Here is a 45,145-nt window from a genome sequence, read left to right as displayed (position 1 = left end):
GCTTGTTTTCCTTTGTTTGGTTTTTCGTGTGGGGGCCCCGGGGGGGCGGCGGGGTTTTTCCCCTTACTGTCCCCGGGGGGGGGGGGGGGGGCCCCCCCCCCCCCCCGCCGTTCGCAGAAGTTGCTGCTACACGAGGTTCACCGAACGAGCCGACGTGGCCCCGATCTCCGCCTCGACCTCGGCCAGCACGCCGGAGGCAACCGTGTCGTCGACGGTGAGAACGGCGAGCGCCTCGCCGCCCGCCGCCGCACGGGACACCTGCATACCGGCGATGTTGATGCCGGCCTCCCCCAGGATGCGGCCGACGGTGCCGACGACACCCGGCCGGTCCTCGTACCGCAGCACCAGCAGGTGGTCGGCGATCGCGAGGTCGACGTCGTAGTCGCCGACCGCGACGATCTTCTGGAGGTTCTTCGGGCCGGACAGCGTGCCGGAGACCGAGACCTCCTCGCCGCTGCCGAGGGTGCCGCGCACGGTGACGACGTTGCGGTGGTCGGCCGACTCCGAGCTGGTCGTCAGCCGGACCTCGACGCCGCGCTCCTGCGCGAACAGCGGGGCGTTGACGTACGACACCGTCTCGTCGACGACGTCCTCGAAGACGCCCTTGAGCGCGGACAGCTCCAGCACCTTCACGTCGTGCTGGGTGATCTCGCCGTAGACCTCGACGTCGAGGCGGACCGCGACCTCACCGGCGAGCGCGGTGAAGATGCGGCCGAGGCGCTCGGCGAGGGGCAGGCCCGGCTTGACGTCCTCGGCGATGACCCCGCCCTGGACGTTGACCGCGTCCGGGACCAGCTCGCCGGCGAGGGCGAGGCGGACGGACCGGGCGACCGCGATGCCCGCCTTCTCCTGGGCCTCGTCGGTGGAGGCGCCGAGGTGCGGGGTGCAGACGACCTGGTCGAGCTCGAAGAGCGGGGAGTCGGTGCACGGCTCCTTGGAGTACACGTCGAGGCCGGCGCCGGCGACCCGGCCCTCCTTGAGCGCCGCGTACAACGCCTCCTCGTCGACGATGCCACCGCGCGCGGCGTTGACGATCCGCACCGACGGCTTGACCTTGCGCAGCGCCTCGTCGCCGATCAGGCCGACCGTCTCGGGGGTCTTCGGGAGGTGCACGGTGATGAAGTCGGCGACCTCGAGCAGCTCGTCCAGGGACAGCACCTTGACGCCCATCTGGGCGGCGCGGGCGGGCTGGATGTAGGGGTCGTACGCGACGACCTTCATGCCGAAGGCGGACATGCGCTGCGCGACCAGGGCGCCGATGCGGCCGAGGCCGACGACACCGAGGGTCTTCTCGGCGAGCTCGACGCCGGTGTACTTGCTGCGCTTCCACTCGCCGTTCTTCAGCGCGGAGTTGGCCTGCGGGATGTGGCGGGCGGTGGAGACCAGCAGACCGCAGGCCAGTTCGGCGGCGGTCACGATGTTGGAGGTCGGGGCGTTGACGACCATCACGCCGGCCTTGGTGGCGGCGGAGACGTCGACGTTGTCCAGGCCGACGCCGGCTCGAGCGACGACCTTCAGCTTCTTGGCCGCGGCGATGGCCTCGGCGTCGACCTTGGTGGCGGAGCGGATCAGGATCGCGTCCACGTCGGCGATGGCGGGGAGCAGCTCGGCCCGGTCTGCTCCGTTGGTGTGCCGGATCTCGAAGTCCGGGCCCAGCGCGTCGACGGTGGCGGGCGACAGCTCTTCAGCGATGAGTACGACAGGTTTCGAGCTCACGTGAGTCCTCACAGGTCCAATGCGGACGGCCGTCCCGACGGCCGCAGGCGGTGGAGGTTGGCTAGCCGCGTGGAGACGCACGACGCTGTGGGCCTGACGCGTATGTAGTACGGCAGTGTAGTGCCGTGGCGGAGGGCGTCCTGCGCCTCTGCGGAAGGATCACCCGTCCGAGATTCGACGGGGCGGACAACAGGGCCGGGGCGGCTCGCCCCGGCCCTGTCACCTGGGGCTTACGCGTCTTCGTTCACCCAGGACATCAGCTTGCGCAGCTGCTTGCCGGTGGTCTCCAGCAGGTGCTCGGAGTCCTGCTTCTTGTACTCGTTGTACTTCTTCAGACCGCCGTGGTACTCGTCCATCCAGTTGTTGGCGAAGGTGCCGTCCTGGATCTCGGCGAGGATCTGCTTCATCTCGGCCTTGGTGGCGTCGGTGATGATCCGCGGGCCGGTGACGTAGTCGCCCCACTCGGCGGTCTCGGAGACCGACCAGCGCATCTTCTCCAGGCCGCCCTCGTACATCAGGTCGACGATGAGCTTCAGCTCGTGGAGGCACTCGAAGTAGGCGATCTCCGGCTGGTAGCCGGCCTCGACCAGGGTCTCGAAACCGGCCTTGACCAGGGCGGCGGTACCGCCGCAGAGGACGGCCTGCTCGCCGAACAGGTCGGTCTCGGTCTCCTCGGTGAAGGTCGTCTTGATGACGCCGGCGCGGGTGCCGCCGATGCCCTTCGCGTACGACAGCGCCAGCGCGAAGCCGTTGCCGGTGGCGTCCTGCTCGACGGCCACGATGCAGGGCACGCCGCGGCCCTCCTCGTACTGGCGGCGCACCAGGTGGCCCGGGCCCTTGGGGGCGACCATGCAGACGTCGACGCCGGCCGGGGGCTTGATGAAGCCGAAGCGGATGTTCAGGCCGTGGCCGAAGAACAGCGCGTCGCCGTCGTTCAGGTTCGGGGCGATGGACTCCTCGTAGACCTGGGCCTGGATCGGGTCCGGGACCAGGATCATGATGACGTCGGCCTCGGCGGCGGCCTCGGCCGGGGTCACCACGCGCAGGCCCTGCTCCTCGGCCTTCGCCTTGGACTTGGAGCCCTCGTGCAGACCGACACGCACGTCGACACCCGAGTCGCGCAGCGACAGGGCGTGGGCGTGACCCTGGCTGCCGTAGCCGATGACCGCGACCTTGCGGCCCTGGATGATGGACAGGTCGGCGTCGGCGTCGTAGAACAGCTCGGCCACTTTGGGTTCTCTCCTTGGTGTGCAGGTGTTGCGTCCCACCGTATGACGGCGGGCGGAACGGAAGTTTCGGGGTCTCGGTATACGGGCGGCCGGCGCGCCGGGAACGACCGTCGGCCGCCCGTATCAAGCCTTGCTCAAGCCTTACGCAGATCGGTCGAGGGCGCGCAGCGACCGGTCGGTGATCGAACGGGCCCCGCGTCCGATCGCGATGGTGCCGGACTGCACCAGCTCCTTGACGCCGAACGGCTCCAGCATCTTGAGCATGGCGGTCAGCTTCTCGCTGCTGCCGGTGGCCTCGATGGTGACGGCCTCCGGGGAGACGTCGACGGTCTTGGCGCGGAACAGCTGGACGATCTCGACGATCTGGGAGCGCGTCTCGTTGTCGGCGCGCACCTTCACCAGAACGAGTTCCCGCTGAACGGCCGAACCCGGCTCCAGTTCGACGATCTTGAGCACCTCGACGAGCTTGTTGAGCTGCTTGGTGACCTGCTCCAGCGGCAGCGCCTCGACGCTCACCACGATCGTGATGCGGGAGATGTCGGCGTGCTCGGTGACCCCGACGGCGAGCGAGTCGATGTTGAAGCCGCGGCGGGAGAACAGGGCGGCGATCCGGGCGAGGATGCCCGGCTTGTTCTCCACCAGGACGGAGAGCGTGTGCTTGGACATTGTTTTCTGCGTCTCTCTCTTGACGTCTGTCTTGACGGCTCTCGCTCAGTCGTCTTCGTTGTCGCCGAAGTCGGGGCGGACGTCCCGGGCGGCCAGGATCTCGTCGTTGGAGGTGCCGGCGGCGACCATCGGCCACACCATGGCGTCCTCGTGGACGATGAAGTCGATGACCACCGGGCGGTCGTTGACGGAGTTCGCCTCTTCGATGACCTTGTCGAGGTCGTCCGGGGACTCGCACCGGATGGAGTAGCAGCCCATGGCCTCCGACAGCTTGACGAAGTCGGGGACCCGGGTACCGCGGGCGTCCGGGTTGACGTCGTCGGGACCGGAGTGCAGGACCGTGTTGGAGTACCGCTGGTTGTAGAAGAGGGTCTGCCACTGGCGGACCATCCCGAGGGCGCCGTTGTTGATGATGGCGACCTTGATCGGGATGTTGTTCAGGGCACAGGTCGTCAGTTCCTGGTTGGTCATCTGGAAGCAGCCGTCGCCGTCGATCGCCCAGACGGTCCTGCCCGGCTGGCCGGCCTTGGCGCCCATGGCGGCCGGGACCGCGTAGCCCATGGTTCCGGCGCCGCCGGAGTTCAGCCAGGTGGCGGGCTTCTCGTACTGCACGTAGTGCGCGGCCCACATCTGGTGCTGGCCGACGCCCGCCGTGAAGATCGTGCCCTCGGGGGCGAGCTGCCCGATGCGCTCGATGACCTGCTGCGGGGAGAGCGACCCGTTGTCGGGCAGGTCGTAGCCCAGCGGGTAGGTCTCGCGCCAGCGGTTGAGGTCCTTCCACCAGGCTGCATACCGTGACCGGGCGGCCTCGCCCGGCTGGCCCTCGCTGTGCTCCTTCTGCACCGCCTGGATCAGGTCGGCGATGACCTCGCGGGCGTCGCCGACGATCGGCACGTCGGCGGCACGGTTCTTGCCGATCTCCGCGGGGTCGATGTCGGCGTGGACGATCTTCGCGTAGGGGGCGAAGCTGTCCAGCTTGCCGGTGACGCGGTCGTCGAAGCGGGCTCCGAGGGCGACGATCAGGTCGGCCTTCTGCAGCGCGGTGACGGCGGTGACCGCACCGTGCATGCCCGGCATTCCCACGTGCAGCGGGTGGCTGTCGGGGAACGCGCCGAGCGCCATCAGGGTGGTGGTGACGGGCGCTCCGGTGAGCTCGGCGAGAACCTTGAGCTCGGCGGTGGCGCGCGCCTTGATGACACCGCCACCGACGTAGAGGACCGGCCGCTTCGCGGAAGTGATCAGCTTCGCGGCCTCGCGGATCTGCTTGGCGTGCGGCTTGGTCACCGGGCGGTAGCCGGGCAGGTCCATGACCGGCGGCCAGGAGAAGGTGGTCTTCGCCTGGAGGATGTCCTTGGGGATGTCCACGAGCACCGGGCCGGGACGGCCGGTGGAGGCGATGTGGAACGCCTGCGCGATGATCCGCGGAATGTCCTCGGCCTTGGTGACCAGGAAACTGTGCTTGGTGATCGGCATGGTGATGCCGACGATGTCCGCCTCCTGGAAGGCGTCCGTACCGATCGCGGCCGAGACCACCTGGCCGGTGATCGCCACGAGCGGCACCGAGTCCATGTTGGCGTCCGCGATCGGGGTCACCAGATTGGTCGCACCCGGGCCCGACGTCGCCATGCAGACCCCGACCTTGCCGGTGGCCTGCGCGTAGCCGGTGGCCGCGTGCCCGGCGCCCTGTTCGTGCCGGCACAGGACGTGGCGCACCCGGGTGGAGTCCATCAGCGGGTCGTAGGCCGGCAGGATCGTGCCACCGGGGATACCGAATACCGTGTCGGCGCCGACCTCCTCAAGCGAGCGGATGAGGGACTTCGCACCCGTGACGTGCTCGACGGGGGCGGACTGCTGTCCTCCGGAACGGGGCCGCGGCTGCGGATGGTGGGCCCCGGTGGCCTGCTCGGTCATCGGCATTCTCTTCTCGATGCTGAGGGTTTTTGCGAGGTTCGTACGGATTTTCGCTGCCGTACGTCTGGTGCTGGTGCAACAAAAAACCCCTCGTGCCAAAAGGCAAGCGAGGGGAGCGCGCCGGTGTGGTCGCTGGGGGTTCCGGATCGTCCTCCGGTGGGTCCCAGCTCAGCCGACGCGCTGTCCAAGTACGAGAATTCGGGTGCGCATGGGACTGACCCTCCCTCCGACGCGCACCACGTGTCAAGTGGGTGGGACGGGAGTCTCATTATGTGAGCGAAGGGCACTACCGCCTCCGAGCACGACGGGTACACCGGCAGGCACACCACTGGTGTACACCCCCGCGCACCTTTTCATGGCTCGTTCACCTCCGGGGTGCTCCCTCCGGCTCTCTCGCTGTGCCCGCGAACGCCGGCTCGGCCGCCGGGGCGTGTGGGACCGGATAGTGGCCGGAACCGAGCGCCCGGCGCAGCCGGTACTCGTCCACCGGGCCGGAGAAGGCCATGCCCATCCCGTGCGTGCAGCCCATCGCGCGGAGCGCCGTGACCTGCTCGGGGAGGTCCACGCCCTCGGCCACCGACTGGAGGCCGAGATCGCAGGCGATCCGCAGCAGCCCGCTGGTGATCTTGTGCAGCCGGGCCGACTCGACGACCCCCTCCACCAGACCGCGGTCGAGCTTGAGCACGTCCACGGGGAGCTTCCGCAGGGCCGTGATCGCCGCGTAGCCGCTGCCGAAGCCGTCCAGCGCGATCCGGACACCGTGCCGGCTGAGCGTGGTCAGCCGCCGCTCCAGCTCGTCCAGCGGGACCCGGGGATCGGTGTCGGACAGCTCCAGGACCAGCGCCCCCGAGGGCAGCGCGTGCCGGGTGAGCAGGGCCTCCAGGGAGCCGAGCGGCGAGGACCGGTCCAGCAGCCGCCGGGCCGACATCCGGACGGCGACCGGCACCACCAGCCCGCCCGCGGCCCGCTCGGCGGCCTGCTCGACCGCCTCCTGGAGGATCCAGCGGTCCAGCTCGGCGGTCTTGTCGCTGTCCTCGGCGACCCGCAGGAACTCGGCCGGTGTGAACAGCACCCCCTGCGAGGAGCGCCAGCGCGCCTGTGCGGAGACCGATTCGATCCGGCCGTTCTCCAGGCACACCACGGGCTGGTGCAGCAGCGCGAACTCGCCGTCGTGCAGGGCGGCCCGCAGCCGGGTGGCCAGTTCCGCCTTGCGTACGACGTCCTGCTGCATCTGCGGCTTGTACAGCTTGACGCGGCCCTTTCCGGCCGACTTGGCGCGGTACATCGCCAGGTCGGCGTTGCGCAGCAGCTCACCGGCGCCGAGGCCCGGTTCGGCGAAGGCGACACCGATGGACGCGTTGACACGGACATCGTTGCCGTCAATGGCGTACGGCTGGGAGAGGGTCGTCCTGAGGCGGTCGGCGAGCTCCAGGATGTGCCGCTCCCGGGCACTGCGGTCACGGGTGCCGTCGCCCACGATCAGCGCCGCGAACTCGTCGCCGCCCAGCCGGGACGCGGTGTCGCCGTGGCGGACCGTGCCCTGGAGTCTGCGCGCGGCCTGGACGAGCAGTTCGTCCCCGGCCTGGTGCCCGATCGTGTCGTTGACGGCCTTGAACCCGTCCAGGTCGATGAAGAGCACCGCCGTGTTCCGCAGGGCCGGGCCCCGGTCGGAGGAGCGGCGGCCGGACAGGGCCTGCTGGACGCGCCGGGTGAACAGGGCGCGGTTGGGCAGGTCGGTGAGCGGGTCGTGCTCGGCATTGTGCTGGAGCTGCGCCTGCAGGCGCACTCTTTCGGTCACGTCCCGGCTGTTGAAGATGAGGCCGCCGTGGTGGCGGTTGACGGTGGACTCGACGTTGAGCCAGCCGCCCTCGCCGGACCGGAACCGGCACTCGATGCGGGTGGTGGGTTCCTCCTGGGAGCTGGCGGCGAGGAAGCGGCGCACCTCGTGCACCACGCAGCCCAGGTCCTCCGGGTGGATGAGGTTGGCCAGTTCCGAGCCCACGATGTCCTCGGCCGGGCGTCCGTAGACCCCGGCGGCGGCCGGGGAGACGTACCGGAGGATGCCGTTGGGTGCGGCGATCATGATGACGTCGCTGGAGCCCTGCACCAGGGAGCGGAAGTGGTTCTCCTGCTGCGCCAGTTCCTGGGTGAGGGTGATGTTGTCGAGCAGCATGATGCCCTGCCGCACGACGAGGGCGAGGACCACACAGCCCGCGGTGATCAGGACGACGTGGTCCGGACTGCGGCCGTTGAGGACGTTGTAGAGGATGCCCAGGGTGCACACGGCGGCGGCCAGGTACGGGGTGAGCGCGGCCAGCGAGCCGGTGATCGGCCGGCCCGCCGGGTACCGGCTGTGGTCGCCTCCCGGGGCGGGCGCGGGCGGTTGTTTGGGCGCCGCTGCCCGGCCGCCGGGCACGTGCTCGTGGACCACGCGCGTGTGCCCGTCGGGATCCTGCGCGCCCGGCGCCCGGGGTGCGGCCCAGGGGGCGTACGCGAGCAGCAGCGAGCCGGCGAACCAGCCCGCGTCCAGCAGCTGGCCGGAGCGGTAACTGCTGTGCAGCAGCGGCGAGGTGAACAGGGCGTCGCACATCACGGTCAGGGCGAGGGCGCCGATCGCGGTGTTCACCGCGGTGCGGTTGCCCGGCGAGCGCCGGAAGTGCAGCGCGAGCACCATGCTCACCAGGGCGATGTCCAGCAGCGGGTACGCCAGCGAGAGCGCGGTGTGCGCGACGCTGGGCCCGTCGAACCGGGCGGCTTGGGCGAGCGCGAGGCTCCACGACAGGGTGAGCAGCGAGCCGCCGATCAGCCAGGCGTCCAGCGCCAGGCAGATCCAGCCGGCCTTGGTCACCGGCCGCTTGGCCAGTACCAGCAGGCCGACGATGGCGGGCGGCGCGAAGCACAGGAAGAACAGGTCGGCGTAGCTGGGGCTGGGCACGGGCCGCTGCAGCACGACCTCGTACCACCCCCAGACCGCGTTGCCCAGGGCGGCCATCGCCGAGGAGAGGGCGAACAGCAGCCAGGCAGGTCGAAAGCGGACCCGCGGGGAGCGGGCGTAGAGGAAGCACGACACGGCGGCGGTGCCGGCGGCCGCGGTCAGACCGAAGTCGCCCATGAACAGGGCGATCTGGTTCGAGCCCCAGTCGAACGCGGAACCGACGGCGTATCCCGCGCAGATCAGGGCCAGGACGAGTTGGCGGACCACGCCGGTCCCGCCGCCGGTGACCGGCGGCCGGGGGTGCGGCATCCCCGCCGGAGGCTGTGCCCGCAGCGCTCCGGGGAGTGTGGTCGTCACAGGCGTCGGCGCGCTCACCGGACCCTCCCGGTCCGTGCGGCTCCCGGGTCCCTCGGGTCCCGGTGCGCCGGGTGCGCGTGCCTCCTGCGGCCGCTGTGCCTGCGGTGGTGGTGGTGATGGCTGGTGTGGTGGCCGCGTCTGCGCGCAGCTGTGCGCCAGGGTCGCCGCCGGCGGCTCCGCCGCGTCGGATCGTTCGTCCATAGGCCGTGCATCGCCCGTCGCCCCCCTCACAAATCTGAAATGTCCATCCCCGGCGCCGAACGGTGCGCGGCGCAGCCCCTTCCGGGACGATACACCAGTCTCGTCACTCAGGGACATAGCTTCTCTACGCTCCGTGACGACCAGCGGCTATGCGCGCACGCACCGCGCCCGGAAGGTTGCGGACCGTACCGGAAGCGGATTACACGCGTATTGCCGCGATGGTCAGTTGTCGGTGGATCCCGTCGTCAAAATCACGTTTCGCAGGGGCTCCCGGTTCACGAAACGGTTCAGCTGCTGGATGACGACGCGCTTGGCGCGCGGCAGGAAGGCCGAGGTGGGGCCGCCGACATGAGGGCTGATCAGCACGCCCGGCGCCTGCCACAAGGGGTGTCCGGCCGGCAGCGGCTCGGGGTCGGTGACGTCCAGGGCGGCGGTGAGGCGGCCGCTCTCCAGTTCGGCGAGCAGGGCCTTGGTGTCCACGACGGCCCCGCGCGCGATGTTCACGAGCAGTGCGCCGTCCTTCATCCGCGCGAGGAACTCCGCGTTGACCAGGCCACGCGTGGTGTCCGTGAGGGGCGTGGAAAGGATGACGACATCGGCTTCCGTAAGCAGATGCGGCAGTTCGGTGAGCGGAAGCACGGGACCGCGCGCCGAGGCGCGCCCGGAGCGCGCGACGCGCGCCACCCGCGCAACCTCGAAGGGCACGAGCCGGTCCTCGATGGCCGCGCCGATGGCGCCGTAGCCGACGATGAGGACGGACTTGTCGGCGAGGGCCGGGTGGAAGCCGCTCTGCCACTGCTCCCGCTGCTGGGCGCGCACGAACCCGGGGATGCCGCGCAGGGACGCCAGCGTGAGGGCAAGGGCGAGCTCGGCGGTGCTCGCCTCGTGCACCCCGCGCGCGTTGCACAACGGCACGCCGGGCGGGATGAGGTCGATGGCGGCGATCATGTCGTCGACCCCGGCGGTGAGGGTCTGGATCAGCCGGACGTTCCGCATCCCCGCCAGCGGCCGCACCTTGACGTTCTGCCGCTTCATGTAGGGGACGACGTACACGGCACAGTCGGCGGGATCACCGGGAAAGTCCTGGTCGCCGTCCCAGAAGAGGTAATTGAGGCCTTCTGGGAGCCCCTGGAACTCGGTCGGCGGGATGGGGAGCCACACGTCGGAGGTCATGGTCAGGAGGCTATGTCAGAGGCATGCGGGCTTGCGGGTTAGGTTGGGGGCCGGAGAAGGAGGTTCGCGGGCTGGTGGAGCGCAGGACGATCGGTGCGGGGGCGCTCTCGGTGGGGGCCGTCGGACTCGGGTGCATGCCGATGAGCTGGGCGTACAGCGGGTCGCGGCAGCGGGGTGACGAGTCTCTGAGAACGGTGCACGGAGCCCTGGATTTGGGCGTGACACTCCTTGACACGGCCGACATGTACGGCCCGTTCACCAATGAGCTGCTGCTGGGGCGGGTGCTCAGGGAGCGGCGTGCGGAGGCCTTCGTGTCGACGAAGGTGGGCCTGCTGGTGGGCGACCAGCACATCGTGGCGAACGGCAGGCCCGGCTATGTGAAGCGGGCGTGCGACGCGTCGCTGCGCAGGCTCCAGACCGACGTCATAGACCTCTACCAGCTGCACCGCGCCGACCCCGAGGTTCCCGTCGAGGAGACCTGGGGCGCGATGGCGGAACTGGTGCAGGCGGGGAAGGTGCGGGCGCTGGGGTTGTGCGCCGTGGGGGCGCGCGGGGGGCGCAGGTTCGGCGCGCGACTGCATGACGCGACCCTGCGTCAGCTTCAGCGGGTGCAGCAGGTGTTTCCGGTGAGCGCGGTGCAGGCGGAGCTGTCGGTGTGGTCGCCCGAGGCGCTGGAGGCGCTGCTGCCGTGGTGCGCGGCGCGGGGCGTGGGGTTCCTCGCGGCGATGCCGCTCGGCAACGGCTTCCTGACCGGGACGCTCACGCCGGGTGAGGGTTTCGAATCGGACGACCTGCGGGCGCGGCATCCTCGGTTCACCGCGGAGATGATGGCGGCGAACCAGCCGATCGTGGCGGGGCTGCGGAGGGTTGCGGGCCGGCAGGGGGACGACGGTGTCACCGCGGCTCAGGTGGCGCTGGCGTGGGTGCTGGCGCAGGGGCCGCATGTGGTGCCGGTGCCGGGGACGAAGCAGGGGCGGTGGGTGGCCGAGAACGCCGCTTCGGCGGACGTCCGGCTGACCGCGGGGGATCTGGCGGAGCTGGGCGGGCTGCCTGCCGCCCGGGGGTCGTGGGATTGAGCGGTTGTGGAGGCGGTGACTGGTTCGGTGCGGCGCCGTTGGGGCTGGTCGCGCAGTTCCCCGCGCCCCTTACGGGGCGCTGTCGGCGGGCGTTCGCATCATGGCCCGCCCGGCAGCCCCGCGCCCCTTTGGGGCGCGCTGCACTAACGTCGGCCGGGAGGAACCGTCGAAGGGACCGTGATCGTGCAACGTCGAGGTGGGGCCGCCGTGTTGGCCGTGGCCGGGGTCCTGGTGGTGGCCGGGTGTTCTTCCGGGGGCGGTGACGGGGGGCTGCCCACGCCGTCCTGGGCCGGCGGGTCGTCGGCGAGTGGCTCCGGGGCCTCCGCGTCCGCCTCGGCGGGTGAGTCGGCAGCGCCCGCCAAGGGCTCGGTCACGGTGCTGCGTACGGTCGCCCAGGGGCTCAGGTCGCCCTGGGGGCTGGCGCCGCTGCCGGACGGGGCCGGGCTGCTGGTCTCCGACCGGGACGACGGGACGATCAGCAAGGTCGACGAGAAGACGGGGAAGATCACGGAGCTGGGGACCGTCTCCGGGGTGTCCGCGGCCGGTGAGGGGGGTCTGCTGGGGATCGCCCTCTCCCCCGACTTCGCCTCGGACCACATGATCTACGCGTACTTCACGTCGGCCTCCGACAACCGGATCGTGCGCCTGCTCTGGGATGAGAGCAAGCCGGCCAAGGAGCAGCTGGGCGCCCCCGACACGATCTTCAAGGGGATTCCGAAGGGGGTCATCCACAACGGCGGCCGGATCGCCTTCGGCCCGGACGGCATGCTCTACGCCGGCACCGGGGAGAGCGGGCAGCGGGGCCTCGCGCAGGACAAGGGCTCTCTCGGCGGGAAGATCCTGCGGCTGACCCCGGAGGGCGACCCGGCCCCCGGCAACCCCTTCCCGGGCTCCCCCGTCTACACCTATGGCCACCGCAACGTGCAGGGCCTGGCCTGGGACGACCGGCAGCGGCTGTTCGCCTCCGAGTTCGGGCAGGACACCTGGGACGAGCTGAACGCGATCAAGCCCGGCGGCGACTACGGCTGGCCGAACGCGGAGGGCAGGGCGTCCGACCCGAAGTACGTGAACCCGATCGCCCAGTGGCACACCGACGACGCCTCCCCCAGCGGCATCGCCTATGTCGACGGCGTGATCTGGATGGCCGGCCTGAAGGGCCAGCGGCTGTGGCGCATCCCGCTGGACGGCACGACGGCGGGCGCCGCGCCGCAGGCCTTCCTCACCGGCGAGTACGGGCGCCTGCGCACGGTCGTGGCGGCGGGCGGCGACAAGGTGTGGCTGGTGACCAGCAACACCGACGGGCGGGGCAGGCCGAAGTCGGGCGACGACAGGATCCTGGAGCTGCAGGTGAAGTAGGCGGCGCCGCCGCCGCTCACGCCTCGTCGGCCCGGGAGTCCACCGGCGGCTCCGCGTCGGGCCCTACTTCGGGCTCCTCTTCGGGCGCCGCCGCGGGCTCCTCCTGCGGAAGCCTTATGACGACCTTGCCGGACGCGAGGTCTATCGGTCCGCGTCCGGGATCCGTGTCCCCCACGTCCTCCCGGGTCAGCTCCAGCCGCTTCTGCTCCTCGTGGGTGTGTTTGCGGCCGGGTGCGAAGAGCTCCTCGAACATGTTGAACACGGTGCCTCCTGTGCCGGTCCCCTTACCTGGTGGGGTCGAGGGCCTCGGCGGGGAACAATCCGAGTCTGTGTGCCACCGCCGCGGCCTCGCCCCTTCCTGCAACGCCCAGCTTGCCCAAAATGTTCGAGACGTGGACGCTCGCGGTCTTCGGGGAGATGAAGAGCTCCTCGGCGATCTGCCGGTTGGTGCGGCCGGCCGAGACCAGGCGGAGGACGTCGCGCTCCCGGCTGGTGAGGCCGAGGCTCTCGGCGGGGTCGAGGACCCGGGGGGCGGCACGGGCGGTGAGGGTGAGGCGGGCGCGCTGGGCGAGCAGGGCGACGGCCTCGGCGAGCGGGCGGGCCCCGAGGTGGTCGGCGACGGCTCCGGCCAGCCGGAGGAGTTCCGTCGCGCGGTCGCGTTCGTCGTCGCCGGCGGCCTCCTCGAGGAGGGCCTGGGCGAGGCGGCGGCGGACCCGGGCGAGGTCGTAGGGGCGGTCCAGGCGCTCGAAGTCGGTGACCACGTCCGACCAGACGGCGGCGGTGCCGATGCCCCGCGCGCGGTGCAGCTCGGCGCGGGTCCAGCGCTCGTACGCCTGCCAGACGGGCGCACCGGTGGTGAGCTTGCGCGCGGCCTCGGCGAGCCGGTCGAGGGCCTCGGCACGGCCCTCGGCCGCCGCGGGCAGGGCGCGGGCGTCGGCCTCGGCGGTGGCGGCGGCCAGCAGCAGGGGCCAGCCGTAGCGGTGGGTGCCGGGCGGGAAGCCTGCCGCCAGGGCGCGGTCCAGCTCCGCGCGGGCGTCGAGGAGCCTGCCCTCCTCGACGGCGACGCCGAGGGCGATGCGGGTCACGGGCAGCTGCACCTGGGGCATCGGGTCGTGGGTGCCGTAGTGAGCCTGGGCGAGGGCCAGCTGGCGGCCGGCCTCGGCGGTGTCGCCCCGGGCGAGGGCGATGTGGGCGAGCCGCAGGGCGCCGGCGCCGCGGGGCTTGGCGCTGGCCGCGGAGCCGAGGGAGGCCGCCGCGGCTTCGGCGGCCGCGTCCCAGTCGCCGAGCGCGTACAGCGACTCGGAGAGGTTGCCCCAGATCCATGCCTCGGAGTCCAGCAGGCCGTATCTGCGGGCGAAGGCGAGGCCCTCGCGCATGATCGGCACGGCCTCCCGGGAGCGGCCGACGGCTTCCAGCTCGGAGGCGAGGTTCGTGTAGACGCGTCCCGCGACATGGGAGATGCCTTCCTGGAGCGCTACGTCCTTGACGCGCTCCAGCTCCGCGAGGCCGTTGTCGACGTCACCCGCGTCGACCATGAGGGTGCCCAGGGTGACCCGGGCGTTGAGCTCGATCTCACGGGCGCCCACCATCCGCGCGTACTGCACGGCCCGCTCGGCGGCGGCGAAGGCCTCCGGGCCGGGTTCGTGCTGCATGGACCAGCTCGCGGCGTTGGCCAGCACGTCGGCGTGCACCTCGGAGGGCGGCAGGCCGCGCACCAGGTCCTGGGCGGTGCCGAGCTCCTGCCAGCCGTCGCCGCGGGCCAGGCCCTGGACCAGCCGGGAGCGCTGTACCCAGAACCAGGCGGCGCGCTGCGGGTCGTGCTCGTCCTGGAGGATCCGCAGCGCCTTCTTGGTGATCTTCAGGGCGCGTTCGCGCTCCCCGCAGTAGCGGCCCGCGACGGCCGCCTCCGCCATCAGGTCGAGATAGCGCAGCGGCTCGCTACCGGGATCGCAGCCGCACGGAGGGTAGACGTCGGTGTAGTCGACGGGCCGCAGGGCCGCGCGGATCTCCTCGGGGGCGGTGTCCCACAGCTCCATCGCCCGCTCCAGGAGCCCCAGTTGCTCGCTGTAGGCGTACCGGCGGCGGGCCACGACGGAGGCGTCGAGGACGGCGGGCAGGGCCTTGGCCTGGTCGTGGGCCTGGTACCAGTAGTTGGCCAGGCGGGTCACGCGCGCGTCGGCCGGCACCAGACCCGGGTCGGCCTCCAGGGCCTCCGCGTAGCGCCGGTTGAGCCGGGAGCGTTCGCCGGGCAGCAGGTCGTCGGCCACGGCCTCGCGGACCAGGGAGTGCCGGAAGCGGTAGCCGTCGCCGGCGGGGGTGGCGGTGAGGAGGTTGGCGCCGACGGCGGCCCGCAACGCCTCGATGAGGTCGTCCTCGGCGAGCCGGGCGACGGCGGCGAGCAGCCGGTACTCGACGGTGGAGCCGCCCTCGGCGACGATCCGGGCCACTCGCTGGGCGCTCTCGGGCAGTGCCTCTACCCGGACCAGGAGTAGGTCGCGCAGGGAGTCGGTGAGCCCGGTGCAGCAGCCCTCGACGGCGGCCACGGCGAGCTCCTCGACGAAGAAGGCGTTGCCGTCGGAGCGTTCGAAGATCTCGTCGACCTGGTCCGGGTCGGGTTCGGTGGCGAGGATGCCGGCGATCTGGCGGCCGACCTCCTCGCGGGTGAAACGGGCGAGTTCGAGGCGGCGGACGGTGCGCAGCCGGTCGAGTTCGGCGAGCAGGGGGCGCAGCGGGTGGCGGCGGTGGATGTCGTCGGAGCGGTAGGTGGCGAGGACGACGAGCCGGCCGGTGCGCAGGGTGCGCAGCAGGTAGGCGAGGAGGTGGCGGGTGGAGGCGTCGGCCCAGTGCAGGTCCTCCAGGGCGACGACCACCGTGCGCTCGGCGGCGACCCGCTCCAGCAGGCGCGCGGTGAGCTCGAAGAGGCGGGCCATGCCCTGCTCGTCGTGGCGGCCGGAGGTGGCCGCCTCGCCGAACTCGGGCAGCAGGCGGGCCAGCTCGTCCTCCTGGCCGGCGGCGGCCTCGGCCAGTTCGTCGGGCAGGGCGGCCCGCAGCGCGCGCAGGGCGGTGGAGAAGGGGGCGAACGGCAGGCCGTCGGCGCCGATCTCCACGCAGCCGCCCAGGGCGACGACCGCGCCCCGGCGGCAGGCGGCCGTGGCGAACTCCTCGACCAGCCGGGTCTTGCCGACGCCGGCCTCGCCGCCGAGCAGCAGCGCCTGCGGCTCGGCGGCCCCGGCACGCTCGAGCGCGTCGTTCAGTGTGCCCAACTCGTCGCTGCGGCCTACGAACACGGGACTCACGGACCTGGTTTCCACAGGCCAGAGCATCGCATGGGGCGCGGAGGCCACGGCAGCGGTTTTCCACAGCGCCGGTGCACTTGTCGTACCGGTGGTCGGCGGCGAGGGAAGCAACGGGGGAAGCCGGTGGCCGACCCCCGTACGGCCACCGGCTTCCCCGTTCCGGACTTGCCTGTTCCCGGTCTCCGGGCGGTCGGCCCCGGCCCGGCCCGCGCTCACGCGGCGCGCGGGAGCCGGCGCCGGCCACGGCGGTCGGTATGGGCCTCCTGCGCCGCCGCGGCGTCCCGGGCCTCCCGGGCCTCCCGGCGTGCGGCGCGGCGGGAACGGACGGCCTCGCGGACGAGGCGGGCCTCGTCGGCCTGCCGGCGCAGTTCGGCGGAGCGGATCCGGTGGAGTTCGTACTCGAACATGGTGTGTCCCTTGTGAGAGTGGGTGGTTGGGCTTCGCTTTCCGCGATGCCTCCACTTTCGTCTCCCAGGGGGGTGCGCCACATCGGGAGAGTTCCGCATCTTCGCGGGCCCGCCGGACCCCGGACACGCGTAAGGGGCCTTAGTACGTCCGTAAGGTGCTTACGGACGCCCTAAGGCCCCTTCCGACCTGGGCTTTCTCGGCTGTGTCAGCTGGTCGACGGCAGGCCGAGGAGTGCGTCGGAGTACTTCAGGACGGCCAGCAGCAGGCCGATGACGCCGAGCGCCACGCCCGCCCAGGCGACCGACTTGATCCACGGCGCCTGCGGCTTGCCGGGGGCGCCGAACGCGGGCCGGGCCAGCACCACGACGGCGGTGAGCAGGGAGGCGAGCGCGAACAGGCCGGCCCACAGCGCGGTGGTCTGCCAGGCATCGCCGTACACCTCCTTGACCTGCGTGGCGACGCTCGCGGTCGACGAGGTCTGGAGCTGGCCGACGAGGGTCTCGCGGGCGGCGGCCACCGTACCGATCCAGCCGCCCGTGAGGGAGACCAGGCCGAGCACGACGGAGACGACGGCACCGGCGCCCTGGCCGACGCCGGACGGGCCCTCGGCCTCGGCCAGGTCACCGGCGAGGTCGGCGTCGTCCTCCAAGTCCGCCAAGTCCGCCAAGTCCTCCGCGTCGTCCGCGTCGTCCGCGTTCTCCGCGTCGAGGTCGGCGTCCGTGCCGTCGGCAGCCTCGGTACCGGCGGCCGCAGCCTCCGGCTCGGCCCCCGTCTCGGCCCCGGCCTCGGTAGCGGACTCCGACGCGTCGTCGGCGCTCTTGGTGACGCTCACCTTCTCCTCGTCGGTCGTGGCCTCGGCGCCCGTCTCGGCACCGGTCTCGTCAGCTGTCTTGGTTCCCATGTCCGGCACCGTACGGATCCTGTCTGAGAGGCTTCTTAATGATCGTTCTCTACGGCACGCGTGCGTGCTTCACGCCATTCCGGGGCGAGGATCGACCACACCTCCAGGTCGTGCCGTAGGCCACCATAGGGGTGCGCCTGGCGGCGTACGCCATCGCGGGTCATGCCCAGCCGCCGGGCCACGTTCAGGCTGGGCACGTTGCCCGAGGCGGCGACCCACTCGATCCGGTGGATGCCGCGTTGCTCGACCGCGAAGTCGAGCAGTACCCGCATCGCGCGCGTGACGAGTCCGCGCCCGGTGCCGGCCGGCTCCAGCCAGCAGCCGACCTCGGCGTTCCCCGTTTCGGCGTCGAAGTTCAGGAAGAGCACCCCGCCGACGAGCGTGCTCTCCAGCCACAGGCCGTGCAGGGCGGCGGTGTCGGCGGCGCGCATGTCGGCGTACCGCTGGAGCATGGCCCTTGCGGAGAGCACGTCGGTCGCCTTGGAGCCGAAGGGGATGAACTGTCCGATGAACTCCCGCCCGCGTTCCAGGTGGGCCAGGAACTCCTCGGCGTGCCAGGGTTCCAGCGGGCGCAGTTCGGCGCCGTCGTCACCCAGGGATATCGCGTACATCGTGTTTCTCCAGTTCCACCGCGTCCTCGTCCAGCCCGCCGAGCCTCTCATGCGCGGCACTCGGGCGGCTCGCCCCCGGTCCGGGGCGGGGCGTCAGTCGAACTGGTCGCCGAGCGCCATCACCATGGTGCCCAGGATCATCAGCCAGAGGGCCCTGCGGGTGCGGCCACGGGCTCCGAGCGCCCCCGCGAGCACGCAGACGGCGGAGCCGGAGCCGTAGGCGGCCGGCACCAGGGCGGGCACGCCCCCGCCCACTCTCATCAGCGCGGCGGTGAGCCCCATCAGGGCCAGCAGCGCCCCGGTCACGGTGGCGGTCCAGCGGGCCCGACGGGCGTCCTCGTAGAGGTCCTCGTCCTCGTCGTCCGCGGCCTCCACCCCGGTTATCTCGGGTTCGGCGTCTGATTCGGCGTGTGCGGTCATGGCGGGCGAGCGTAGTACCCGCACCTGAGCAAACCGGCTGCGGACCAGGTCGACAACTGCTAGCTTCCGCTGGTCAGCACTGATGGGCCCCTCGCCGACGACCGAAGCGGGTGCATTGTTTGACGGTCCGAATGAGCTCCTACGCATCGCCCTTCACTACGAAGATCACAAGGAGCCCGTTCAACCATGTCCGACGCCGTCTCTCCCGCACCGTCGAAGGACGCCTCTCTCACTGACCGCCTGACCCTGCCCCGCTACCCGCTCAGCAGCACCTACGACGCCCGGTGGGCCGTCGAGAACCAGATGGGCCCGCACGCCCTGTGGCTGCTGGAGTGGCTGGCCCCCGCCCTCGGCCTGGACGCGCTGCGCCCCTGCGCGCGCGTGCTCGACCTGGGCTGCGGCCGGGCGATGACCTCGATCTTCCTGGCCAGGGAGTTCCATGCACAGGTCACCGCCGCGGACCTGTGGATCAGGCCCGACGACAACGCCCGGCGCATCGCCGAGGCGGGGTTCGCCGACCGCGTGCAGCCGGTGCACGCCGAAGCGCACGACCTGCCCTTCGCCGAGGGCAGCTTCGACGCGATCGTCTCGGTCGACGCGTACCAGTACTTCGGTACCGCCGACCTCTATCTGCCCATGCTCACCCGGCTGCTGAAGCCCGGCGGGCGGATCGGGATCGTCGTGCCCGCGGTACGCGAGGAGCTGGACGGCGCCGAGCCGCCGGAGCACCTCAGGGCGCACTGGGACCCCGGTTTCTGGTCGTTCCACTCCCCTGGCTGGTGGCACCGGCACTGGACCCGCAGCGGGGCCGTGCAGGTCGAGGCCGCCGACTGGCTGGATGACGGCTGGCGCGACTGGCTGCTGTGGAGCGAGGTGTGCGCCGCGGAGAGCCCGGACCCGGAGATGGCCCGGATGGCCCGGGAGTCGGTGGAGCTGGTCAAGGCCGACCGGGGGCAACTGCTCGGCTTCGCCCGGATCGTGGCCCGCCGCAGCTGAGGCGGTACGGCCCCGCCGCTGACGACGCGGTAGGGCCTCGCAGCTGACGCGGTACGGCCCCGGAGGCAGCGCCTCCGGGGCCGTACCGGGTGGTGCGGGTGGCTTGCTCAGCCCTCGCTGACGCCCAGCTTCTCCAGGATCAGCTCCTTGACGCGGGCCGCGTCGGCCTGGCCGCGGGTCGCCTTCATGACCGCGCCGACCAGGGCGCCGGCCGCGGCCACCTTGCCGCCGCGGATCTTGTCCGCGACGCCCGGGTTGCCGGCGATGGCCTCCTCGACGGCGGCGGTCAGTGCGCCCTCGTCGGAGACGACCTTCAGACCGCGCTTGTCGACGACCTCGTCCGGGGTGCCCTCGCCCGCGAGGACGCCCTCGATGACCTGGCGGGCCAGCTTGTCGTTGAGGTCACCCTTCGAGACCAGCTCGGTGACCCGGGCGACCTGCGCCGGGGTGATCGCCAGCTCGTCGAGCGAGGTGCCCGACTCGTTGGCGCTGCGCGCCAGTTCGCCCATCCACCACTTGCGGGCGGAGGCCGCGTCGGCACCGGCGTCGATGGTGGCGACGATCAGGTCCAGCGCACCGGCGTTCAGGATCGCCTGCATCTCGGTGGCCGAGATGCCCCACTCCGCGAGGAGGCGGCTACGGCGGGCCAGCGGCATCTCCGGCAGCGCGGCGCGGATCTCCTCGACCCACGCGCGGGACGGGGCGACCGGGACCAGGTCGGGCTCCGGGAAGTACCGGTAGTCCTCGGCCTCCTCCTTCACGCGGCCCGAGGTCGTCGACCCGGTGTCCTCGTGGAAGTGCCGGGTCTCCTGGATGATCGTCCCGCCGCCGTTCAGCACGGCCGCGTGGCGCATGATCTCGAAGCGGGCCGCACGCTCCACGGAGCGCAGCGAGTTGACGTTCTTCGTCTCGCTGCGGGTGCCGAACTTCTCGCGGCCGTGCGGGCGCAGCGACAGGTTCACGTCGCAGCGCATCTGGCCCATCTCCATCCGGGCCTCGGAGACACCGAGCGCCCGGATGACCTCGCGCAGCTCACGGACGTACGCCCGCGCGACCTCGGGGGCCCGCTCGCCGGCGCCCTCGATCGGCTTGGTGACGATCTCGATGAGCGGGATGCCCGCGCGGTTGTAGTCCAGCAGGGAGTGGGACGCGCCGTGGATACGGCCGGTGGCGCCGCCGACGTGCGTCGACTTGCCGGTGTCCTCCTCCATGTGGGCGCGCTCGATCTCCACCCGGAAGGACGTGCCGTCCTCCAGCTGTACGTCGAGGTAGCCGTTGAAGGCGATCGGCTCGTCGTACTGGGAGGTCTGGAAGTTCTTCGGCATGTCCGGATAGAAGTAGTTCTTCCGGGCGAAGCGGCACCACTCGGCGATCTCGCAGTTCAGCGCGAGGCCGATCTTGATCGCGGACTCGACGCCGGTCGCGTTGACGACCGGGAGCGCGCCGGGCAGGCCGAGGCAGGTCGGGCAGGTCTGCGAGTTGGGCTCGGCGCCCAGCTCCGTCGAACAGCCGCAGAACATCTTGGTCCTGGTGCCGAGTTCGACATGGACCTCGAGGCCCATGACGGGGTCGTAGGTCGCCAGCGCGTCCTCGTACGACACCAGGTCGATCGTGGTGGTCACGGTGAAACTTCCCTCTCAGCCCAGCAGGACGTCGTCGTCGCCCAGCCGCTTCAGCTCGCGGTACAGCAGGGCGAAACCGGTGACGATCGCGACGGCGGACACGGTGGCGTCGATGAGCCGGAGCGTGTCGTGCTCGGCGCGGGCCTTCTTGATCTGCTTGGCGACACCGACCGCACCGAACGCGGTGGTGGCCATGGACAGGTACGTACCGGACTTCGACTTCTTGAAGCCCTTGGCCTTCGACAGTGCGTTGCTCACAGCGACGGTGCCTCCTCCAGGAGCGGGTGGCCCCACCTTTCCACGAAGGCGGCCTCGACGGCGGCGCCGACCTTGTAAAGCCGGTCGTCCTTCAGCGCCGGGGCGATGATCTGCAGGCCCACCGGGAGGTTGTCCTCCGGGGCGAGGCCGCAGGGCAGCGACATCGCCGCGTTGCCCGCGAGGTTCGTCGGGATGGTGCACAGGTCGGCCAGGTACATCGCCATCGGGTCGTCGGCACGCTCGCCGATCGGGAAGGCGGTGGTCGGCGTGGTCGGCGACACGATCACGTCGACCTGCTCGAAGGCCTTCTCGAAGTCGCGCGTGATGAGCGTGCGGACCTTCTGGGCGGAGCCGTAGTACGCGTCGTAGTAGCCGGAGCTCAGCGCGTACGTGCCGAGCATGATGCGGCGCTTCACCTCGGGGCCGAAGCCCGCCTCACGGGTGAGGGAGGTGACCTCCTCGGCGGAGTGGCCGCCGTCGTCGCCCGTGCGCAGGCCGTAGCGCAGGCCGTCGAAGCGGGCGAGGTTGCTCGAACACTCGCTCGGCGCGATGAGGTAGTACGCCGACAGCGCCAGGTCGAAGGACGGGCAGTCCAGCTCGACGATCTCGGCGCCCAGTTCCTTCAGCAGCGCGACGGACTCGTCGAACCGCTGGATGACGCCGGCCTGGTAGCCCTCGCCGCGGAACTGCTTGACGACACCGACGCGCATGCCGGCCACGCTGCCGTTGCGCGCGGCCTCCACGACCGGCGGCACGGGAGCGTCGATGGACGTGGAGTCCAGCGGGTCGTGTCCGGCGATGACCTCGTGCAGCAGCGCCGCGTCCAGGACCGTACGGGCGCAGGGCCCGCCCTGGTCCAGGGAGGACGAGAACGCGACCATGCCGTACCGCGAGACGGCGCCGTAGGTCGGCTTGACGCCCACCGTGCCGGTGACGGCGGCCGGCTGGCGGATGGAGCCGCCGGTGTCGGTGCCGATGGCGAGCGGCGCCTGGTAGGAGGCGAGGGCCGCGGACGAACCGCCACCGGAACCACCGGGGATCTTGGTGAGGTCCCACGGGTTGCCGGTGGGCCCGTACGCGCTGTTCTCCGTGCTCGACCCCATGGCGAACTCGTCCATGTTGGTCTTGCCGAGGATGACCACGTCGGCGGCCTTCAGCCGCTTGGTGAGCGTCGCGTCGTACGGCGGGATCCAGCCTTCGAGGATCTTCGAACCGACGGTCGTCGGCACGCCCTCGGTGGTGAAGATGTCCTTGAGCGCGAGCGGGACGCCGGCGAGCGGCCCGAGCTTCTCGCCCCGGGCCTTCTTCTCGTCGACGGCACGCGCCTGCGCGAGGGCACCCTCGCGGTCGACGTGCAGGAAGGCGTGCACCTTCTCGTCGACGGCCTCGATACGGGCCAGGTGCGCCTCGGTGACCTGCACGGCGGTGAGCTCGCCGGCGGCGATCTTCGCGGCGATCTCGGCGGCGCCGAGCTTGATGATGTCCGTCATGGCTGTCTAGTCCTCCCCCAGGATCTGCGGCACCTTGAAACGCTGCTGCTCCTGGGCCGGGGCGCCGGAGAGCGCCTGCTCGGGGGTGAGCGAGGGACGGACCTCGTCCGCGCGCATGACGTTCGTCAGCGGCAGCGGGTGCGAGGTCGGCGGTACGTCTTGGTCGGCGACCTCGCTGACGCGGGCGACCGCGCCGATGATGTCGTCCAGCTGGCCTGCGAAGTGTTCGAGTTCTTCGGGCTTCAGCTCCAGACGCGCCAGCCGGGCGAGGTGGGCGACCTCCTCGCGCGTGATGCCAGGCATGCAGCGTTCCTCTGGGGTGAGTGTGTGTGGTTTGGAGCCAATCCTATGGGGCAGGGCCGGGTACCCGTTAAACGGTTTCAGCGACGGGTGTCCCAGGCCTCGCTGCGCAGGTAGTGGTTGTCGTACAGCTCCTGCACCTCCAGGAGGCTCTCCAGGGTGGCCTCGCCCAGGCGCAGCCGCTGGAGATGGCGGAAGTACTCGAAGCGCTCCACGCCGGGTGTGATGACGACGAGGATGTCGGCGGTGCTGCCGGGGACGGCGGCGAAGGCGTGCGGCGCTCCCGGCGGGATGACGACCAGGTCGCCGCGTTCGGCGGTGACGACGTCGTCGCCGGAGAGCAGGTCGGCGGCGCCGTCGAGCAGGTAGAACATCTCGGCCGAGTTGCGGTGCAGATGCGGTACGGCGCCGTCGGCGCCCTCGCCGAGGGTGACGCGCACGGTGGAGAGCGCGCCGCCGGTCGAGCTGCTGTCGGCGAGCAGCCGGACCCGGGTGGGGTCACCGCCGACCACCTCGGCGTCGGCCTCCCGCACGATCACGGACTCATCGAACTTCGGTACGAACAACGACATTTCCGAACCCCCTGTTGATGACGACGTGTCGCGGGCGATCAGACGAGGAACAGCAGGACGGCGCTGATCAGGACAACGATCGCGGTGGCGAAGTGGATCCCGTAGGCGACCGCCTTCGCACCGCCGTGCCGCAGCACCACCAGCGTGTCGCAGAGCGGCACGAGTGCCACGCAGAGCATGAACCAGGCCTCGGCACGGGCACCGGCGAAGGCGAGCAGGGCGAGGCCTATGACGCCGAACGTGCCGTCCTTGATGCCCTTGACCGTGAGGTAGGCGCCGGCGTCGCCCTTCGGGTCGGCGGGGACGCCGTAGCCGACGGCGGCGGGCCCCGGCTGGAACAGGAACCGGTAGCCGAGGAACAGGCAGAACAGGTCGAGCACGACGGCGAGCGTGTAGGCGGTGACGGTCACGAGAGCCCCCTGTGGGTTGTTTTCTAGCAACGCTAGGACTGATAGCGAAGCTAGCAGAGCATCGACAGATTGGCTAGCACTGCTAGAATCCAGGGCATGTCGATTCAAGGGCGCCGTGAGCGCGAGCGGACAGAGCGGGAGCAGCTGATCGTCACGGCCGCGCGGGAACTCGCGGAGGCGGAGGGCTGGGACGCGGTGACGACCCGCCGCCTGGCCGCCGAGATCGAGTACAGCCAGCCGGTCCTCTACAGCCACTTCAAGGGCAAGGACGCGATCATGGCGGCGGTGGCCGTCCAGGGCTTCGCGGAGATGGCGACGGAGCTGCGGGCGGCGCGCACCGCGGCGCAGGGCACGCGGGAGTCACTGGCGGCGGTGGCGGAGGCGTACACGTCGTTCGGCCGTCGGCGCCCCGCGCTCTACGACGCGATGTTCACGCACCGGGTGGACCTGCCGTTCGCGACCCAGGAGGCCCCCAAGGCCCTGTGGGCGGCGTTCGGCGAGCTGTCGCAGGCGGTCGAGCCGATCGCCGTGGGCGACGAGGACCCCGGCATCCTGACGGAGACGTTCTGGGCAGGCCTGCACGGCATGGTGACCCTGATGCGCAGCGGCCGCCTCCCGGAGGAGGCCCACGAGACGAGGCTTGCGCTGCTGGTGGGGCACTTCGCAGCTCCGTAGGCTTCCCGTCTTTTTGTCTTTAGGGGCGCGGGGAACTGCGCGAGCAACCACAGCGCACCCGCACCCGCCAACACGACCGCACCCCCACGGCAGACGCTCACCTCTTGAGAAACGGTGAACGGGCGGGCGGGTGGGCGACTACTCGGCCGCCGGCAACGCAGCCCGCGGCCGCTGCCACCCCCGCGACCCTCGCGCCAGCAACCACGCCGTGGTCTCCTCCGGCGGCATCGCCGCGGCCACCAGCCACCCCTGCACGGCGTCACACCCGAGGTCCCGCAACCGCTCCCACGTCTCGTCGTCCTCCACGCCCTCCGCGACGACCAGCAGCCCCAGCGAATGCGCGAGGTCGACCGTGCAGCGCACGATCTCCGCGTCCTCGTTGTCGACGGCCAGCCGGGCCACGAAGGACCGGTCGATCTTCAGCTCGCTCACCGGCAGCCGCCGCAGATGTACCAGCGACGAGTACCCGGTGCCGAAGTCGTCGAGCGACATCTTCACGCCGTGGCCGTTCAGCCCCGCGAGGGTGTCGGCGGCCCGCTGCGGGTCCTCGAGCAGCACATGCTCGGTTATCTCCAGCTGCAGCGCCCCGGCCGGCACCCCGTGCCGCGCCAGCCGCGCCGCGACCAGGCCCGCGAACCCCGGCGTGTGGACGTCCCGCGGCGAGACGTTGACCGCCACCGGCACCCGCAGCCCCTGCGCCCGCCACCGGGCGACCTGCGCGAGCGCGGTCTCCAGCACGTACTCCGTCAGATGGGGCATCAGCCCGGACGACTCGGCGATCGCTATGAACTCGTCCGGCGGCACCTTCCCGCGTTCCGGGTGCACCCACCGCACCAGCGCCTCGAGTCCGGCCACCTGGCCGTCGAAACGCACCTTCGGCTGGTAGTGCAGCTGCACCTCGTGGGCGTCCAGGGCGCGCCGCAGATCGCCCAGCAGGCCCAGCCGGTCGGGGGTGTTGGAGTCCCGCTTGGACTCGTACACCTCGACGCCCGTACGGTCCCGCTTGGCCTGGTACATCGCCACGTCCGCCCGGCGCAGCAGCCCCTCCGCGTCCAGCGCGTGGTCGGGGAAGACGGCGACCCCCGCACTGGCCTCCAGGACCAGGGTGAGGCCGTCGAGGTCGAGCGGTGAGGAGAGGGCCGTGACCAGGCCGCGGGCCACCCGGGTGGCCGAGGTCGTGGAGTCGGCGACCGGGAGTAACACCGCGAACTCGTCACCGCCGAGCCGGGCCGCCTCCGCACCGCGCGGCAGCGCGGCCCGCAACCGGTCGGCTATCTGGAGGAGCAGCCGGTCACCGGCGAGATGACCGAGCGTGTCGTTGACCGAACGGAACCGGTCGAGGTCGATCAGCATGAGGGCGGAGCGGGCGCCGATGCGTTCGGCGTCGTCGAGGGCGGTCCAGATCCGCTCAAGGAGCCACTGCCGGTTGGGCAGTCCGGTCAGCGGGTCGCGCAGCTGCTCCTCGGCGCGGGCCCGGGCTATCCACAGGGTGGAGTCGAGGGCGACCAGCGGGATGGAGAACAGCGGGAGCAGCAGCGGCTGGGCGACCGCGACCACGCAGATCAGCGGGGCGATGCCGAGCAGGGCGACGGCGACCAGGCCCTGGCGCATCAGGGCGGTGCGGGCGACGGTGGGCAGGCCGCCGCCGCGCGGAGCGTGCAGGTACCAGAGCAGGGCCCGGGTGACGGCGAGATAGGCGACCGCGACGAGCACGACCTCGGGGGCGGTGGAGACGGTCCAGCCGGCCGGGTCCCAGGGCGACTCGACGGTCGGGACGCGCCCGAAGACGAGGAGCACCAGGGCGCCGGCCCCGATGCCGAGGATGTCCACCGCGCCGTGCAGGACACCCTGCCGCCAGCGGTGGCGCCTGGCTATGCCGACCAGGACGACGACGGTGAGGCTGACCATGCCGGCGGGCACCCAGCCGTAGAGCAGGAGGACGGCGAGGGTGAGGGCGGCGCCGGAGCCGGTGCCGCCCCACCAGCGGGCGCGGCCGAGCAGGACGAGGTGGCCGACGATGATGCCGGTCAGCACGGCCAGCGACCAGCCGACCGTGCCGGACGGGAAGAGCGCGTGGTTGTCGGAGAACGCGCGGTAGAAACCGGCGCCGAGGACGAACCCGGCGGCCGCGACGACCCCGGCGGGCAGCGCGGGCCAGGACAGGTGCCGTTCGTGTTCGGTGCCGACCAGGCCGGGCGGTGGCTCGACGGCGGCCAGCGGCAGCGGGTCGCGGGCGTCCGCGACGCCCACCGTCGGCACGCCCGGCATACGTGGCAGGCCGGGGCGCCGATCGCCCCGCGCCGGCCACCGGCTCGCCCGCCACGCGCACGCCCGGCGGCGCAGCGGCGGCCGCGCGCCCGGGGCGGCGCTCTCGGTCGGTTCCATTCCCGTCCCTCTCACAGCCGGCGGTGCCCACGCCATGCGGTCCGTGCCCTGCCGGGGCACGGGAATGCCCCGACCGCAGCTGGGCACGGCAGGCGCATATCCCAACAGTAGGCCGCAGAAGGCTTCCACGGGCAGCGGTCGTCTACGGTTGCCCGATTGCGCCCCGGCCACCCGTATGCATCTGGTATGCGCCGAACGGGTGGCCTTCAACCCCTACTCCTCGGTCGGAAGGGCGACTTCGGCCGCCGCGTCCGGTCCCTGCTCCAGAAGGACGACAAATCCGTCCTCGTTCAGAACCGGAACCTTCAGCTGCATCGCCTTGTCGTACTTCGATCCCGGGTTGTCACCCACGACCACGAACGCGGTCTTCTTCGACACCGACCCGGTCACCTTGGCCCCGCGGCTCTGCAGCGCGTCCTTGGCGCCGTCGCGGGTGTAGTGCTCCAGGGTCCCGGTCACGACGACGGTGAGGCCCTCCAGCGGGCGCGGCCCCTCGTCCTCTCCGCTGGACTCGTCCTCCAGCGGGACTCCGGCGGCCTTCCACTTTCGGATGATCTCGCGGTGCCACTCCTCGGCGAACCATTCCGTGAGCGCGGTCGCGATGATGCCGCCGACGCCGTCGATGTTCGACAGCTCCTCCTCGGTGGCCTGCTCGATGCGGTCGATGGAGCGGAACTCGCGGGCCAGCGCCTGGGCGGCGACCGGTCCGACGTGCCGGATGGACAGGCCGTTGAGGAAGCGGGCGAGCGGGCGGGTCTTCGCCTCCTCGATCTTCTGCAGCAGCGCGAGGGTGTTCTTCTTGGGCTCGCCCTTCTGGTTGGCGAAGACCGTGACGACCTTCTCCTCGCCGGTCTTGGGGTCGCGCTTGGGCAGCCCGCTGTCCGGGTCCAGGACGTACGCCTTGATGGGCAGCAGCTTCTCGACGGTGAGGTCGAACAGGTCGCCCTCGTCGACCAGCGCCGGGGCGGTGGGCTCCAGCGGCCGGGTGAGCGCCGCCGCCGCGACCCCGCCGAAGTGCTCGATGTCCAGGCACTCACGGCCCGCGAGGTAGGAGACGCGCTCTCTCAACTGGGCGGGGCAGGTCCGGGCGTTGGGGCACCGCAGGTCGATGTCGCCCTCCTTCATGGCCCGCAGCGGCGTCCCGCACTCGGGGCACTCGGCCGGCATCACGAACTCCCGCTCGCTGCCGTCCCGCAGGTCGACGACCGGGCCGAGGATCTCCGGGATGACGTCACCGGCCTTGCGCAGCACCACCATGTCGCCGATCAGCACGCCCTTGGCCTTGACGACCTCCTGGTTGTGCAGGGTGGCGAACTCCACCTCGCTGCCCGCCACGGTGACCGGCTCGACCTGGGCGTACGGCGTGACGCGTCCGGTGCGGCCGACGCCCACCTTGATGTCGATCAGCCTGGTGTTGACCTCTTCCGGCGCGTACTTGTACGCGATCGCCCACCGGGGGGCGCGGGCCGTCGAACCGAGGCGACCCTGGAGGCGGATCTCGTCCAGCTTCACGACGACGCCGTCGATCTCGTGCTCCACGGAGTGCCGGTTCTCGCCGTAGTAGGCGATGAACTCCCGTACCCCGTCGAGGTCGTCGACCACCCTGTTGTGCGGGGAGGTCGGCAGACCCCAGGTCTTGAGCAGGTCGTAGGCCTCGGAGAGCCGGCCGAGGCCCTCGAAGCCCTCCAGGGCGCCGATGCCGTGCACGACCATATGCAGCGGGCGGCCGGCGGTGACCCGCGGGTCCTTCTGGCGCAGTGAACCGGCCGCCGCGTTGCGCGGGTTGGCGAACGGCTTGTCACCGGCCTCGACCAGACGCGCGTTGAGCTCGGCGAACTTCTCCATCGGGAAGTAGACCTCGCCCCGGATCTCGACCAGGTCGGGGACGCGCTCGCCGTGCAGCCGGTCCGGGACCTCGGCGATCGTACGGACGTTGGGCGTGATGTCCTCGCCGGTGCGGCCGTCGCCGCGGGTCGCCGCGCGGGTGAGGCGGCCGTGCTCGTAGGTGAGGTTGACGGCGAGGCCGTCGACCTTGAGCTCGCACAGGAAGTGGTACTCCTGCTCGCCCAGTTCCTTGTGGATCCGCTCGGCCCAGGCCGCGAGGTCGTCGTCGTTGAACGTGTTGTCCAGCGACAGCATCCGCTCGCGGTGCCGGACCGACGTGAACTCCGTCTCGTACGCCCCCGCGACCTTCTGGGTCGGCGAGTCGGGCGTGCGCAGCTCGGGATACTCGTCCTCCAACGCCTCCAGGGTCTTGAGGAGCTTGTCGAACTCCGCGTCGCTGACGACCGGAGCGTCGTTCACGTAGTACCGGAAGCGGTGCTCCTCGATCTGCTCAGCGAGCCGCGCGTGCTTCTCCCGTGCCTCGGCGGGCACCGCCGTCTCCGCCTGCTGCTTGTCGCCGGCCACCGTGTTCCTCCCGTTACTCTGGGTTGTCCGCGAGTGATCTCGCCGCCCGGACGCAGTGGGCGAGCGCCTGCCTGGCGTACGCGGGCGAAGCGCCCGCCAGCCCGCACGCCGGGGTGATGGTGACGGACTCCGCGAGAAGCCCCGGTCGCAGCCCCAGCCTGCGCCACAGCGTCCTGACACCCATGACGCTACCGGCAGGGTCTGACAATGCGGCGTCCGTGCCCGGCACGACACCGGCGAAGAGCCGGGTCCCCGCTTCCACCGCCTCGCCGATCACGTCGTCGTCACGTTCGGTGAGGAGCGAGAAGTCGAACGAGACGGCGGCCGCTCCGGCGCGGCGGAGCAGGGCGAAGGGGACGTCGGGGGCGCAGGAGTGGACGACGACCGGGCCGTCGGCGTGCACGCCGAACACGTCGCGCAGGGTGGATTCGACGAGCTGACGGTCGACCGCGATGTGGGTGCGGTAGCCGGAGGCGGTCTTCACCTGGCCGCGCAGGACGGCGGTCAGGGACGGCTCGTCGAGCTGGAGCACCGGGCGGGCGCCGGGGATGCGCCGTCGGACCTCGGCCAGATGCAGGCGCAGCCCCTCGGTGAGGGAGGCGGCCAGGTCGCGGCAGGCGCCGGGGTCGGAGAGCGCCGACTCGCCGTTGCGCAGTTCCAGGGCGGCGGCAAGGGTCCAGGGGCCGACCGCCTGCACCTTCAGCGGCCCCTCGTACTCCTGGGTGAACTCCTCGATCGCGTCCAGGTCCTCGCCCAGCCAGGACCGGGCCCGCCGGGTGTCCCGGCCCGGCCGGTCGCCGAGCCGCCAGCCGCTGGGCTCCACGCGCGCGTACAGCTCGACGAGCAGGCCCGCGGTGCGGCCGATCATGTCGGCGCCGGGGCCGCGGGCGGGCAGCTCGGGCAGGAAGGGGAAGTCCTCGAAGCTGCCGGTCGCGGTCTTGGCGGCCTCGCGGGCGTCGGTGCCGGGGAGCGAGCCGACGCCTGTGGCGGGGCCGAAGTCGGAGAGTGCGTTCACGTGAGGAGCCTAAGCGGGGCGGGCAGGTGCGGTGTGCGGCCCGCTCACCCCACTCGTTCCGCTCGCCCCCATTTGTTCCGCTCAACGGCACAGCGGGCGACAGGGCGCGGCCCGCTCCGCAGGCTGGGTCCGTCGGCCGGTGCGCCCCGCGCGGCATCGCGGACCGGCTTCCGCGGCTCTCCGGGGACCGCGGCTCCGCCACCGCTCAGGGAGGACGCCCATGACGTCGTCGCCGCACCGCCCCGCGCCCGGCACCCCCGATTCATCCGGCTCATCCGGCTCATCCGATTCATCCGTTCGGTACGGCGACGAACTCTCCTTGCTGAAGGCGGAGTTCGAGGGCGGGTCCGACGTGTGGCGCTCGGCGCTGGGCGGTGCGGTGTGCGTGGCCGATCCCGAGGCGGCGCGGGCGGTGATGGGCAACCGGCACGGTGTCGTCGCGGAGACCTCGGACTTCTACCACCACCGGCACGGTGTCTTCGGGCCACGCTCGGCACAGCTCACGATCGGGCGCGCGGCCCGGAGTCTCGTACAGCGCCATCTGCAGGACCACCGGGCCGAGCTGCCCCGGCTGGTCGCCGAGCGGCTGGCGCCGCGCAGCGAGTGGCCGGATGCCGGGAACCTGCTCGTCCTGCGGCATCTGCGTGATGTGCTGCTGCACCCGGCCGCGCCGCCCCACCTGCACCGGACGGTGGAGGCGATCGTCGCCCGCGCCGTGCTGGCGGGAGCCCGGCAACGCCACTCCGCGCCGTCCCGGCTGCTGTTCCGGCGCCGTGCGCTGCACGCCCTGCACGCGGAGATACGGGCCCGGCAGCGCGCGGCACGGCCGCCGGACCACCCGGCGGGGCCGCGCGACCTCGTCGACGTCGTCGTCGGCGGGGGTGGCCCGGCCGCGGATCCGCGTGAACTCGTCGAGGTCTACCTGTCGTTCCTGTTCGCCACGGCCGGGTCGATCGGGTTCGCGCTCGGCTGGTCGGTGCTGCTGCTGGGCACCCACCCGGACCGGGCCGCCGCGGACCCGGGCCGGACCGTCCGCGAGGCGCTGCGGCTGTGGCCGGTGGCGTGGCTGTTCGCCCGCACCCCGAGCCGCGCGCAGGAGCTGGGCGGGACTCCGGTCACGCCCCGGGACCGGCTGATGGTGTGCAGCTACCTGGTGCACCGGCACCCCGGGTACTGGGAGCGGCCCGACGAGTTCGTCCCGGAGCGCTGGGCCGAGGGTGCGCCCGACGGGGCCTACCTGCCGTTCGGTCTCGGTCCGCACACCTGTGCCGGCGCGACCGTCACCGTACGGCTGCTGGAGGACCTGGTGGACCTCCTGACCCGCGACTGGCGGGTGTCGGTCACCCCTGACGGCGGCGGGCCCCAGGTGGGTCCGGCGCTGGCTCCGCCGCGGTTCACCGCGGTGCTGAGCCGTCCCGACGGCTGTCCCGAGAGGAGGTGACGAGCATGCGCGCGCTGTACCTCAAGACGAAGTCGGTCCTCAACGTCCGACGCACGTACGGGCAGTTCTGGTACCTGTACCACCACATCTGACCGGCCCGCGCGGGGAGGCGACAGCCGGTCGGCTCCCCGCGCTCCCACGAGGGGAACGCCCACGATGACCACCCCGCAGCACCCCGAGGACTTCCTGAGTGCCATGCGGCTGCGCAGCGCCCAGGAGGACGGGATCTTCTGGGTCGACGACGAGCGGCTCGGGGTCTTCGAGCCGGAGGCGGCCCGCCGGGTCAGCGCCGTCAACTGGCAGCGGTACGTCATGCACGACCGGCTGGTCGACCTGGTGCGCCGGCGGCGCAGCCCCGAGATGCGGTGGAGCCGGATCCGCTCCGCCTGGATGACCCAGCTGCACGCCCTCGCGACGGCGGAGCAGCACGGCCTGCTGATCGAGCGCATGGAGCGGGTGCTGGACGCGCGGACCGGGCCGGGCACCGACCTGACCATGCTGATGCAGGACGTGGCGCTGCGGTCGCTGCTGCCCGTCGCGCTCGGCGGGCTCACCGGCGCCGAGGAGGATCTGGTCCGGCGGGACCTGGAGATGAAGCTGGCGCGGCTGGTGTCGCCCGCGCCGGGCGGCGTCCTGCACCATCTGCGGCACGTCGCCGTCCAGGTGCGGGCCGGGCTGGTGGTGCGCCGGGTCCTGCGGCAGCGCGCCCGCGGTCGGCGCGGGCGCGAGCCGGACCTCGCCGACCCCTTCGTGGACCTGCTGCCGGAACTCGGCATGGACCGCGCGCTGGACGTGGTGACGACCGTCCTCACCGCCATCGGCGGCCCGCCCGGGACCGCCGCGGCGAGCGTGCTGTACGAGTTCGTCCGGCAGCCCGAGTGGCGGCGCCGGCTCGAAGCCGAGCTCGGTGCCGTGGACCCGGTGGCGTTCCGTACGGCGCCCACCAGGGCGGCCCCGGTCACCCACCGGTTCGTCAAGGAGGTGCTGCGGATGTGGAGCCCGCCGCTGCTGCTGGTGCGCCGCTCCACGTTCGCGTTCGACCTGGGGAGGACCCGGCTGGAGCCGGGGCAGTGGTACCTGCTGAGCCCGCATCTGATCCACCGTGACGAGCGGGTCTGGAAACAGCCCGACGTCTTCGACCCGGACCGCTTCCTCCCGGGCGCGCCGCACGGCCCGGCCGACCGGACCTGTTACGTGCCGTTCGGCTGGGCGCCGAAGAAGTGCATCGGCGCGAACATCGCCGTCGTCCAGCTGATGGCCCTGTGCCATCTGCTGTGCACCCGCTACCGGCTGACCGTGGACCACCCGGAGGCGGTGACGATGGCCCTGCGGTTCGCGCCGGTGCCGGAGAACTTCCGGGGGCGGCTCACGCTGCGGTGAGCAGGTCATCCGCGGCGCCGTCGTGGCTGATCGCGCAGTTCCCCGCGCCCCTTTGGGGCGCTGCAATCAGGCTTAGCCGGGCAGCGGGCCCGGGCGCACGGTCAGGTCGTTGATCTCGGCGTCCCTCGGCAGGTCCAGGGCGGTCAGGACGGTGGTCGCCACGGACTCCGGGTCGATCCACCGCGCCGGGTCGTACTCCTTGCCCTCCTGCTGGTGGACCTTCGCCTGCATCGGGCTCGCCGTGCGGCCCGGGTAGACCGAGGTGACCCGGACGCCGTTGCCGTGCTCCTCGGCGCGGAGGGAGTCGGCGAGGGCTTTCAGGCCGTGCTTGGAGGCCGCGTACGCCGACCAGCCCGCGTGCGCGTTGAGTCCGGCGCCGGAGTTCACGAACAGCACATGGCCGCGGGCGGCGCGCAGCTGGGGCAGGAAGTGCCGGGTCAGCTCGGCCGGTGCGACGAGGTTGACGTTGAGCTGGTGGCGCCAGGACTTCGGGGTCAGCTCGCCGACCTCGCCCAGGTCGACCACGCCGGCGATGTGCAGCAGCGAGTCCACCCGGTCGGGGAGGGTCTGGTGGGAGAAGGCCCAGGAGAGCTTGTCCGGGTCGGCCAGGTCGCCGACCAGGGTGCGGGCGCCGGGGAACTCGGCGGCCAGTTCCTTCGCGCGGCCCGCGTCGCGCGCGTGCAGCACGAGTTCGTCCCCGCGCGCGTGCAGGCGGCGGGCCACGGCGGCGCCGATGCCGGAACCGGCACCGGTGATCACATGAGTTGCCATGGGCCCCATGCTCGCATCAGCGGGCGGCGGGACCCTGCTCCAGGTGGGCCAGGGCCTGCGCGGGTTCCTCGGCGAAGAACATCAGCTCGGCCAGGGGGCGGGGCAGGAAGCCCTCCGCCTCCATGCGGCGGAACTGCTCCTCCAGGCCGTCGTAGAAGCCGGCGGTGTTGAGCAGGACGACGGGCTTGTCGGTGCGGCCGTGCTTCTTCAGCTCCAGGATCTCGGTGGCCTCGTCGAGCGTGCCGGTGCCGCCGACCATGATCACGACGGCGTCGGCCTTCTCCAGGAGGAGCCGCTTGCGCTCCGCGAGGTCGGCCGCGACGACCATCTCGTCGGCGCCGGGGCGCGCCTTGTCGGCGAGGAAGCCGACGGAGACGCCGACCAGCTTTCCGCCGGCTTCCTGGACGCCGTCGGCGACGACCTTCATGAGGCCGACGTTGGAGCCGCCCCAGACGAGGGTGTGGCCGCCCTCGCCGAGGAGTTTCGCGAAGTCGCGGGCGGGGCGGGTGTAGCGGTCGTCCAGGTCGGCGGCGGAGAGGAAGACGCAGATTCGCATGGGGTCAGGGTATGCATTGCGTTGTGTGGCGGCTGCGGGTGTGTGGGGGTTGCTCGCGCCCACGCGGCGGAGCCGCACATCGAATACAGCCCCGCGCCCCTAAAAGCAGGGCGCTGGCGCACCCGGCGGGAACAAGTGGGCGTCCGTCGGCGTCACCCTTACATGGCCTCTGGACACACCATCACCATCGAGCAGTCCCAGCAGCACGTCCGCGTCACGCACGGGGACCTGGTCCTCGCCGAGAGCGACCGGCCCCTCATCCTGCGTGAGACCGGCTCTCCCGTGCGCTACTACATCCCCGCCGAGGACGTCCGGCTGGACCTCCTCACGCCCTCCGAGACGCACACCGTCTGTCCCTTCAAGGGGACCGCCTCCTACTGGTCCCTGCCGGACGCGCCGGACCTGGTCTGGGCGTACCCCGAGCCGAAGGCCGACGTCGCCCGGATCAAGGACCACCTCTGCTTCTACGAGGTCGACGTCACCGGCTGACGCCGGACGGTCGAGGCGATCGTCGCCGAGCCGACGACGCGGGTGTCGTCGTACAGGACGATCGCCTGGCCGGGGGCGACGCCGCGGACCGGCTCGGTGAAGGTGACGTGGAGTTCGCCCTCGGTCAGTGCCGCGCTGACCTCGGTCTCGCCGCCGTGCGCGCGGAGCTGGGCGGTGTAGACGCCTGGGCCGGTCGGGGCGGCGCCGCACCAGCGGGGCTTGATCGCCGTCAGGCCGGTCACGTCGAGGGCGTCGGCGGGGCCGACCGTCACCGTGTTGTTCACCGGCGAGATGTCGAGGACGTAGCGCGGCTTGCCGTCGGCGGCGGGGGTGCCGATGCGCAGGCCCTTGCGCTGGCCGATGGTGAAGCCGTACGCGCCCTCGTGGGTGCCGAGCTTGGCGCCCGTCTCGTCGACGATGTCGCCCTCGGCCTTGCCGAGCCGCCGGGCCAGGAAGCCCTGGGTGTCGCCGTCGGCGATGAAGCAGATGTCGTGCGAGTCGGGCTTCTTGGCGACGGCGAGGCCCCGGCGCTCGGCCTCGGCGCGGATCTCGTCCTTGGTGGTGAGGGTGTCGCCGAGCGGGAAGAGGGCGTGGGCGAGCTGCCTGTCGTCCAGGACGCCGAGGACGTACGACTGGTCCTTCGCCATGTCGGAGGCGCGGTGCAGCTCGCGGGAGCCGTCGGGGAGCGTCACGATCTTCGCGTAGTGGCCGGTGCAGACGGCGTCGAAGCCGAGCGCGAGGGCCTTGTCGAGCAGGGCCGCGAACTTGATCTTCTCGTTGCAGCGCAGGCACGGGTTGGGGGTGCGGCCCGCCTCGTACTCGGCGACGAAGTCCTCCACGACGTCCTCGCGGAAGCGGTCGGCGAGGTCCCAGACGTAGAACGGGATGCCGATGACGTCGGCGGCGCGGCGGGCGTCGCGGGAGTCCTCGATGGTGCAGCAGCCCCGGGCGCCCGTGCGGAAGGACTGCGGGTTCGCGGAGAGCGCGAGATGGACGCCGGTGACGTCGTGGCCGGCCTCGGCCGCGCGGGCGGCGGCGACGGCGGAGTCCACGCCGCCCGACATGGCGGCGAGGACGCGGAGGGGGCGGGTGCGCTGCGGGGTGTCAGTCATAGCCCCTCCAGGGTACGGGGACGCGGGAACCGGGGCCCGCGAGTATCCGTTGGAGATCGCATGGGGGCACATCAGGCGGTGGCGGGTGATCGGGACCGGCGGATCGGGCGGCGGGCGCTGCTGGTCGGCGGGGCGGCGGCGGCCGTGGGCACGGTGGCGCTGACCAGGGACGAGCTGACGCGGCTGTACTGGCGGCTGCCCGGGGTGAGCAAGGCGCGGGTGGCGGGGGCGGTGGACTTCACTGGCGCGCGGTGGGTGGCGGCGTCCCCGGCGAACTACCGGACGGCGGACCGGCCGGCCGACTACCCGATCGACCGGGTGGTCGTCCATGTCACCCAGGGCGGCTTCGCGAGCGCGGTGAAGGCCTTCCAGGATCCGGCGCACCAGGCCGCGGCGCACTACATCGTGCGCAAGGACGGGCGGATCACCCAGCTGGTCCGCGAGCTGGACGTGGCGTTCCACGCGGGGAACCGGTCGTACAACGAGCGCAGTGTCGGGATCGAGCACGAGGGGTTCGTGGACCGGCCGGAGGACTTCACCGACGCGATGTACGCGGCCTCGGCGCGGCTGACGGCCGCGATATGCCGGCGGTACGGCATGGCGACGGACCGCGAGCACGTGATCGGTCACGTGGAGGTGCCGGGGACGGATCACACCGACCCGGGGAAGCACTGGGACTGGGGTCGGTACATGGGGCTTGTTCGGCGTGTCGGACAGGCCTGACCTCAGGTTCCACCTGTGACTTAATCGTTATCCTGTGGCAGTCCTGCGCGCTGCCTGTGTCCGTTGCGTCCCGCACCAGTGGCGCCAGCTGCGCCTGCTCAACTCGGCCTGCTTTCAAGGGAGTTAAGCATTACCAGGATCCACGGCCGCTTCACAGTTCCGCCGGTTCGCTCCTAACTTCGCCTCAGATTTCGCACAGACCCCAGGACAAACATCCGGGGCCATGACCCACACCACAGATCCCGCCTTCGAGGCGAACAGAGACGAAGAGCAGGTCAAGGGCGGCAGGCGCCGTCGTGCCAAGGGCTCGGAGCAGCCCCAGGCGGAGCACTCCAAGGCCGAGCGCACCACGGACGCCGAGCACTCCAAGGGAGCAACGGCCAAGCGAGGCAAGGGCGTTCACCGCCGGAAGTTCCTCGGCGGCATGGCCGGGGTCGGTCTGGGCGCCGTCGCCGCGGCCGGCTCCACCTTCGCCCTGCTGACCGACGCGAAGGGCAACAAGGCCGGCGCGGCGACCAACACCGCCACCCTGAACATCCCGGACCTCCTGGAGGGCACCACCTCCGACAGCACCACCACCTTCACCCTGGAGGCGAAGACCGGCAGCGCCGAGGTCCTCAGCGGCGTCACCAGCACCACCGCGGGCTACAACCAGTCGTTCCTCGGCCCCACCATGAAGTGGACCAAGGGCGACGTGGTCCTGCTCAACATCACCAACAGCCTGGGCGAGGACACCACCGTCCACTTCCACGGCGCGCACGTGCCGCCGAAGATGGACGGCGGACCCCAGGTCGCCTTCGCCGACGGGGAGACCTGGTCGCCGACGTTCACGGTCAAGGACGAACCGACGACGCTCTGGTACCACCCGCACGCGCTCGGCACCACGGCGAAGCAGGCGGTGCACGGCCTGGCCGGCATGATCATCGTCGAGGACAGCGACGACACCAGCGCGGCGCTGCCCAGCACCTACGGCACGGACGACATCCCGCTGATCTTCCAGTGTCTGGCCGTCGACAGCGCCGGCGACATCAAGTACGACGTCACCGGCTACCTCACCAGCGGCCTGAGCTTCCCGCTGCTGGTCAACGGCACCAACGTCGACGACACCACGCTCACCTTCACCGCGACCAAGACCCGGACCCGGTTCCGGCTGCTCAACGCCTCGCCGTCGGACATCATCACCATCCAGCGCAGCGACGGCGGCACGATGACCCAGATCGCCACCGACCAGGGCTACCTGGCCGAGGCGGCGGACGTGACCACGATCCGGCTGGTGGCCGGCGCGCGCGCCGAGATGGTCATGGATATGTCGGACGACGTCACCCTCCAGGCGGTCATCACCACCGGCTGGATCCGCGGCGGCAGCGGCACGTACGACTTCCTGGCGGTCACCGCGAGCGGCACCGACACCCCGTCCGACCTGCCCAGCTCGCTGCGGACCATCGACCGGTACGACACCAGCGACTTCACGGCCCGGACCATCACCCTCGGCAACAGCGGCGGCACCATGCTGATCGACGGGAAAGCCGGGACCAGCATGGACTCCATGACCATGATCAGCACCACGCTGGGGTCCAAGGAGATCTGGACGATCAAGAACAGCACGCAGCTGGAGCACTCGTTCCACCTGCACGACGTGCCGTATCAGCTGATCTCCATCAACGGCGCGGATCCGACCGGCGTCGAACTCGGCTGGTACGACACCTTCGAAGTGGTCGGCGGCGGCTCCATCGTGATCGCCATGGAGTTCACGGACTTCTCCGACGACACGTACATGTACATGCTCCACTGCCATCTGCTGCAACACGAGGACGAGGGCATGATGGCGGCCCTCATGGTGACGGACAGCTAGAGGGACAGCCCGTGGCCGCTCGGGCCTCCTGAGCAGGCTGCCGCCGGCAGTGGAAGTGCCGGCGGCAGCCGTTCGTGAGGTTCCGGTCACTGGCAGACCCCCCGGAACACATCGACCTGGCCGCCCGTGCTGTCCGCCACCACGAGGTCGCGGACGCCGTCGCCGTCCAGGTCTGCCGCCGTCGCGTCGTAGGCGCCGGTGGCGGGCACCTCGGTCAGCCGGGTGAGGGTACCCGAGCCGTCGCCCGTGTACGGCGTGACCGAGTTGCCCTGAAGGGAAGAGACCAGCAGGTCCGTGATGCCGTCCCCGTCCAGGTCGGCGGCGCCCCCGGCGACCGGCAGCGCGGGCGTGCTGTAGGTGGTGGCCGCACCGAAGGTGCCGGCACCGTTCCCGAGCAGCACGTCCAGGGTGTCGGCGCCGTTGCTCACCGTGGCCAGGTCGAGGCTGCCGTCACCGTCGAAGTCGCCCTCGGCGAGGGAGTAGAGGCGGGCGGTGGTCGCGTACTCGGTGGCGGCACCCAGGGCTCCGGTGCCGTCACCGAGGAGCACGCTCACCCCCGCGCTCGCCACGCTCGCCGTGGTCACGTCGGCAGCGCCGTCCCCGTCGAAGTCCCCGACGACGATGCCGTGCGGCTGGCTTCCGGTGGCGGTCTGGCCGGCGTCCGTGAAGGTGCCGTCCCCGTTGCCGAGCAGCACGGTCACCGAGTCGCCTTCGAGGTTGGCGGCGACCACGTCCACCGCGCCGTCCCCGTCCAGGTCGGCGGTGACGACATGCCGGGTGTTGGTGTCGGCGCCGGCCGAGCCGGTCAGGGTGTACGACGGGACGCAGGCGGTCGCATCGGCGGCCACCGCCGGGATCGCGGGCAGCGTTCCGCCGAGGAGCAACCCGCCGGCCGCGGCGATCCGCAGGCAGAGCTGCCGGTTCATGCCGTACCGCCTTTCGTCTCGGGCTTTCGTCTCGGGTGAGGTCATCGGTCGGCTCAGCTCCGGTCGGCGGCGACCCGGAAGCCGACCGTGGGATAGCCGCCGCTGCCGTCCCGGCCCTCGCCGCGGTAGTGGGTGGTGCAGCTGCGCCCCGTCGCGTACCAGGAGCCGCCGCGCACGGCGTTGACGTCCAGACCGGCCTCCTGGCCGTTGGTGGCGGTGACGACGCTGGAGGTCCACTCGAAGCAGTTGCCGGCCATGTCGTAGGCGCCGTACACGCTGACGCCGTCCGGGTACGCGCCCACGGCCGAGGTGAGTCCGCCGGTCGCCACGAGCGCGTCGAAGAGGTCCGTGTAGACGAACCCGGTCCAGGTGTCGTGGTCGATCCAGCCGGTCACCCCGCCGGTGGCGGTGACGGTGAGGATCTCGGAGACCGGCTCGCTCTCGCCGTACCGGGTGGACTCCGGGTTGTCGTAAGTGGCCTCGGTGGAGCCGTAGTTCGCGAGGTAGTACGCGGCGCACACCGCGTTGTAGTTGTAGTCGCTGGTGAGCACGGAGTCCGTGTAGGTCGTCCCCGCCGTGTCGCCCCAGGGGTAGGCGTAGGAGTCGGGGCCGCGGGCCGCGCTCTCCCACTCGGCCTCGGTCGGCAGCCGCAGGGTCCAGCCGTCGGCCTGCCCGGTGAGCCAGTCGCAGAAAGCCTCGGCATCCGCCAGCGCGACCGCCAGGACCGGGTGTTGCTCCTTGCCGGTGGGGACCGTGCCGTCGTCCCAGTAGGACGGGACGGTGTGGCCGGCGCCCGCGTCCGTGCCGAGGAAGGCCGCGTACTGGGCGTTGGTGACCTGGTAGGCCCCCAGCCAGTAGGCCGAGTCGATCGGCGAGGCCTCGCCGGCGCCGGTGGTGTTGGACAGGTCGGCCGTGAACACGAAGTCCGGGTCCGCGGGAGCCGGCACCAGGGTCTGCCCGGCGACGGTGACCGTGTCGGCCGCGGCGGCCGGAGCCGCGCCGAGCAGCGGCACTCCGAGCAGCGGCGCGACGGCCGAGACGCCGACGGCACGCAGCAACTTCCTTCTGCCGAGCGGCTGTTGGTGCGGTGGTACGACGGTCATGGGGCGGCCTTCCGTCGACTCGATGGCTGGGGCGGCCGACCACGCGGCATTTCAGGGGGACAGCGCGCCGCGTGACCGGCCCTTCGACGGAACGTAAGGTGCGCGCCTTTGCTCCGGCCAATGTCGGCCTGTGACTTCTCTGGACGCGTGCACACAGGTTCCGCGCCGGCTGCGCGGTCCGTACCGTCGAGCCCGCAGTCTGTCCGAAGAGAGGCACAGTGTCGACACCTTGGGCTGTGAATGCGAAAGAACCACTTGACCGAGCCTTACTGTCGACACTAGACAGGTGAGGGAGGACCTTCCCACGCCACGAGGAGAACGCCATGACCGATCCCCGGCCCGGACGACGCCTCTCGGGCAAGGTCGCCCTCGTGACCGGCGCGGGCGCGGGCATCGGCCAGGGCTGCGCCCTGCTCTTCGCCGAGCAGGGCGCGACCGTGGTCGGCTGCGACATCGACGCGGACGCGGCCGGACGCACCCGGAAGCTGGCCGCCGAACGCGGGGTGAAGGTCGAGGTCATGGCCCCGCTGGACATGACGGTGGCGGCGGACGCGCAGCGCTGCGCGGACACCGTCTTCGAGCGGTACGGCCGGATCGACGTCCTGGTGACGGCGGGCGCGATCGCCCCGCACATGGCGAGCGCGGCGGAGATGGACTTCGACGCGCAGTGGACGCCGACCCTGCGCGGCGAGGTCGACGTGGTGTTCCTGCCGGTGCGGGCGGCCTGGCCGCACCTGGTGGCCTCCGGCGGCGGTTCGATCGTCAACTTCGCCTCGGTGAACGCCTTCCGGGGCAGCGGCACCTTCGGCATGGTCGCGCACTGCGCGGGCAAGTCGGCGGTGCTCGGCCTGACCCGCCAGCTGGCCGTGGAGGGCGGACCGTGCGGGATCCGGGCCAACACCATCTCGCCCGGCATGGTGCGCACCCCGGCCACCGAGTCGGCCGGCGCGCACGAGGGAGCCGCCCGGGCGGCGCTCCTGGCCCGTATCCCGCTGGGCCGGGTCGGCACGCCCGAGGACATCGCCTGGTGCGCGGTCTACCTGGCGTCCGACGAGTCCGCGTGGGTCACCGGCGGGAACTTCCCGGTGGACGGCGGCGTGCTGGCCAAGTGAGGGCCCCCGGGCACCGGCGAGGCGAAGGACCCCGGGCACCGGCGAAGCGAGGGCCCCTGGGTCGCCTCCGGGCCCCCTGCCGTCACGTCGACGGGGTGCGCCGCCGGCGTGACGGCTTGCGGCCGGGCTCCTGCTCCTGGATCTGCTCCTCGACCGACCGCAGCGCCCGCACCGTCGCCCCCGCGATCAGCGCGGAGGCCAGCTCGCCGTCGCGCTCCTCGCAGGCCTGCATCAGCCGTTCCTGGTCGTCGACGCTGTAGGCGAGGCGGCCGGGGCGGGTCAGGCTGAGGTGGCGGAGCATGAGGGTGCGCAGCGCCAGGGAGTCGAGGATCTGCTTGAGGGTGGCGTTGCCGACGATCTCGGTCATCCGCTCCTGGAGCTGCACATGGCTCCAGAAGTACGCGTCCACGTCGCCCTCGTCGGCCAGTCCGCGCATCTTCTCGACCCGGCCGCGCAGCTCGCCGATCTCCTCGTCGGTGGCCCGCTCCACCAGCAGCGCGGCGAGCATCGACAGAAGCTGCCGCCGGACCTGGTAGATGTCCCGGATGTCCTGGAGGGAGGGCGCGGCGACCCGGGGCCGGCGACGCGCCTTCATCTCGACCAGACCCTCCTGTTCGAGGACCATCAGGGCCTCGCGCACGGGGGTGCGGCTGGTGTCGAACCGTCGTGACAGGTCGACGCTGTTGAGGTCCTGGCCCGCGGCCAGCCGGCCCTCGATGATCCCGGCGCCCACCCACTCGGCGATCTGCGCAACCAACGGCTCCCGCCGGTCCCGCAGCCGCAGCAGACGGGCGAGCACGACATGCGTGTCCTGATCGGTCATCCGGCGGCCTCCCGGTCCGTGCCCGGCCCGGTGCCGGGTTCACAGCGGACCCATCGGTGTCGACACTATCGCACTCCGGAGCCGCCCAGGACACCGGTCACCAGCTGTCTGTCGACAGTCACCTAGGGCTGGACATCCAGCGCGACCAGGAACCGGGACACCATGTTGTACACCGCCACGGTCGCCGTCAGTTCGACGAGTCCGGTCTCGCCGAAGTCGGCACGCAGGGCGTCGAACACCGGGTCCGGGACCCGGACGTCCCGGGTCATCGCGTCGGTGTAGGCGACGACCCGGGCGATGCGCCCCTCGAACTCCGGTTTCTCCTTGCGCAGTTCGGCCAGCTGCCGGTCGTCCGCCCCGGCCCGCCGCGCCTCCGGCTCGTGCGCCGCCCACTCGTACGGCGCCCGGTTGAGGACCGCGATCCGCAGGATGACCAGTTCGCGGAGGTCGGCGGGGAGCGACATCCGCTCCCTTACGGCGCCGAGCAGGCTGTTCCAGCCGTCGGCCACCGGCGGGCTGTGCAGCAGCATCCGGTCGAGCGGATGCAGGCCGCCGCCGCGCCGGGCGCGGACCCGGTCGGCGATCTCGCCGCCGCCTTCGGTGCCGGGGAGTCGTGCCATGGGATGCGGGTCCTTCCGTTCGGTCGGGCAGGGGGCGGGGCTCGTCAGTCGAGCAGGGGGCGGGGCGCGCGGTCCAACAGCCTGAGGGCGTCGAGCCGTTGGACCGGACCGACCTCGACGGTGGCGCCGCCGAACACCATCGCCTCCTCCCCCGTGAACTCCGGCCAGGCGGGCAGCGGCCCGCCGCCCGGGTCGTGGTCGGTGACGAAGCGGGCCCAGGTGTCGGCCATGGTGCGGGCCAGCTCCCGGTCGGCGTCGGTCCAGGGCCAGGCGCGGGCCGTCAACGTGTCGAGGGCGTAGGGCAGTTCGGCGGTGTGGTGGACGCCGTAGCCGGGCAGCCCGTCGCGGGGCGGGGCGAGCGGAAGGCCGTCCGGCAGGGGCGGGGTCCGGGTGAAGCGGTACATCCAGGTGGGTGCGACGGCCGCGTGGGTCCGCGCCCAGTGCCACACCGGGTAGGCGAACCGGCTCTCCCCCGTGAACCGCCGTGCCGTACGGCGGGCTTCGTCGCTGTTCCGCAGCGGGTACACGGCGTCCGTGCCGGGCTCGACGGGCAGCCGGCGCAGGATGTCCAGCGAGGCGTACACCGAGCCCTCGTCGTCGTTGGTCCCGGCGAGAAGGGGTACGGCGTGCTGGCGGGCGGTGCCGAAGACGTCGTCGCTCGGTTCGGTGAGGACCCGGCCGTCGACGACCGGCCCGAAGTGGCCCTTGAGGACGAGTTCGACGCCGTCGAGCCGGCGCAGTGCGCCGATGCCGCGGTCGTCCGCCCAGCGCAGGCCCTGCTTCTGTGCGGTGGCCTGGTCCGGCAGCGGGCCCTCCGCGCGGCCGATGCCCGAGGCGCTCTGGCCGATCGCCGCGTGGAAGAGGTGCCGGGCGGCCGGGGAGGCCATGAGGTGGCAGACGTGGGCGGCGCCCGCCGAGTTGCCGGCGAGGGTGACCCGGCCGGGGTCGCCGCCGAACGCGTTGATGTTCTCGCCCACCCAGGTCAGGGCGGCGACGATGTCGAGCAGCCCGTAGTTGCCGGCGGCGCCCAGGTCGTCCTCGGCGGCGAGTTCGGGGTGGGCGAGGAAGCCGAGGGCGCCGAGCCGGTGGTTGAGGGTGACGACGACCAGGCCGCGCCGGGCCAGCGCACGGCCGTGGTGGATCTCCTGGCCGCCGTGGCCGTAGCGGTTGCCGCCGCCGTGGATCCAGACCAGCACGGGCAGCCGGGCGCCCGGTGCCGGGTCCGGGGTCCACACGTTCAGGTAGAGACAGTCCTCGCTCATCACCAGCGCCCGCCGGTCGGCGAAGTTGGTGTGGTACATGATCGAGTCGCGGGGCGGCTGGGGCTGCAGCGGTGCCGGGCCGAAGGCGTCGGCCCGGCGTTCGCCGTCCCAGGGCGCGGGCGGGCGCGGGGGCCGCCAGCGGAGCTCTCCGACCGGTGGTGCGGCGAACGGGACGCCCCGGAAGACGGCGATTTCACCGTCGTACTGCGCTGCCAGCCGCCCGGCGCCGACCGTGGCCCTGACGGTGCTGACGGTCCTGATCACCCGGTCGCCTTGTGCAGCACGCCGTCCTTCATGATCACCCGTAGCCGGTCGCGGTCCTGGAGGATCCGGATGTCGGCCAGCGGATCGCCGTCGACGAGCACCAGGTCGGCGAGATACCCCTCCCGCACGAGGCCCAGCTCCTCCCCCATCCCCATCACCTGGCCGCCGTACCCGGTCGCCGCGCGCAGCGCCTCGGCCGGGGTGAAGCCGAACCAGTCCACGAACAGTTCCAGGTCCCGCAGGTTGCGGCCGACCGGGTTCCAGGCGAAGCCGTAGTCGCCGCCGGGGACGACCCGGACGCCGCGCGCCACGAGTTCGGGGAC

39 protein-coding genes and 1 pseudogene (1 of these 40 running past the window's edge) are annotated in these 45,145 nt (G+C 71.8%); 10 read left to right on the top strand and 30 right to left on the bottom strand.

All coding sequences use genetic code 11. The features are described 5' to 3' along the window. Positions 1 to 126 precede the first annotated feature (126 nt). From serA to ABZ887_RS40160, 6 genes and pseudogenes are all read right to left on the bottom strand, one after another. Entirely contained in the window at positions 127 to 1,716 is a 1,590-nt protein-coding gene (gene serA / locus ABZ887_RS40185) for a phosphoglycerate dehydrogenase (protein WP_361301452.1), read from the bottom strand. Between the two features lie 230 nt (positions 1,717 to 1,946). Then, positions 1,947 to 2,945, bottom strand: a complete 999-nt coding sequence (gene ilvC, locus ABZ887_RS40180; RefSeq protein ID WP_361301449.1) for a ketol-acid reductoisomerase — start codon at positions 2,943 to 2,945, stop codon at positions 1,947 to 1,949. 141 nt (positions 2,946 to 3,086) lie between these two features. Next, positions 3,087 to 3,611 carry an acetolactate synthase small subunit gene (gene ilvN, locus ABZ887_RS40175; RefSeq protein ID WP_361301446.1) on the bottom strand — a complete coding sequence of 175 codons (525 nt, stop codon included), beginning with the start codon at positions 3,609 to 3,611 and terminating at the stop codon, positions 3,087 to 3,089. A gap of 45 nt (positions 3,612 to 3,656) precedes the next feature. Continuing rightward, on the bottom strand, positions 3,657 to 5,522 hold the full coding sequence (locus tag ABZ887_RS40170) for an acetolactate synthase large subunit (protein WP_361301443.1): 1,866 nt from the start codon (positions 5,520 to 5,522) through the stop codon (positions 3,657 to 3,659). A 243-nt stretch (positions 5,523 to 5,765) separates the two neighbouring features. Further along, a pseudogene (locus ABZ887_RS40165) lies at positions 5,766 to 8,832 on the bottom strand (EAL domain-containing protein). A 405-nt stretch (positions 8,833 to 9,237) separates the two neighbouring features. Continuing rightward, the gene (locus ABZ887_RS40160; protein ID WP_361301440.1) at positions 9,238 to 10,188 is read right to left on the bottom strand and encodes a 2-hydroxyacid dehydrogenase; all 951 of its coding nucleotides are present in this window, start codon (positions 10,186 to 10,188) and stop codon (positions 9,238 to 9,240) included. A 74-nt stretch (positions 10,189 to 10,262) separates the two neighbouring features. Between ABZ887_RS40160 and ABZ887_RS40155 the strand changes: the two genes are divergently transcribed. Together ABZ887_RS40155 and ABZ887_RS40150 are read left to right on the top strand one after the other, a co-directional pair. Next, positions 10,263 to 11,264 carry an aldo/keto reductase gene (locus ABZ887_RS40155; protein WP_361301437.1) on the top strand — a complete coding sequence of 334 codons (1,002 nt, stop codon included), beginning with the start codon at positions 10,263 to 10,265 and terminating at the stop codon, positions 11,262 to 11,264. Positions 11,265 to 11,441: 177 nt separating this feature from the next. Further along, complete coding sequence (locus ABZ887_RS40150; RefSeq protein WP_361301434.1) at positions 11,442 to 12,620, top strand: PQQ-dependent sugar dehydrogenase; 1,179 nt, start codon at positions 11,442 to 11,444, stop codon at positions 12,618 to 12,620. A 16-nt stretch (positions 12,621 to 12,636) separates the two neighbouring features. Here the strand turns inward: ABZ887_RS40150 and ABZ887_RS40145 are convergent, their stop codons facing one another. The 6 genes from ABZ887_RS40145 to ABZ887_RS40120 all read right to left on the bottom strand — a co-directional run bounded on the left by ABZ887_RS40145 (position 12,637) and on the right by ABZ887_RS40120 (position 18,256). Next, entirely contained in the window at positions 12,637 to 12,873 is a 237-nt protein-coding gene (locus ABZ887_RS40145; RefSeq protein WP_361301461.1) for a DUF6191 domain-containing protein, read from the bottom strand. A 31-nt stretch (positions 12,874 to 12,904) separates the two neighbouring features. Beyond that, entirely contained in the window at positions 12,905 to 15,943 is a 3,039-nt protein-coding gene (locus ABZ887_RS40140; RefSeq protein ID WP_361301458.1) for an AAA family ATPase, read from the bottom strand. A gap of 185 nt (positions 15,944 to 16,128) precedes the next feature. Next, positions 16,129 to 16,323, bottom strand: coding sequence for a hypothetical protein (locus ABZ887_RS40135; RefSeq protein WP_361301431.1), 195 nt, complete (start codon positions 16,321 to 16,323; stop codon positions 16,129 to 16,131). A gap of 206 nt (positions 16,324 to 16,529) precedes the next feature. Beyond that, a complete protein-coding gene (locus ABZ887_RS40130; protein WP_361301428.1) occupies positions 16,530 to 17,225 on the bottom strand; it encodes a hypothetical protein in 696 nt (231 codons plus the stop codon). Between the two features lie 35 nt (positions 17,226 to 17,260). Further along, a complete protein-coding gene (locus ABZ887_RS40125) occupies positions 17,261 to 17,836 on the bottom strand; it encodes a GNAT family protein (protein ID WP_361301425.1) in 576 nt (191 codons plus the stop codon). Between the two features lie 93 nt (positions 17,837 to 17,929). After that, on the bottom strand, positions 17,930 to 18,256 hold the full coding sequence (locus ABZ887_RS40120) for a hypothetical protein (RefSeq protein ID WP_361301422.1): 327 nt from the start codon (positions 18,254 to 18,256) through the stop codon (positions 17,930 to 17,932). A gap of 186 nt (positions 18,257 to 18,442) precedes the next feature. Between ABZ887_RS40120 and ABZ887_RS40115 the strand changes: the two genes are divergently transcribed. Next, positions 18,443 to 19,252 (top strand): methyltransferase domain-containing protein, encoded by an 810-nt coding sequence (locus ABZ887_RS40115; RefSeq protein WP_361301419.1) that lies wholly within the window; start codon positions 18,443 to 18,445, stop codon positions 19,250 to 19,252. Between the two features lie 107 nt (positions 19,253 to 19,359). On the opposite strand, the gene gatB is transcribed toward ABZ887_RS40115, so the two are convergent. The 6 genes from gatB to ABZ887_RS40085 all read right to left on the bottom strand — a co-directional run bounded on the left by gatB (position 19,360) and on the right by ABZ887_RS40085 (position 23,904). Beyond that, on the bottom strand, positions 19,360 to 20,874 hold the full coding sequence (gatB, locus tag ABZ887_RS40110) for an Asp-tRNA(Asn)/Glu-tRNA(Gln) amidotransferase subunit GatB (protein WP_361301416.1): 1,515 nt from the start codon (positions 20,872 to 20,874) through the stop codon (positions 19,360 to 19,362). A 15-nt stretch (positions 20,875 to 20,889) separates the two neighbouring features. Beyond that, on the bottom strand, positions 20,890 to 21,132 hold the full coding sequence (locus ABZ887_RS40105) for a hypothetical protein (RefSeq protein ID WP_089098594.1): 243 nt from the start codon (positions 21,130 to 21,132) through the stop codon (positions 20,890 to 20,892). After that, on the bottom strand, positions 21,129 to 22,622 hold the full coding sequence (gene gatA, locus ABZ887_RS40100; protein ID WP_361301412.1) for an Asp-tRNA(Asn)/Glu-tRNA(Gln) amidotransferase subunit GatA: 1,494 nt from the start codon (positions 22,620 to 22,622) through the stop codon (positions 21,129 to 21,131). Before gatA ends, ABZ887_RS40105 begins: the two co-directional genes overlap by 4 nt. 6 nt (positions 22,623 to 22,628) lie before the next feature. Then, on the bottom strand, positions 22,629 to 22,925 hold the full coding sequence (gatC, locus tag ABZ887_RS40095) for an Asp-tRNA(Asn)/Glu-tRNA(Gln) amidotransferase subunit GatC (RefSeq protein WP_007384860.1): 297 nt from the start codon (positions 22,923 to 22,925) through the stop codon (positions 22,629 to 22,631). 77 nt (positions 22,926 to 23,002) lie between these two features. Continuing rightward, positions 23,003 to 23,494: a cupin domain-containing protein gene (locus tag ABZ887_RS40090; RefSeq protein ID WP_361301409.1), complete on the bottom strand. Its 492-nt coding sequence runs from the start codon at positions 23,492 to 23,494 to the stop codon at positions 23,003 to 23,005. Positions 23,495 to 23,532: 38 nt separating this feature from the next. Beyond that, entirely contained in the window at positions 23,533 to 23,904 is a 372-nt protein-coding gene (locus tag ABZ887_RS40085) for a DUF4267 domain-containing protein (protein WP_361301406.1), read from the bottom strand. A gap of 96 nt (positions 23,905 to 24,000) precedes the next feature. Here ABZ887_RS40085 and ABZ887_RS40080 point away from each other — a divergent pair, with 96 nt between their 5' ends. Beyond that, the gene (locus ABZ887_RS40080; protein ID WP_361301403.1) at positions 24,001 to 24,579 is read left to right on the top strand and encodes a TetR/AcrR family transcriptional regulator; all 579 of its coding nucleotides are present in this window, start codon (positions 24,001 to 24,003) and stop codon (positions 24,577 to 24,579) included. Between the two features lie 138 nt (positions 24,580 to 24,717). Here ABZ887_RS40080 and ABZ887_RS40075 read toward each other — a convergent pair whose 3' ends face one another. The 3 genes from ABZ887_RS40075 to ABZ887_RS40065 all read right to left on the bottom strand — a co-directional run bounded on the left by ABZ887_RS40075 (position 24,718) and on the right by ABZ887_RS40065 (position 30,388). Then, complete coding sequence (locus tag ABZ887_RS40075) at positions 24,718 to 26,964, bottom strand: bifunctional diguanylate cyclase/phosphodiesterase (protein WP_361301400.1); 2,247 nt, start codon at positions 26,962 to 26,964, stop codon at positions 24,718 to 24,720. Between the two features lie 213 nt (positions 26,965 to 27,177). Further along, entirely contained in the window at positions 27,178 to 29,373 is a 2,196-nt protein-coding gene (ligA, locus tag ABZ887_RS40070) for an NAD-dependent DNA ligase LigA (protein WP_361301397.1), read from the bottom strand. A 13-nt stretch (positions 29,374 to 29,386) separates the two neighbouring features. Beyond that, positions 29,387 to 30,388 carry a methionine synthase gene (locus tag ABZ887_RS40065; RefSeq protein ID WP_361301394.1) on the bottom strand — a complete coding sequence of 334 codons (1,002 nt, stop codon included), beginning with the start codon at positions 30,386 to 30,388 and terminating at the stop codon, positions 29,387 to 29,389. Positions 30,389 to 30,707: 319 nt separating this feature from the next. On the opposite strand from ABZ887_RS40065, the gene ABZ887_RS40060 reads away from it, so the two are divergent. Together ABZ887_RS40060 and ABZ887_RS40055 are read left to right on the top strand one after the other, a co-directional pair. After that, a complete protein-coding gene (locus tag ABZ887_RS40060) occupies positions 30,708 to 31,829 on the top strand; it encodes a cytochrome P450 (protein ID WP_361301391.1) in 1,122 nt (373 codons plus the stop codon). Positions 31,830 to 31,985: 156 nt separating this feature from the next. Beyond that, positions 31,986 to 33,209 carry a cytochrome P450 gene (locus ABZ887_RS40055; RefSeq protein WP_361301388.1) on the top strand — a complete coding sequence of 408 codons (1,224 nt, stop codon included), beginning with the start codon at positions 31,986 to 31,988 and terminating at the stop codon, positions 33,207 to 33,209. Positions 33,210 to 33,281: 72 nt separating this feature from the next. On the opposite strand, the gene ABZ887_RS40050 is transcribed toward ABZ887_RS40055, so the two are convergent. Both ABZ887_RS40050 and ABZ887_RS40045 read right to left on the bottom strand, forming a co-directional pair. Then, on the bottom strand, positions 33,282 to 33,980 hold the full coding sequence (locus ABZ887_RS40050) for an SDR family oxidoreductase (protein WP_361301385.1): 699 nt from the start codon (positions 33,978 to 33,980) through the stop codon (positions 33,282 to 33,284). A gap of 16 nt (positions 33,981 to 33,996) precedes the next feature. Further along, positions 33,997 to 34,536 carry a TIGR00730 family Rossman fold protein gene (locus ABZ887_RS40045; RefSeq protein ID WP_361301382.1) on the bottom strand — a complete coding sequence of 180 codons (540 nt, stop codon included), beginning with the start codon at positions 34,534 to 34,536 and terminating at the stop codon, positions 33,997 to 33,999. Between the two features lie 162 nt (positions 34,537 to 34,698). On the opposite strand from ABZ887_RS40045, the gene ABZ887_RS40040 reads away from it, so the two are divergent. Beyond that, on the top strand, positions 34,699 to 35,025 hold the full coding sequence (locus tag ABZ887_RS40040) for a DUF427 domain-containing protein (RefSeq protein ID WP_361301379.1): 327 nt from the start codon (positions 34,699 to 34,701) through the stop codon (positions 35,023 to 35,025). Here ABZ887_RS40040 and mnmA read toward each other — a convergent pair. Further along, positions 35,001 to 36,137, bottom strand: coding sequence for a tRNA 2-thiouridine(34) synthase MnmA (gene mnmA, locus ABZ887_RS40035; RefSeq protein WP_361301376.1), 1,137 nt, complete (start codon positions 36,135 to 36,137; stop codon positions 35,001 to 35,003). The two genes, ABZ887_RS40040 and mnmA, sit on opposite strands and share 25 nt — an antisense overlap. Before the next feature lie 60 nt (positions 36,138 to 36,197). Here mnmA and ABZ887_RS40030 point away from each other — a divergent pair, with 60 nt between their 5' ends. Then, the gene (locus tag ABZ887_RS40030) at positions 36,198 to 36,860 is read left to right on the top strand and encodes an N-acetylmuramoyl-L-alanine amidase (protein WP_361301374.1); all 663 of its coding nucleotides are present in this window, start codon (positions 36,198 to 36,200) and stop codon (positions 36,858 to 36,860) included. Between the two features lie 223 nt (positions 36,861 to 37,083). Continuing rightward, complete coding sequence (locus ABZ887_RS40025) at positions 37,084 to 38,712, top strand: multicopper oxidase domain-containing protein (protein ID WP_361301371.1); 1,629 nt, start codon at positions 37,084 to 37,086, stop codon at positions 38,710 to 38,712. A gap of 86 nt (positions 38,713 to 38,798) precedes the next feature. Here ABZ887_RS40025 and ABZ887_RS40020 read toward each other — a convergent pair whose 3' ends face one another. Beyond that, the gene (locus tag ABZ887_RS40020) at positions 38,799 to 39,638 is read right to left on the bottom strand and encodes a VCBS repeat-containing protein (RefSeq protein ID WP_361301368.1); all 840 of its coding nucleotides are present in this window, start codon (positions 39,636 to 39,638) and stop codon (positions 38,799 to 38,801) included. Between the two features lie 53 nt (positions 39,639 to 39,691). Continuing rightward, entirely contained in the window at positions 39,692 to 40,741 is a 1,050-nt protein-coding gene (locus tag ABZ887_RS40015; protein WP_361301365.1) for a formylglycine-generating enzyme family protein, read from the bottom strand. 323 nt (positions 40,742 to 41,064) lie between these two features. Between ABZ887_RS40015 and ABZ887_RS40010 the strand changes: the two genes are divergently transcribed. Then, positions 41,065 to 41,853 carry an SDR family oxidoreductase gene (locus ABZ887_RS40010; RefSeq protein ID WP_361301362.1) on the top strand — a complete coding sequence of 263 codons (789 nt, stop codon included), beginning with the start codon at positions 41,065 to 41,067 and terminating at the stop codon, positions 41,851 to 41,853. Between the two features lie 82 nt (positions 41,854 to 41,935). On the opposite strand, the gene ABZ887_RS40005 is transcribed toward ABZ887_RS40010, so the two are convergent. From ABZ887_RS40005 to ABZ887_RS39990, 4 genes are all read right to left on the bottom strand, one after another. Beyond that, the gene (locus ABZ887_RS40005) at positions 41,936 to 42,676 is read right to left on the bottom strand and encodes a GntR family transcriptional regulator (RefSeq protein WP_361301359.1); all 741 of its coding nucleotides are present in this window, start codon (positions 42,674 to 42,676) and stop codon (positions 41,936 to 41,938) included. A gap of 122 nt (positions 42,677 to 42,798) precedes the next feature. Then, positions 42,799 to 43,296, bottom strand: a complete 498-nt coding sequence (locus ABZ887_RS40000; protein WP_361301356.1) for a carboxymuconolactone decarboxylase family protein — start codon at positions 43,294 to 43,296, stop codon at positions 42,799 to 42,801. A gap of 44 nt (positions 43,297 to 43,340) precedes the next feature. Further along, entirely contained in the window at positions 43,341 to 44,822 is a 1,482-nt protein-coding gene (locus tag ABZ887_RS39995; RefSeq protein ID WP_361301353.1) for a carboxylesterase family protein, read from the bottom strand. Then, positions 44,819 to 45,145, bottom strand: the 3' end of a protein-coding gene (locus tag ABZ887_RS39990) for an amidohydrolase family protein (protein ID WP_361301350.1). The gene runs 894 nt beyond the window's last position; 327 of the gene's 1,221 nt are visible here — the last part of the coding sequence; the start codon falls outside the window, past its right edge — the gene reads right to left on this strand; it ends in the stop codon at positions 44,819 to 44,821. The genes ABZ887_RS39995 and ABZ887_RS39990 overlap by 4 nt, the downstream gene beginning before the upstream one ends.

Source organism: Streptomyces sp. NPDC047061 (assembly GCF_040643955.1).
GTDB lineage: Bacteria > Actinomycetota > Actinomycetes > Streptomycetales > Streptomycetaceae > Streptomyces.
Note: the sequence above shows the minus strand (reverse complement) of the source record. Positions and strands in the feature narration are given on the sequence as shown.

Bases quoted from the DNA above. Each gene is read 5' to 3' on its own strand.
- ilvN (WP_361301446.1), bottom strand. From the start codon at position 3,611: ATGTCCAAGCACACGCTCTCCGTCCTGGTGGAGAACAAGCCGGGCATC.
- ABZ887_RS40170 (WP_361301443.1), bottom strand. From the start codon at position 5,522: ATGACCGAGCAGGCCACCGGGGCCCACCATCCGCAGCCGCGGCCCCGT.
- ABZ887_RS40160 (WP_361301440.1), bottom strand. From the start codon at position 10,188: ATGACCTCCGACGTGTGGCTCCCCATCCCGCCGACCGAGTTCCAGGGG.
- ABZ887_RS40145 (WP_361301461.1), bottom strand. From the start codon at position 12,873: ATGTTCGAGGAGCTCTTCGCACCCGGCCGCAAACACACCCACGAGGAG.
- ABZ887_RS40140 (WP_361301458.1), bottom strand. From the start codon at position 15,943: ATGCTCTGGCCTGTGGAAACCAGGTCCGTGAGTCCCGTGTTCGTAGGC.
- ABZ887_RS40135 (WP_361301431.1), bottom strand. From the start codon at position 16,323: ATGTTCGAGTACGAACTCCACCGGATCCGCTCCGCCGAACTGCGCCGG.
- ABZ887_RS40130 (WP_361301428.1), bottom strand. From the start codon at position 17,225: ATGGGAACCAAGACAGCTGACGAGACCGGTGCCGAGACGGGCGCCGAG.
- ABZ887_RS40125 (WP_361301425.1), bottom strand. From the start codon at position 17,836: ATGTACGCGATATCCCTGGGTGACGACGGCGCCGAACTGCGCCCGCTG.
- ABZ887_RS40120 (WP_361301422.1), bottom strand. From the start codon at position 18,256: ATGACCGCACACGCCGAATCAGACGCCGAACCCGAGATAACCGGGGTG.
- ABZ887_RS40115 (WP_361301419.1), top strand. From the start codon at position 18,443: ATGTCCGACGCCGTCTCTCCCGCACCGTCGAAGGACGCCTCTCTCACT.
- gatA (WP_361301412.1), bottom strand. From the start codon at position 22,622: ATGACGGACATCATCAAGCTCGGCGCCGCCGAGATCGCCGCGAAGATC.
- gatC (WP_007384860.1), bottom strand. From the start codon at position 22,925: ATGCCTGGCATCACGCGCGAGGAGGTCGCCCACCTCGCCCGGCTGGCG.
- ABZ887_RS40090 (WP_361301409.1), bottom strand. From the start codon at position 23,494: ATGTCGTTGTTCGTACCGAAGTTCGATGAGTCCGTGATCGTGCGGGAG.
- ABZ887_RS40080 (WP_361301403.1), top strand. From the start codon at position 24,001: ATGTCGATTCAAGGGCGCCGTGAGCGCGAGCGGACAGAGCGGGAGCAG.
- ABZ887_RS40075 (WP_361301400.1), bottom strand. From the start codon at position 26,964: ATGGAACCGACCGAGAGCGCCGCCCCGGGCGCGCGGCCGCCGCTGCGC.
- ABZ887_RS40055 (WP_361301388.1), top strand. From the start codon at position 31,986: ATGACCACCCCGCAGCACCCCGAGGACTTCCTGAGTGCCATGCGGCTG.
- ABZ887_RS40050 (WP_361301385.1), bottom strand. From the start codon at position 33,980: ATGGCAACTCATGTGATCACCGGTGCCGGTTCCGGCATCGGCGCCGCC.
- ABZ887_RS40045 (WP_361301382.1), bottom strand. From the start codon at position 34,536: ATGCGAATCTGCGTCTTCCTCTCCGCCGCCGACCTGGACGACCGCTAC.
- ABZ887_RS40040 (WP_361301379.1), top strand. From the start codon at position 34,699: ATGGCCTCTGGACACACCATCACCATCGAGCAGTCCCAGCAGCACGTC.
- mnmA (WP_361301376.1), bottom strand. From the start codon at position 36,137: ATGACTGACACCCCGCAGCGCACCCGCCCCCTCCGCGTCCTCGCCGCC.
- ABZ887_RS40030 (WP_361301374.1), top strand. From the start codon at position 36,198: ATGGGGGCACATCAGGCGGTGGCGGGTGATCGGGACCGGCGGATCGGG.
- ABZ887_RS40025 (WP_361301371.1), top strand. From the start codon at position 37,084: ATGACCCACACCACAGATCCCGCCTTCGAGGCGAACAGAGACGAAGAG.
- ABZ887_RS40020 (WP_361301368.1), bottom strand. From the start codon at position 39,638: ATGAACCGGCAGCTCTGCCTGCGGATCGCCGCGGCCGGCGGGTTGCTC.
- ABZ887_RS40015 (WP_361301365.1), bottom strand. From the start codon at position 40,741: ATGACCGTCGTACCACCGCACCAACAGCCGCTCGGCAGAAGGAAGTTG.
- ABZ887_RS40010 (WP_361301362.1), top strand. From the start codon at position 41,065: ATGACCGATCCCCGGCCCGGACGACGCCTCTCGGGCAAGGTCGCCCTC.
- ABZ887_RS40005 (WP_361301359.1), bottom strand. From the start codon at position 42,676: ATGACCGATCAGGACACGCATGTCGTGCTCGCCCGTCTGCTGCGGCTG.
- ABZ887_RS40000 (WP_361301356.1), bottom strand. From the start codon at position 43,296: ATGGCACGACTCCCCGGCACCGAAGGCGGCGGCGAGATCGCCGACCGG.